Genomic DNA, 54,114 nt, shown 5'->3' with positions numbered 1-54,114 from the left:
GCTCAGGCCGATGGCCGCAAGCATCTTCCCAAAGAGCCCTGCAACGGGTCCGACGAAAATCTGCCCTGCCCGATCCTCTGCCGGTCCTGGCGGGTCGGTGATCCACATGACCCTGGACCCGGCACGCCCCTGCGAAAACAGAAAGTTCCGCGCCCCGCGTTTGAGATCCGAATGCGGAAAGCTCTGCATCGCTTCGGAGAGCGCAGCAAGATCAGCCGCGCCCGAAGCCGCTTTGCGCGCCTCAACCAGAGGGTCCACCCTGATCACTTCGGGCATTTGCGGCGGCGGCGCTGCCCCCCGGCGCTCCGGCGCGGCGGGGGCGGGGGCCGAAGCGGCCCGCTGTGCGGCTGCTTCTTTTTGCGCCTCAAAGGCGGCGAAGCGATCGACCGGCGCTTCGTCGATGCATTCATCCACGCCCGCGTCCCCCTGAAGAGACAGCAGCGCTTCAATCACCCGCGGATCAAGGGTCGAGAGGTCAGCATCAAAACTCATGCGCTGACCCTATGCCAGATCGCTTTGCGGGGGAACATGGGCTTTGCGCTCCTTTGCCGCGAAAACTCACGCTTCGGGCCGCCATGAGACCCCGCGCCGCCTTGCCGCGATCAAAGCCGCGCCCTATAAGCAGCCCATTCCGGACAAGGAGGCCCCCGATGTCGTTCCGTCAGCGCCATCTCCTCGGCATCGAGCCGCTGTCACCCCAGGAAATCCTGACCATTCTGGATCTTGCAGATCGTTACGTCGATCTCAACCGGCGCACGGTGAAGCGCACGGATGCCCTGGCCGGGCTGACCCAGATCAATATGTTCTTTGAGAACTCCACCCGCACGCAAAGCAGCTTTGAGCTGGCGGGCAAGCGCCTTGGCGCGGATGTCATGAACATGTCGATGCAGACCTCCTCAGTGAAGAAGGGCGAGACGCTGATCGACACAGCCCTGACGCTGAATGCGATGCATCCTGACCTCCTGGTCGTGCGCCACCCCAATTCCGGCGCGGTGAACCTCCTGGCCTCCAAAGTCGAATGCGCGGTGCTGAACGCCGGCGACGGCCGCCATGAGCATCCGACCCAGGCACTGCTTGATGCGCTGACCATCCGCCGCAAAAAGGGCCGCATTCAGCGCCTGACCGTGGCGATCTGTGGTGACATCGCGCACAGCCGCGTGGCACGCTCAAACCTGATCCTGCTGGGCAAGATGGAAAACCGCATCCGTCTGATCGGCCCGCCGACCCTGATGCCCGCAGGCTTCAAAGAATTCGGCGCAGAAGTTTATGAAGACATGAATGAGGGTCTGAAAGACGCCGATGTCGTCATGATGTTGCGCCTTCAGAAAGAGCGTATGGACGGCGGCTTCATCCCGTCTGAGCGTGAATATTACCACCGCTACGGCCTCGATGCGGCGAAGCTTTCGCATGCCAAACCCGATGCCATTGTCATGCACCCCGGCCCGATGAACCGCGGCGTTGAGATCGACGGCGAGATCGCTGACGACATCAACCGCTCGGTCATCCAGGAGCAGGTTGAGATGGGCGTCGCGGTCCGCATGGCCTGCATGGACCTGCTGGCTCAGAACCTGCGTGCCGAGCGCGGTCGCGCCCTGAATGGCGAGACCTATGCCTGAGGATAAAAAGCCCAAGCGCAAAAAGTCTGATGCGGCCATGTCGGGCATGGTCGCCACCGGGGTCCTGGTGGTGATCGCGCTGCTGACCGTGGTTTTCGTGGTGATCGGCGGATGAGCGCGGCCGATCCCTTTCGCGGGCTCGACCCCGAGGCGGGAGAGCGCGTGCTGGCGGAATTTCGCCCCGATAAGGCCGCCTATTGGCGCAGCCATCTGGTGATTGCGGTCGCAGGCGGCGTGATTGCGGGTCTGGTGCTGATCGTCATGGCCAACCCCGACCCCTGGGTCGGCCCGGTTGCGGCCTTTGCGGCGCTGGCTCTGCGCGGCTGGTATCTGCAGTCTGAGGTGCTGGGCATGATCTGGACGCTGACCGACAGGCGGCTGATCCTGCCCGGTGGCCGCGTGTTCCGGCTGAACCGCATCACGAAGGTGCGGAAGTTTCTCAGCGATGTGCAGATCGTGACCCTTGATGGCGACAAACATCTGATCCGCTATCCGGCGGACGCAGGAGCAGTCGTCGATGTTTTACAGGCCGCAGGTGCGGGCCGCTAACCAGGAGCCGGTCCCCCGGCTCTGATCCGTGATATCCCTGGGCCGCTGCGCCCTGGCGCTCTGGCGCTTCTCATCCAAAGAGGCACGCAATGACTCTGCATTTTCATAACGCCCGCCTGATCTGCCCGGAAAGCGGTACCGACCGGCCCGGCAGCCTGACGGTTCTGGATGGCCGCATCATCGCCCGCGACGCGGAGGCGCCGGAAGGCGCGACCCTGATTGATTGCGGCGGCAAATGCCTCGCCCCCGGGATTGTGGACTGGGGCGTAAAAGTCGGCGAGCCGGGTGAGCGTCATAAAGAAAGCTTCCGCTCGGCCGGTCTGGCAGCGGCGGCAGGCGGTGTGACGACGATCATCGCGCGCCCCGACACCGACCCCGCGATCGACACGCCCGAAACCCTTGAGTTCGTGACCCGCCGCGCCCGCGAATCCAGCCCCGTCCGCATCCGCCACATGGGCGCGCTGACCAAGGGCCGTCAGGGCCGCGAGATGACCGAGATCGGCTTTCTGCTCGACGCAGGCGCGGTGGCCTTCACCGATACCGATCATGTGGTGACCGACGCCAAGGTGCTGTCGCGGGCCTTCACCTATGCCCGCTCGCTCGGCGCCCTGGTCGTCAGCCACCCGCAGGAGCCTGCGCTCTCGAAAGGCGCCTCCGCAACTTCGGGCAAATTCGCCTCGCTGCGCGGCATTCCCGCGGTCTCGCCCCAGGCAGAACGCATGGGGCTGGAGCGCGATCTGGCGCTCGTTGAGATGACGGGCGTGCGCTATCACGCCGATCAGATCACCTCAGCGCTCAGCCTTCCGGCACTCAGCCGCGCGAAGGCCGACGGGCTGAATGTGACCGCCGGGGTGTCAGTGCATCACGTCACGCTGAACGAATATGACGTCGGCGATTACCGCACCTTCTTCAAACTGACCCCGCCGCTGCGCTCTGAGGAGGACCGTCTGGCGGTCTGTGACGCACTCTCGACGGGGCTGATTGATGTGCTTTGCTCAATGCACACGCCCCAGGACGAAGAGAGCAAGCGCCTGCCCTTTGAAGAAGCGGCAGCCGGTGCCGTGGCGCTGGAAACCTTCCTTCCCGCAGCGCTTCGCCTTTACCATGCGGGCGTGATGGATCTGCCGGGCCTCTTCCGCGCCATGGCACTGAACCCCGCCCGCCGCCTTGGCCTTGAGGCCGGGACGATCGCTGTTGGTGCCCCGGCAGATCTGGTTCTGTTTGACCCGGATGCGCCTTTCGTGCTCGATCGGTTCAGGCTGCGCTCAAAGTCCAAAAACACCCCCTTCGACGGCGCCCGGATGGAGGGCAAAGTTCTGGGCACCTGGGTTGGCGGCACCTGCGTTTTCGGGGATCTGAATGCCTGAGATTGTCACCTCTGTTCCCCTGCTCGCCCTGACGGCGGCGCTGGCCTATCTGCTGGGCTCGGTGCCATTTGGTATCGTGATGGCGCGGGTCTTCGGGCTTGGAGATCTGCGCAAGATCGGCTCGGGCAATATCGGCGCGACCAATGTGCTGCGCACCGGAAACAAGCTGGCAGCCTTTCTGACCCTGGTGCTGGATGCGGGCAAAGCGGGCATCGCCGTTCTGATCGCGCGCGCCCTGGTGGGCGAAGATGCTGCGCAACTGGCGGGGCTTGCCGCTTTTGTCGGCCATCTTTTCCCGATCTTTCTGGGCTTTAAGGGCGGCAAGGGCGTGGCAACCTTCCTCGGCACCCTGCTGGCGCTGGCCTGGCCCGTTGGCCTTGCAGCCTGCGGCCTATGGCTGCTGACGGCGCTGATTACCCGCATCTCCTCGCTTTCGGCGCTGGTGGCGGCGGTGCTGTCACCGCTGGCGGCGTGGGCCCTCGGGCATGGCGATATGGTCGCCCTGATGGCGCTGCTCGCCGTGGTGATCCTTGAGCGGCATAAGGCCAATATCAGCCGCATCCTCAGCGGGACAGAGCCGAAAATCGGTAAGAAATCCTGAACCTTCGGGAGTGATTGGTGTGAACGGGTTGAGCAACTGGGACGAAATCCGCACCGCCTGGCAGGTGGCCCGCCTTGGCACCGTCTCGGGGGCGGCGGAAATTCTGGGCGTGCACCATGCCACGGTGATCCGCCACATTGATGCGCTGGAAAAGCAGCTCGGCACGCGGCTCTTTCAGCGCCATGCCCGCGGCTATACCCCGACCGAGGCCGGACGCGATCTGCTGAAAGTCGCAGATACCGCTGCCGATCAGTTCAGCCAGCTTGCCGGGCGTCTGCGCGGCCAGGGCGAGACCGTTGCCGGAGAGCTGGTCATCACCTCTGTCGGCGGCATGGCCAAATTTCTGATCCCGGCGCTGGCCTCCTTTCAGGTGCTTTACCCGCAGATTTCAATTCGTTGCCTGACCGACCACCGCCTGTTCCGCCTGGAATATGGCGAGGCGCATGTCGCCATCCGCGCGGGCAATGCCCCCGATGACCCCGATAACGTCGTGCAGCCTTTCGGCAGCCTGCCCTATGCGCTTTACGCCAGCCGCAGCTATGTTGAAGCCCATGGCCGCCCTGAGGGTCCGGAGGATTATCTGCACCACCGCTTCATCGGCGGTGAGGGCGATCAGCTGCGCGCGCCCTTCTTCCGCTGGATGGATGCCAATGTCCCGGCCCAGGCCATCACCTTTCGCGGCACCGAACCTGCCGTGACCGCTGAGGCCATTCGTGCAGGTCTCGGCATCGGATTTTGCACCCCCTCAGAGGCAAGGCGTGAGCCGGATCTGATCGAAATTCTCCCCGCCCGCCCGGAGTGGGCTGCGCCGCTCTGGCTGGTGACCCATGTCGATCTGCACCGCACGGCCAAGGTTCAGGCCTTTCTCAGCCATCTGAAATCCTGCGCGCCGGAGTGGCAGGACCGGGGCAAAGCCTGAGATGCTGACCGCGCCGTTAAAAGGCCACCTTGCGATGCTGGGCTTTTCCGCCCTGGTGGCCGGATCCTTCACGCTGGGCGCAAGGGTCGCCAATCTGGTCGACCCCGCCGCTCTGACGCTTCTGCGCTTTGTCCTGGCGTTGGTCGTCACCTCTCTGGTCCTCGTCGTGATGCGCACCGATGTCCGGGGCGCTTTGCAGGGCGGCTGGCGCTGGCTTTTGCCAGGAGCGATCTATGCCGGGTATTTTGTCCTCATGTTTGAGGGACTTAAGACCGCAACGCCGCTTTCTTCGGCGGCCGTCTTTACCCTGTCTCCGATCCTCTCAGCAGGCTTTGGCTGGTGGCTTCTGCGCCAGGGCATGACCCGCCGCATGGCCTTCGCGCTGGCGATCGGGGCTTTCGGCGCGCTTTGGGTGATCTTTCGGGGTGAAATCGCTGCCGCCCTGCGCCTTGAGATCGGGCGCGGCGAGGTGATCTATTTTATCGGCTGCCTTCTGCATGCCGCCCTTCCCGCCCTGATGCGCAGGATTTCACGCGGTGAGCCGCCGATGCTGGCAACCACCATGATGCTGACGGGAGGCCTGGTGGTTCTGACCCCCTGGGCGCTGCCGAAGGTTCTGGCAACCGACTGGGCGGCTCTGCCCGGAATTGTCTGGGCAACGCTTGGCTACACTGCGATCTGCACGACGGCCATGACGGCAGCTCTCATGCAATATGCCAGCCAGCGCCTGCCGGGGGCCAAGGTGATGGCCTATACCTATCTTGTTCCCGGCTGGGTGATCGCCTGGGAGCTTGCCTTTGGCGCGCAAACGCCGCCCGGCCTGGTGGCGGGCGGCGTCGGGATTACAGTTCTCGCCCTGCTGCTTTTGCTGAAAGATGAGCGCGTCAGCTGAAAGCTTTGGCGAAGAGGCCCGCCGGGGAGAGGGTGAAGATCTCAACACCTTCTTCCGTCACACCGACCGAATGCTCATACTGGGCCGAGAGCGACTTATCACGCGTCACCGCAGTCCAGCCATCTGACAGTTCTTTGGTTTCCGGGCGTCCGAGGTTCACCATCGGCTCAATGGTGAAGAACATCCCAGGCTCGAGCACCGGGCCGGTCCCGGCTTTGCCGTAATGCAGCACATTCGGCGGCGCGTGGAAGACCTGACCCAGACCATGGCCACAGAAATCGCGCACCACGCTCATGCGCTTGCTTTCGACCAGGGTCTGAATCGCGTGGCCGATGTCGCCGAAAGTATTGCCGGGTTTCACCGCAGCGATCCCCGCCATGAGGCTGTCGTGGGTCACCTCGACGAGGCGACGGGTTTTGACCGAAAGATCCCCCGCCACATACATCCGGCTGGTGTCGCCGAACCAGCCGTCGACGATCACGGTGACGTCGATATTCAGAATATCGCCGGCCTTCAGAACTTTCGCACCCGGAACACCATGGCAGACGACATGGTTCAGCGAAATGCACGAGGCGTGCATATAGGGCTCACGGCCCGGCGGGGTGTAGCCGATCGTGGCACTTTTTGCACCCTTGGCGGTGACACGGCCGGCGATGAAATCATCCAGCTCCAGCGTGGTCACGCCGGGCTTCACCAGCGGGCCCACTTCATCCAGGATCTCAGCCGCAACCCGACCCGCTTCGCGCATTCCGGCGAAGTCTGAGCTGTCGTAAATCCTGATTCCCTCGCGTGTGACGCGGCCGCGTGTCTCGTCCATCGGTCCTGCCTGGCTGATTATCTGCCCCCTTAGATAGTGCGTGAAGGCGCCTTTGGCCATAGCAGCGACCTGCAACGGAAATCTGTCGCAGAGTCAGCCCGGCGCATTCCCTGCCTTCCAGGTCACCTTCGGGCGCGCCATATGGGTCCGGATCCACTCAGAGGTCGCCTCAAAAGGCATGGGCCGAGCGATGCCAAAGCCCTGCACATGGCCACAGCCGAGCTGCGCAAGAAGCGCGAGTTCTGAGGGCGTCTCGACCCCTTCTGCAAGCGTGTCGAGGCCGAGCTGCTCTGCCATGGAGAGGATCGCGGTCAGCACTCTTTGCGCTTCGCGGTCCTGCTCAACCCGCGAGATATAAGAGCGGTCGATCTTGAGCCGGTGCACCCCGAAGCGGCGGATATTGGTGATCGAGGCATGGCCCGTCCCAAAATCGTCCAGATCCACCCGGCAGCCCAATCTGGCCAGTTCGGTGATATTGCGCACGATCACATCGGCTTCACCCATGCTCATCACAGTCTCAAGCACCTCGACTGCCAGCCGGTCAGGGGTGAGATCGAAGCGATCCAGCTCCCACTTCAGTTTGTCGGCGAGACGGGGGTTGCGCAATTCCTCTGAGGAGAAGTTCACTCCGACACCAGGGACCCGCAGCCCGGCCGTGTCCCACCGGGACAAAGCCACCAAAGCGTTGAACACCATGACTTCCGAGAGCCGCTCTGACAGACCGGAATCCGCGATCGCGGGCAGAAACTCCGAGGGCGGGATCACCCCGCGCTCTGGATGCTGCCAGCGGGCAAGGGCCTCAAATCCGGTAATCTCACCCGTATCCGCCGAGATCTGCGGCTGAAACCAGGCCCGGATGTGACCGGCGTCCAGCGCCTCTTCCAGCTCCGCGCGGCGGGCATCCCGTTCCGCCCTTTTGCGGGCCATGCCGGGGGCGAAAGCCCGCAGCGCACCGGGGCCGTTGCGCAGGGCCTCATCCGCCGCAACCTGCGCACAATCCAGCAGTTCCGCACCACTGCCGCGCTGTACCCGGGCCCCCATACAAAATCCGGCGGAACAGGAAGTGAGGATCCGCGCCCCGCCAAAGGTCACCGGCTCTGCGACAAGGGCCTGGAGGCGCGAAGACAGCTGCACCATGGCCTCAAGATCAAGCCGGCGTGAGGGGGAGAGCGAGATCGCAAATCCGCCCCCTTCAAGCCGCAGCACCCGGTCCCCCTGGCGCAGCGCCGAGACGAGACGTTCCCCCAGATTGCGGATCACCTCTGTCTGGGTGGAGCGGCCATAGCGATCCAGCAGGGTGCCTGCGTCGTCAAACTGCAACACGATGCAGCCGGTGCCCATGCCCTGGCTTTCCGCCTGCATCAGACGGCTGTCGAGTTCAGCCAGAAAGCGGTCGCGGGAATAGGGTTCCGCCGGGTCAGACTGCCTTGCGCTGTCCGGCTGCCGCCAGGCACCCGTTGCCACCGCCAGCAGCAGCAGCGCCAGAACCGCAGCCATCAGCCCGCGTTCGCCCGCCACCCAAAACCCGGCCAGAGCCAGGACCGGACCGCCGATCGCCAAAAATGGCGCCCCCGTGCGGCCCCGCATCCAATCCCGCCATTGTCCGGAAAGTCCCGCAGCCATCCGCACCTCCGACCTGCGCACCGGACCATCCGGAGCAGCAGGAACGTTAGGGCAACTGGCTGAGTCAAATCTTAATCGCGGCAGCGCAGATCAGGGATATTATCATCAATCTGATCAATCGACGCCTCAGAGCCTTCGCGCCGCGCCAGCCCCAGGAAGTCAAACAGAGCCGGGTCCGGCAGATGCGAGGGCCGCGTGTTCATCAGCGCCTTGAACATGATGTTGCGGCGCCCCGGCGTGCGGCGCTCCCATTCATCCAGGATGCCTTTGACCTGCATGCGCTGCAAACCGTCCTGGCTGCCGCACAGATCGCAGGGGATGATCGGATAATTCATCTGCCGCGAAAACTTCTCGCAATCCGCCTCAGAGACGAAAGCCAGCGGGCGATAGACGAAGAGATCCCCCTCTTCGTTCAGAAGCTTCGGCGGCATGGTCGCAAGGCGCCCGCCGTGAAAGAGGTTCATGAAGAAAGTTTCAAGGATATCATCGCGGTGATGCCCCAGAACCACCGCCGTGCAGCCCTCTTCGCGGGCAATACGGTAGAGGTTACCGCGCCGCAGACGCGAGCAGAGCGAGCAATAGGTCCGGCCCTGAGGGACCTTGTCGACGACGATGGAGTAGGTGTCCTGATATTCGATGCGGTGGGGCACACCCATCTTTTCCAGGAACTCCGGCAACACCGTCGAAGGGAATCCCGGCTGCCCCTGATCGAGGTTACAGGCCAGAAGCTCCACCGGCAGAAGGCCGCGCCACTTCAGCTCATGCAGGATGGCCAGCATGGCATAGCTGTCCTTGCCCCCCGACAGACAGACCAGCCATTTCCCCCCCGGCTCGATCATGCCGTAGGTCTCAATCGCCGAACGGACCTCCTGGACAAGGCGCTTGCGCAGCTTGCGGAATTCGGTCGATTTCGGTGCGCCTTTAAACAGCGCATGGATGTCGTCTGGGGTATCGTCCAGCATTTTTCAGGCCTCCGGGAGATGGCGGGGATATGCCAGAAAGCGGCCCGCCTGCCCAGAGCGAATCAAAAGCCTGAGGGCTCAGTGCGCGCCAAAACCTGCCGCGACGATCAGATCCCAGGCCTCGGGCGTCAGAAGAAAAGCATGAAACGCAAGGGCGGCCTCATTCTCTGCGGCGCGCTGCATGAGCACGCCGTCCCGGGCAAGCAGCGCCGCATCGGTGCCGCTGCGGCCCATGGCATAGGTGATGCGGCTTTGCGCCAGCGCCTCCCCCGAAGCGATCAGATGATTGGCCGCCGATGCATCGGCCCCGAGGATCAGATCCGCCTCTGCCCCCTTCAGATCGGCCCCGGGCAGGATCAGCAGTTCCACATCCGCCGTGCCTGAGGCCTCAGCCAGCACCGGCACAAGCGGAGCAAATTCGGCATCCGTGGCCACCACAACCCCGGCCCCCGCAGGCAGGGACAGCATCAGTGACAACAAAACGGCAGCCGACAGGCGTTTCATGGCAATCTCCGGGCTTTGCGGCAGCTGCCCTGATGCCAGGCCCGCGGTCAAGGTGCAACAGGCTTGCAGATGCGCCCTGCCCAGGGCAGCAAAGCCCCAAAGATGGAGCGCGCCCTGACCCTGACCACCCTTGGCTTTGACGCCGACGACACCCTTTGGCACAATGAGAGCTTCTTTCGCCGGACGGGCGAGGAGATCCTGCGCCTGCTGGCGCCCTGGTGCCCGCCGGAAGAGCTGACCGCCGAGCAGCTGGCCGCTGAACGGCGTAACATCCCGCTCTATGGATATGGGGTGAAGGGATTCACGCTTTCGGTGATGGAAACCGCCATTCGCGTCAGTGACGGCCGGGTTCCGGCGAAGGTTCTGGGAGAAGTCATGGCCGCGGGGCGTGATCTTCTGGCCCATCCGCTGGAACTGCTGCCCGGCGCTGGCGACGCGCTCGAGGCCCTGGCCCGGACCCACCGGCTGCTGCTGATCACCAAAGGCGATCTGATGCACCAGGAGCGAAAACTGGCGGCTTCGGGTCTGAGGGGGCTCTTTGACGGTGTCGAGATCCTCTCGGAAAAAGACAGCACCGCCTATGGCCGGATCTTTGCCCGCCATGGCACCGCGCCCGAACAGGCGCTGATGGTCGGAAATTCGATGAAGTCCGATGTGCTTCCCGCCCTGGAGGCCGGAGCCTGGGGCGTCTTTGTGCCACATGGCACCCCTTGGGCGCTGGAACATGCCGAAGCCCCCGAAGGCCATCCGCGCTACCGCGAAATCGCAAGTATAGATAGACTTCCCGAACTTATTAACACGTTGAGATTGCGATGAGGCGAATCACTTAAAATTGCATTGGTCCGGGCGGCGCGGGCAGGTGTGGTAGACGGGCCTGAATTTCCTACCACATAAGGCTTTGGCAATCCCCCGCCGAGACAATTTCCATTGTGAATCCGGGGTTTCCACAAAGGCAAACCCTGTGTTAGCCTTTTTTAACAGTACCCGGCATCAAGACCGGTGAAGAGGCAGTACAAGGACAGGTGCAGTGATCGGGTCAGGGACACTCCGGCCGGGCTTTTTTGCCCGAAAATTCGCCGCAGCAGCGGTGGTCTTTCTGGCTCTGCTCTGTGCGCCATTGGTGGCCTTTTCTGCTCCCTATGCCGCGCTGGTCATGGATGCCCGGACGGGTCAGGTCATCTATGAGCAAAACGCTGATACGCGGGTTCACCCGGCATCGCTGACCAAGATGCTGACACTTTATATCACCTTTGATGCGATCCGCCGCGGCGAGATCCGTCTCGATGATATGGTCACCATCACCTCTCATGCCGCTTCGCAACCGCCCTCGCGGCTTGGTCTGCGCTCGGGGCAGCGGCTGTCGGTGCGCCACCTGATCCGCGCAGCGGCGATCAAATCCGCCAATGACGCGGCCGCAGCTCTCGGCGATCACATCAGCGGCAACGAGCGGGCCTTTGCAGCGCGGATGAACCGCACGGCCAAAGCGCTCGGGATGCACCGTTCCAGCTTTCGCAATGCCCACGGCCTGACCGCCGAAGGCCACCTCTCGACGGCAAGGGATATGACGCTGCTCGGTCGGCGTCTTTTTTATGATTTCCCCCAGCATTACCCGATGTTCTCGCGTCTGCAGGAAGATGCCGGCATCGCGCGGGTCAATAACACCAACCGCCGGTTCCTTGAGGGCTATCGCGGCGCGGACGGGATCAAGACCGGCTATACCAATGCCGCCGGCTTCAACCTGACCGCCTCGGCAGAGCGCAACGGCAAGCGGCTGGTCGCCACCGTTCTGGGGGGTGTCTCGACCGCGCATCGCAACAAAAAGATGGCAGAGCTGATGGATATCGGCTTTGGCGCGGCCCCGAACAGGGTGCGCAGCGTGCCGCCGCCGCCGGTTTCGCTGGCCGGTATCGCGGATGAGCCTGCGAATGTTCCCGGCGGTGCCGGTAAAACGATCCGCCTGCAGACGGCCCGCGCGACCTCTCCGCGCCCGGCGCGTCGGCCGGACGAAGTCGCCCCGGCCCCGGAAATGCTGGCAGAACTGACCAGCGGCGTTGCCGATGTCCTTGCAGCCCTGAACACAGAGCCCGAGCCGCCCGCCCCGGTCGCTGCCCCCCCTGCCCTGCCCTTCGCCGTGGCAGAGCTGGAGCCGCCGCCCGCCCGTCCGGACGCTGTTGCGGCCGAAACCGTCTCCCAGACGCCCGCAGAGGCACCGGTGACCGAAGTGGCACAGGCTGTGGCTGAGGTTGAAACCCTGCTGAGCGGCGTGCCGCTGACCCAGCCGCGTGCCCGCCCTGAAACGGTGCAGATGGCGGAGGCTCCTGCCCCGGCCGCTCCGGCACCTGAGGCTGTGGCAGAGGCCCTGGCGCTTGCCAATGCGGCCCCGCCCCCTGAAGCTGCTCCGGCGGTCGTCCAGACGGCGGAAGTCGCAGCCGAAGCCCCTGCCATGCCCTTCCAGGTGGTTGATGAGGCGGGCCGCGAAGTCAGCCCCTCGCCGCAGGACGCACGCTCGCCAAGCCTGGCCGCCGCCGTTCTGCCCGCCAGCGTGGCAGAGCTTGCCGAGGCAGATCTTCCCGAAGACATGCCCGTCCCGCCTGCGGATGACGAAAACGTCCCGCTGGCTCAGGGCTTTACCGGTAAGCTCGTCGTCCCCGCCCTCAGCGGAGAGCGCCCGCGCGCAAGGCCCGGTGAAATCGTGATGACCATGGCCCGCGCCGAGACCACCGAGACGCTGCCCTCAAATGTTCAGCGCACCTCTGCCCCGGCAGAGACCCGTGAGGTCGTCTCCCGCGTCTCGACCTCAGGCGGTCGGCACTGGGCGATCACCCTGGGCAAATTCAACTCGCGCGGCACCGCCGAACGGGCGCTTCTGCAGACCGCTCTGTCTGAAACGCGCGCTTTGGAAGGCGCTTTGCGTAAAATTAATCAAAAAGGCGGTGGCTGGGAGGCCACATTTGCAGGTCTGACCCGCGATCAGGCGGATCTGGCCTGTCGCCGCCTCCAGGCCCGTGCCATCAATTGCTTCACACTTGGCCCGTGAGGATTTGATGACCTTCGTATTCGCCCCCCCTGCCCCCGCTTCGGTCCCCGTCAAAGGCAGCGCCGACCGTTTTCCGGTCCGCCGCATCTTCTGCGTGGGGCGCAATTACGAAGAACACGCCAAAGAAATGGGCGCGGACACCAAAGAGCCGCCCTTCTTCTTCACCAAACCCGCCGACAGCCTGGTGACCGGCAATGAAGCCATCCCCTACCCTTCAGCGACCGAAGATCTGCACCATGAGGCGGAACTGGTCGTCGCTCTGGGCAAAGGCGGCAGCAATGTCAGCGTTGAAGCGGCTTCCGGTCTGATCTGGGGCTTCGCCCCCGGCAATGATCTGACCCGCCGCGACATGCAGGCCCAGGCCAAACAGCAGCGCCGCCCCTGGGATATGAGCAAGGGCTTTGACCGCTCTGCCGTCTGCGGGGACATCGTGCCGGTCGCCGACTGCGGTTCGATGTCAAAGGGCCGCATTTGCTGCACCGTTGACGGCGCGATCCGTCAGGACGGCGATCTGGCGGACATGATCTGGGATGTGCCCCATGTCATCGCTTACCTCTCAACCCTGGTTGAGCTGCAGCCCGGCGATCTGATCTTCACCGGCACCCCGGCTGGTGTGGGCGCTGTGGCGCGGGGCGAAACCGTGCGGGTGGAGATTGAAGGCCTGGGCGCGGTTGAGACCAAAATCGGCTGATCCCGCCCGCCCTGCCTGATTCACAAGCCGCCCCCCGGGGCGGCTTTATTGCATCCGGATGACCGAGCGGTCGGCGCTGAGCATATAGCCCTTCCGCGTCACGGTTTTAACCAGCAGCTCACTCACCAGCTGATTGCCAAGCGCATCACGCAGCCGCTTGATGCGGGTGGCCCCGGCCGCCTCCTCGCAATCGGCAGCATTGCGGCCGGTGATCATTGCCTCGATCTCGGCACCGCTCAGGATCTCGTCATCCATCCGCGCCTCTGCCAGCACCGCCAAGGTCTCAATCGCAGCCTCGGTCAGCGGAAACTCCATGGCGTTCAGCGTCACCGTCCGCTCGGCGCGGGAAATCACCAGAGAGGACACTTGCAGCCCCGCCTGCCGCAACTCGCGCAGACGGCGGTTCAGCGAGACAATGGTCAGCAGCGCCACCAGCGCGACCCCCAGAAGCGCGGCCGAAAAGACCAGCAGCACAAAGATCACCGCACGGTAGCTGACCAGCACTTCGGCAAAAGAGGTCCCCGACTGTGCAAGGATCTCCAGCAGGCGGATCTCGGTCTCCCCGGTCAGAGCGGTATTCTCAACAAACAGCCGCTCCACCCCCGCATTGAAGGCATTGGCATCGGGCAGGTTCAGAAACAGCAAGACAGCCGCCGTCAGCAGGATCAGCACGACGGCACTGACACCTGCCACAACCACCCGTGAGCCCTGGCGCAGCGCCTCAGAAGCGGAGGAACCATCCACCGGCATTGGCCTTCCTTTCTGCAAGTCCGCCCTCATCGAAGAAAGACATCACCTGCAGCAATGTCCAGCCCGCGCCCGCCAGACGCTGGCGAATCTCAGCCTCTGCCGCACCCCCGCGACAGGCCGAAGCAGGCAGCTCAATCACCCCATAATGCAGCCGCAACGGATCATCCTGCTTGGCTTTATAATCGGCATAACATCCCGCCGCCGCCGGGCCCGCCAGCAACAGGGCCGCCATCACAGCGGCAGCAGGCAGTCTCAGGCGCGGCATGGGGATCTCCTTGGTAAAGGCCGGGGCTTTATCCCTCAGAGCATGAGGCGGGTGGCAAAGTTATGCAATATCATGCCGCTCTGCCCCCCTGTTATCCCATAACGCAGGCCCGCTGCGCGGCATGCCATCCCATAACAGCCCGCTGATTTTGCCTGACATCGGGTCTTTCCGGCATCTGAAAGGCACACCCGCCGCAACTGCCCCGGCAGCGCGGCCCCTGAAGGAGCCTGATATGACCCGACTGCGCTTTCCAAAACGCCTGACTGCCCTTTTCAGCACACTCGCTCTGGCCCTGGCCGTAACCGGCACGACCGCCAGCCCCGCGCGCGCCAATGATGACTTCGCCCGCCTGCTCGCCGGGGTGGCCGCCGTCGCCATTATCGGCACCGCCCTCAATAAAGCTGATCGTCACGACGACCGCCGCCGCCATGCCGCGCCGCCGCCGCCCCCGCCGCGCCATCATCACCGCGCAGCGCCGCCCCGCCATGCCCGGCATGCACCGCCGCCCCCGCCGCACTACCGTGCCCATCCGCAGCGCCCGCCCGTCCACCATCACGCGCCCCGTCCCGGCCACGCCGGCCCGCCCCGCGGCGCATTGATCCGCTGACCGGATTTCTCTTGCCGCCCCGCGCAAGGGGCGGCATCACGGGGGCATGACAAAAACTGCCCCCGATTTTTCTTTTGAAACTGCCGCCGCCGCCCGCGGTGCCCGCCTGATCTGCGGTGTCGATGAAGTGGGCCGCGGCCCCCTCTGCGGACCTGTCACCGCGGCCGCGGTGATCCTTGACCCCGCGCGCATCCCGGCAGGCCTTGGCGACAGCAAAGCCCTCAGCGCCGCCCGCCGCCTTTCGCTCGCGGCGGAAATCCACGCGACCGCCGAAGTCGCCATCGCCCATGCCAGCGTCGAAGAGATCGACGAGATCAACATCCTCCAGGCCTCACATCTGGCCATGCAACGTGCGATTGCAGCCTTGCCCCGCGCCCCCGACCACGCGCTGATTGACGGCAACCGCCTGCCGAAGGGGCTGACCTGCACCGCCGAAGCCGTGGTCAAAGGCGATGCGCGGGTGCTCTCCATCGCCGCCGCCTCCATCGTCGCCAAGGTCGCCCGCGACGCCCTGATGGAGTCCCTTTCGCAACAGTATCCCGGCTACGGCTGGGAGCGGAACGCCGGCTATCCCACCAAAGATCACCTCGCAGCCCTTGTTTCCTTAGGGGTGACTCCCGCGCATAGGCGGTCCTTCAGGCCTGTCCACAATATCTTGTGCCAAGCCCCATCATCAAAGGCTTGATTCAAAAAACAATTTGACCGCCCCCCTGCTTTGCCCGAAATTGGTCGGACAATAACGCGCAAAAATGCGCGAACCTGAGGCAGAGTAATGGCTATTAAAACCAAGGCAACGGAAGCGCCCGCGCTTCCGCTGAACGACATATTGTCTGGTGATTGCATTGAGGTGATGCGCGGACTTCCTGACGCCTCCATCGATCTGATCTTCGCAGACCCCCCCTATAACCTTCAACTGAAGGGCGAACTTCATCGCCCCGACAACTCGAAGGTCGATGCGGTCGACGATCACTGGGACCAGTTCTCCAGCTTCGCCGCTTATGACAAATTCACCCGTGAATGGCTGGCAGAGGCCCGCCGCCTGCTGAAGCCCAATGGCGCCATCTGGGTCATCGGCTCCTACCACAATATCTTCCGCGTCGGCGCCTCCATGCAGGATGCAGGCTTCTGGCTGCTAAACGATGTGGTCTGGCGCAAATCGAACCCGATGCCGAACTTCCGCGGCAAGCGCTTCACCAATGCCCATGAGACGATGATCTGGGCCTCGAAGTCGGAAGGCTCGCGCTATACCTTCAACTACGACGCCCTCAAGGCGCTGAACGAAGGCACCCAGATGCGCTCCGACTGGCTGCTGCCGCTCTGCACCGGCCATGAGCGCCTGAAAGACGCCAATGGCGATAAGGCGCATCCGACCCAGAAGCCGGAATCGCTGCTCCACCGCGTGCTGATCGGCTCGACCAATCCGGGCGATGTGGTGCTCGACCCCTTCTTCGGCACCGGCACCACCGGCGCAGTCGCCAAAATGCTCGGCCGCAATTTCATCGGCATCGAGCGCGAGGAAGCCTACCGCAAGGTCGCTGCGAAACGCATCGCCCGCGTCCGCACCCTCGATGCCTCAGCCCTTGAGACCGCAGGCTCCAAGCGCGCCGAGCCGCGCATCCCCTTCGGCCATCTGGTTGAGCGCGGCCTGCTGCGCCCCGGTGAAGTCCTGGTCTCGCCGCGCGGCACCACCGCAAAAATCCGCGCCGACGGCACCCTCGCCGGTGACAGCGTCGCAGGCTCCATCCATCAGGTCGGCGCCGCCTATGAAAAGGCCCCGAGCTGCAACGGCTGGACCTATTGGCACTTCCGCCGTGACGGAAAAACCATACCGATCGACAGCCTGCGCCAGCAGATCCGCGCCGAAATGAACAACTGATAAAAAAACCCGCGCCCCAAAAGCGCGGGTTTTACTTTGGCTTTTAAAAAATACTCCGGGGGAGCTTTGGCCTGCCAAAGCGGGGGCAGAGCCCCCACTTCTGTCCGCCAGCCCCCCGCAGGCTCACTGCAGATCCGAAAAGGCCTTCTTCAGCCGCTCAACCGCTTCGAGCACCCGCGAACGCGGCGTCGCAAGGTTGAAGCGCAGGAAATTTTCACCGCCCCGACCAAAGCTGTCGCCATGGTTCGCCGCGATCCCGGCCTCTTTCTCCACCCGGGCTTTGAATTCAGCGGGCGCCATGCCGGTGCCCGAGAAATCCACCCAGGCCAGATAGGTCGCCTCCAGCGGCATGGAGTTCAGCCCCGGAATGGCATTGATCCCCTCATCAAAGAGCTTCCGGTTGCCGTCGATATAGGCGACCAGCTCATCGACCCAGGCAGCGCCCTCGGGGCTGTAGGCCGCTTCGGCCATCATATAGCCAAAGGTGTTTCCGGAAATCCCAAGCGCATTCATCACACTTTGAAGCTTCGCCCGCAGGTTCGCATCCGGCACAATGATATTTCCGGTATGTGAGCCTGCGATATTGAAGGTCTTGGTGGTGGCCGTCATCATCACCAGGCGATCGGAAATCTCCGGCGCGGCATTGGCCATGACCGTGTGCTTTGCCCCGCCGAACACCAGATCATGGTGGATCTCATCCGAGACCAGCACCAGATCATGGCGTCTGCAGAAATCGGCAACCTGGCGCAACTCCTGCGGGGTCCAGACCCGTCCGCCGGGGTTATGCGGCGAGCAGAGGATCATCATCTTCACACCGGGATCCATCATGGCTTCCCAGCTGTCGAAATCCATTTCATACCGGCCATTCACCGTCGCCAGAGGCAGTTCCAGCAGGCGGCGATCGGCGGCTTTGATGACACGACCGAAAGCGTGGTAGACCGGTGCCATGACCGCGACACCCTCGCCTTTTTCGGTATAGGCCTGCACGCAAAGCGCCGTGCCGTTGACCAGACCATGCGCGGTCAGAATGGCCTCGGGTGCAACCTCCCAGTCGTGGCGGGTTTTCATCCACCAGCGGATCGCTGCCAGATAAGAGCTGTCATCACCGTAATAGCCGTAGACACCGTGGCGGGTCATTGCCTCAAGCGCGTTTTGCACGCAGGCCGGCGGGCGGAAGTCCATATCCGCCACCCACATGGCGATACCGCTGTCTGCCGGAACCTGATAGATTTTCTCCATCATGTCCCATTTGACGGAATGCGTGCCGCGGCGGTCAATGATTTCATCAAAGCTCATGCTGTCTCACCCGATCGTGCAGGACGGAATTTTATCCGCATAATATATTTTATTTCGGGAAAAATTACCGGATCATAAAAATCATCCGGAACATCTGCCCCCTTGATGCGCAGGTTAGCGGGCAGTTCTTCTCACAGCAAGTGGCAGCAGCATACGGGGGCGTCAAATTCGCGCTCACCTTGCAGGACAGTCCATGATCGCCTAGATGAGCGCCATGACCCTGCGCAATATCCTCATCCACCCCGACCCGCGGCTGAAAAAGCCCTGCGCCCCCGTTACCCTCTTTGACGAGGCTCTGGCGCAGCTTGGCCAGGACATGCTTGAGACCATGTATGACGCCCCCGGCGTCGGCCTGGCCGGTCCGCAGATCGGCGTGATGAGCCGGATCATCACCATGGACTGCACCAAAGATCCCGAGCCGCGCCGCCCGATGATCCTGGTGAACCCGGAAGTCATCGCAAGCTCAGAGGAAACCAGCACCTATGAGGAAGGCTGTCTCTCGATCCCTGAGCAATATGCCGAAGTCACCCGCCCGGCGGTAGTGACCGTGCGCTGGCAGGATGTGACCGGAGCGGCTCAGGAAGAGACCTTTGAAGGTCTTTGGGCGACCTGCGTGCAGCATGAGATCGACCACCTGAACGGGAAGCTTTTCATCGATTATCTCGGACCGATGAAGCGTCAGATGATCACCCGCCGGATGGAGAAGCTGAAGCGCGAGATCGCGCGGGGCTGAAGCTCTTTTCGGCAGACCGCTCTCTGGCGGAAGACGCCGGGGCGCTGCCCCGGACCCCGGAGTATTTTGAAAAAAACCAAAGAGCGGGCCGGGACTGTGGCCTGCTCTCGACGCAGGGTGGGGATCGGTGTTATGCGGTGGCATGACCATTCTCAACATCCTTAAGTTTCCCGATCCGCGTCTGCGCCGCATCGCTTTACCGGTGGCAGAGGTGACGGCTGAGATCCGCAGCCTGGCGGCTGATATGCTTGAGACCATGTATGCCGCCCCGGGTCGGGGGCTGGCCGGGCCGCAGGTGGGTGCGCTTTTGCGGATCTTTGTGATGGATTTGACCTGGAAAGACGGCACGCCGGAGCCTTTTGTCTGCATCAATCCGGAAATTACCGGATTTTCAGAGGAAACGGCCAGCTTTACTGAGGGCTGCCTCTCGATCCCGGATGTGCCGGGCGAGGTGGTGCGGCCTGCGGAGATTGACTTAAGCTGGACGGATCTGAGCGGGACGCGCCGGCATAAGCGCATGAGCGGTATGGAAGCCGTTTGCGCGCAGCATGAATTTGACCATCTGAACGGACGGCTTTGCATCGATCTGATGTCTGAGCCTGCGCGCTTTGAAGCCAGCCCCCGGCTTCAGGCCATGACTTTGTGAAGGAGAGCCCATGCTCCGCCCCTTTCTGTCCTATCCCGACAAACGCCTGAAAACCGTCGTGCCGCCGGTGGCGGAGATCACCGATGAGATCCGCGCCATCTGGGCGGATATGGTGGAGACCATGGACGCCATGCCCGGGGTGGGCCTGGCCGGGCCGCAGATTGGTGTCATGTTGCAACTCGCGGTGGTGGATTGCTCAGACGAGCGCGGCAAGGCCGTTCTGATGGCGAACCCTGAGATTCTGCATGCCTCTGGCCAGATGCGCGAGCATGATGAGGCCAGCCCCAATCTGCCGGGTGTCTCTGCCGTCATCTCACGTCCCCGCGCGGTGACGGTGCGCTTTCTGAATGAAAAGGGTGAGACGGAGGAGCGCGACTTCGTGCATCTCTGGGCGACCTCGGTGCAGCATCAGATCGACCATCTGCAGGGCAGGCTGTATTTCGACCGGCTGAGCCCCCTGAAGCGCAAAATGCTGCTGGCGAAGGCGGCCAAGCTGAGCCGGAGGTAACCTCTGATGCGTGTCATTTTTATGGGGACACCCGAGTTTTCCGTGGCGGCGCTTCAGGCGCTGGCGGCGGAGCATGAGATCGTGGCGGTTTATTCCCAGCCTCCGCGCCCGGCCGGGCGCGGGCAGCAGCTGCGTCCCTCTCCGGTGCAGGCGGCGGCAGAAGCGCTTGGCCTGGAGGTGCGCCATCCGGTGTCGCTGAAGACCCAAGAAGCTCAGGCGGAATTTGCCGCACTCGATGCCGATGTGGCGGTGGTGGTGGCCTATGGGCTTTTGCTGCCCCAGGTGGTTCTGGATGCCCCTAAACATGGCTGTCTGAACATCCATGCCTCTCTGCTGCCGCGCTGGCGCGGGGCGGCACCGATCCATCGTGCGATCATGGAGGGGGATGCTGAGACCGGGATCTGCATCATGCAGATGGAAGCCGGTCTGGACACAGGCCCGGTGCTGCTGCGCGAAGCGGTTGCGATTGGTGCAGAGGAGACCACTTCGGATCTGCATGACCGGCTCTCTGTGCTTGGGGCGAAGATGATCGTCACGGCCCTTGCGCAATTGCCCGATCTGAAGGCTGAGGTTCAGCCTGAGGAGGGCGTCACCTATGCCAGAAAGATCGATAAGGCGGAGGCGCGCATCGACTGGTCGCTGCCCTCTGAGGTGGTGGCGCGGCGCATTCGCGGTCTCTCGCCCTTTCCGGGTGCCTGGTGTCAGATGGGCAGTGAACGGCTGAAGGTTCTGCGTGCCACGGCGGTCGCCGGCGCGGGCAGCCCGGGCACGATATTGCCCGGGGAGGGTCTGGTGGTTGCCTGCGGCAGCGGCGCGGTCCGTCTCAGCCATGTCCAGCGTGAGGGCAGGAAGGCCCTGCCTGTGGCGGAGGCTTTGCGCGGGCTGAGCCTGCCCGAGCGACTGAGCTAAGCCCCATAGGGCAGCCAGATTGTCCGGCTTCGGGCTGCCCTTTTCAGCATCTCTGTCGTGCCGCTCTGCCACAGGCTGTTGCCACCCTCTGTGAGACAGGGTTTGAGCCTGGCCGCTGAGAGAGCCTCAGCCCTGGCGCTGCCTTGGGCGGTACCGAAAGACCATATTGCGCTGACCTCTTCATGCAGGGCCAGGACCTCTGCCAGCGGCAGCTGTGGTCCGGTCACGATATTCAGCGCCCCCGCCGGAAGATCCGAGAGGGCAAAAACCTGCGCGAGTTTTGCCCCCACATGGGGCGCGGCCTCTGACGGGACGCAGACCACGCGATTTCCCATTGCAAGGGCCGGGGCGGTGAGGGCGATGAGCCGCGCAAGCGGGGCTTCGGGCGGGCAGAGAATGGCAATGACACCCAGAGGATCAAAGCGCTCCAGTGTCAGATAGCCCGGATTCGTCTCCTGCACCCTGCCCTGAATATGACCGGCGAGAGCGGCTGTGGCGAAGAGGCTGCGGATCGCCTCTTCAACCTCCTGGTCTGAAGTGAGGGCGGCGAATTCAGCCTGGCGCTGCCGGAGGTGTTCCGCAACAGACCACAGAGCCTGAGCGCGCTGATCGCTGCTCAGTGCAGGCCAGGCTGTTGCATTCACTGCCGCTTCAACAGCATTGCGGATGTCTTTACGATTTCCGGAAGCGACCCGGGGGCCGCCCGGGACGGCCAGAGACAAACCCGCGTCTCCCGCGGTGAACTTTCCGCCGATCCAATGCTTCAGAGGTGCCTCCTCTCTCGCGCCGGGCCTGCCGGTCACAGTGTCTTCGGACCAGGGAGCGGCGGGGTCAGGCCGCTGAATGCCACCCGCAGCCGGAGCCCTGAGAAAGACCTCCGCCCCCCGGGAGCCGCCCAGCGGATCAAAGCCGATCCCGAAGGACGCCGTGCCGGGATGCCGCTCTCCGATGCAGTTGATCCAGACCTCCGCCGCCTTCACCCGCAATGCAAGATCGCTCGCCACGGTGATCGTCTCGCTCCAGATCGAGGCGGATTGGGGAAAGCGGGCGTGGGCGGCCAGCTGCAGAGCCTCCTCCGCGGTGCGGAAGGCGACAATGGCCTCGGGAGTGCACAACAGCGCCTCATCCGGGCGCCTGGCCAGCCGCGCCTTCAGCCTTGCGGTAAAATCGGCAGCGATCCCCTCCTGCACCAGAAGGCGGGGGCCGCTGTCCCCCGGCCTCATGCGCAGGCTCTCAGCCAGGGCCTCTGCGGCAGCATCGGGATCCGCATCCTCCAGCAGGATAAAGGTGGTGGATCCGGTGATCGAAAGCGCTAGGGCTTTGCCCCGACCCGCAAGGGCTTCGCGGAGTTCTACGGCCGAAGCCGCAGATCCGCAGAAGGCGACCATATCGACCTCAGGATGCCCGGAAAGCAGAGCGCCCGTTTCCTCATCGCCCTGAAGGAGGGTCAGAACACCCGGCGGCAGGCCGCTGTCCTGCGCCAGCCCGGCCAGAAGATCAGCACTGAGCGGCGTCAGATGCGAGGGCTTCAACACCACGACATTGCCTGCCGCCAATGCGGGCGCGAGGAGAGTGACCGCTGTCAGCAACGGGGCCTGTCGCGTGCAAAGCCCGGCGCAGATGCCATGGGGCGAAGCTGCGGAAGAGGCCTCCTCCCGCTGCAGGGCGGAACCTGCGTGGTGGCGCAGAGACTGAATCGCGAGCGGAAGATCCCTCTCACGTAAAGCGCGCAGACTGCCGCCAAGGTTCAGTGCCTCTGTCTCTGCGAAGAGGCGCTCCTGCTTTTGCAGCGCACGGGCCAGGGCAAAGAGGTGACGTGCCCGCCCCTCACCGCCCAGCGCCGCCCAACCCGACTGCGCCTGACGCGCGGAGGCCAGGGCGGCGGAAAGTTCTGCCTCGCGGGCCAGAGGCACGCGGGCCAGTTGAGTACCGGTTGCGGGATTGAGGACAGGGCGCAGGTCGCCCCCCTCGCAGGGGCGGCCATTGATGAAATGGCGCGCGATGGCGCGGGACTCAATCCAGGCTCTCCCCTCATCCAGGCTGTCGTGGACTGTGCTGTAGCTCATCTCGGCCATGATCTCCGCGATCTCGGTCATACTGCCTCCTCAGGCCGGTTCCTGATGATGGAAAGCCGCGTAACGGCCGGTCACATAATGCGAAAGCTGACGCTCTATATCTGCCAGAAGCGAGCTTGCGCCGATGCGGAAAAGATCCGGCTGCAGCCAGGACAGGCCGAGTTCCTCTTTCATCAGAACCTGCCAGGTCAGGGCATCTTTCGACGTCCGCAGCCCGCCTGCAGGCTTGAAGCCGACGATCTGCCCCGTCTGTGCCTGATAGTCCCGGATCGCGCGCAGCATGATCAGTGAGACCGGCAGGGTGGCATTCACCTCCTCTTTGCCGGTGGAGGTCTTGATGAAATCCGCCCCCGCCTGCATCGCCACCATCGCGGCGCGGTAAACCGTGGTGAGCGAGCGCAGATCCCCGGTCGCCAGAATGACCTTCAGATGCGCCTCGCCGCAGGCAGCACGCATCTGTGCGATCTCCTCATAGAGCGCTGCCCAATCGCCGGTCAGCGCATATTCACGGGTGATAACCACATCAATCTCATCCGCGCCCTGATCCACCGCATAGCTGATCTCGGCGAGCCGCAGCGGCAGCGGCGTCAGCCCGGCAGGAAAGCCCGTTGCGACAGAGGCCACCGGCACGCCCGAGCCCTCAAGGGCCTTCACGGCATGGCGCACCATGGTCGGATAGACGCAGACCGCACCCACGGTGACGCTGACCCCCAGCGCCTCTGCGAGATGCGGCCCGAGGGGATCGCGGGCTTTGGCGCAAAGCCGCGCGACGCGGCCTGCCGTGTCATCCCCAGCCAGCGTCGTCAGATCGAGGCACCGCACCGCATTCACCAGCCAGGCGGCCTGATGCGCCCCCTTAAGGCTGCGCAGCCCCGGCAGAGATGCGGCAAGCCACTCTGCCGCCGGGCGGTTCACCACGCGGGAGGTGAAAAGCGCAGGCTTAAACCCGCTGCCCTGATTTCGCGTCACCATAAGCCGCCCCCCTCCTTTCAGGATTTACCCGACACACCGCCGCCGATCAGCCGCTTCGCAAGCCGGATCAGGCGCAGCTTCCCCCCCGTCCAGGGCGGAAAGATCATTCCCAGCGGAGAGAAGCGGTTTTGCAAAATCGCGCGCTGATGCGAAAAGGCGAGGAACCCCCATTCACCATGCGCCGCCCCATGGCCGGAGTGGTTCACCCCGCCAAAGGGCAGGCCCTCGTGGCTATAGTGCAGCACCGTCAGATTGACCCCCACGCCTCCCGAAGAGGTGGAGCCGATAGCCTGGTCGATGAAGGCCTGATCCTTTTCAAAAACATAAAGCGCGAGCGGTTTGGGTCGCGCGTTGATCCGCGCCAGGACCGCCGACAGATCCCGAAAGGGGATCACCGGCAGGATGGGACCGAAGATCTCTTCCTGATCGAGACGCATCTCAGGAGTGATTGCGCTGACAAGCGCCGGAGCGAAGCTCCCCTCCCCGCCCGTTCGCTCCCGGGTCACCTTTGCCCCTGCGGCCTCTGCCTCGCGCAGCAGGGTTTCCAGACGTCCGGCATGACGCGGCGAGATGATGCCCGCCATGGGGCCCTTGTCAATCACACGGGCAATCCTCGCGCGCAGCAGGGGTAAAAACGCGTCACGAATGTCTTCGTGCACAAACAGATGATCCGGCGCGATGCAGGTCTGCCCCGCATTGGTCAGCTTACCAAAGGTGATCCACTCCGCCGCCTTCGCCAAATCTGCTCCGGGACCGACGATCACCGGAGATTTGCCTCCCAGTTCCAGCGTCACCGTAGAGAGGTGCTTTGCGGCGGCCGTCATCACAATGCGGCCCACCTCCGGCGAGCCGGTGAAGAAGATATGATCAAAGGGCAGCGCCAGAAGCTCCGTCGAAGTTTCAACCCCGCCTTCTGCCACCGCCACAAGGTCCGGATCAAAAGCCGAGGCGATGATCTTTGCGATCACCGCCGAAGTCGCAGGTGTCAGCTCAGAGGGTTTCACGATGGCGCTGTTACCGGCGGCGAGGCAGGAGACCAGCGGCCCCAGCGCAAGGTTCAGCGGGTAATTCCAGGGCGCAATGATCAGACAGACCCCCCGCGGCTCGCGCCGGATGCGGGCTGAGGTGCCCATTGTGGTCAGCGTCACGCCCACCCGGCGGTCGCGGGCCCAGGCCTTCACCCGTCGCTGCGCCAGACGGATTTCACTGAGAACCGGCAGAATTTCGGTCAGAAGCACCTCTGCCTCGGGCTTGCCGAAATCCTGCGCAAGCGCCGCGATGATCTGCCCTTCATGGGCAAGGATTGCCCGGCGCAAAGCCTCGAGCGCGTCTTTGCGCGCGGCCGGGTCAAAGCTGAGCCGTCGCTCAGCCACCAGGCGGCGCTGCGCCTCAAAGAGAGTTCCGACAGTCCGGCTCATCATGTCCTCCGCTCTTTGTGCAGCCTGCGCGAGGGCGGCGCGTCTTGCAACAGCCCGCATTCAGGGTCACTTTCAGCACAAACAGAAAGGTGCCCACATGAGCCTCACCCCCCCGTCCCTGAGCGAAGAGCGTCTTGACCGTCTGGCCCGCGTGGCCGTGAAGGTCGGTCTGAACCTGCAGGAAGGCCAGGATCTGATCCTGACCGCGCCGATCTCGGCCGCGCCCCTGGTGCGCCGCATCGCCGCCCATGCCTATCGGGCGGGCGCGGGCCTGGTGACGCCGGTTTACGGCGATGAAGAGGTGGTTCTGGCACGCTATCAGCATGCGGGCGATCACAGCTTCGACCGCGCCACCGGCTGGCTTTTTGACGGCATGGCCCAGGCCTATAAGGCAGGCACCGCGCGGATGGCCATTGTGGGCGACAACCCGATGCTGCTGAGCGGTCAGGACCCGGCCAAAGTGGCCCGCGCCTCGCGGGCCAATGCCATGGCCTATAAGCCCGCCCAGGCGCCGATCGTGAATTTTGACATCAACTGGACCATCGTTGCCTGGCCGGGCATGGCCTGGGCGCAGCAGGTTTTCCCGGATCTGCCGCCTGATGAGGTCCAGGCCGCGCTGGCCGATGCGATCTTCAAAGCCAGCCGCATTGATGGTGACGATCCGGTTGCTGACTGGGCCGCGCACAGCGCACGTCTGGCGGAGCGTTCCGCCTGGCTGAACGGCAACCGCTTTGCGGCCCTGCAATTCACCGGCCCCGGCACCGATCTGACCGTCGGCCTCGCCGATGGCCATGAGTGGCACGGCGGTGCCTCTACGGCGAAGAACGGCGCAGAGTGCAACGCCAATATCCCCACCGAAGAGGTCTTCACCACCCCCCATGCCCTGCGGGTTGAGGGCTATGTCTCGGCCACGAAACCGCTCTCGCATCAGGGAAGCCTGATTGACGGGATCCGCGTGAAATTTGAGGGCGGCAAAATCGTGGAAGCCCATGCCACGAAGGGCGAAGATGTGCTGCAAAAGCTCATCGAAAGCGATGAGGGCGCGCGCCGCCTGGGTGAGGTGGCCCTGGTGCCGCATTCCTCGCCGATCTCGCAGTCGGGGCTGCTGTTTTACAACACCCTCTTTGACGAAAACGCCGCCAGCCATATCGCGCTTGGCCAGTGCTATTCGAAATGCTTCGTCGGCGGCGCCGATCTGAGCGAAGAGCAGGTCAAAGCCCGGGGTGGCAACTCCTCGATCATCCATGTCGACTGGATGATCGGCTCGGGCGAGGTGGATGTGGACGGCATCAATGCCGATGGCAGCCGCGTTGCGGTGATGCGCAAAGGCGAATGGGCCTGACATCTGCGGGGAAAGAACAAAAGGGGCCGGTTATCCGGCCCCTTTTTCGTGAAAAACCCTTTGTTTCCGGTGCATGACGTTTTTGCGGGCATGGAACAAAGAGAGACCCCGGGCCTGCAAAAAAATCCAATAAAATCAGTAAAACCCCGGCCTTTGCCAGAAAGGCCGGGGTGGAACAAACCAGGATCACCCTGCGACAGGCGCTTTCAGCCGCTCCCGCAGCTCGGTTTTCAGGATCTTGCCATAGTTGTTCTTCGGCAGCTCCGTCACAAAGTGCCATTCTTTGGGCCGCTTGAACCGGGCAATGCGTGCGGCGAGATGCGCCTCAAGATCACTCACCTGCAAAGCCTCTCCGACCACGAAGGCCACGATATTCTCGCCCCACTCCGGATCGGGCCGGCCGATGACCGAGACCTCAACCACCCCCGGATGGGTCAGAAGCGCCTCCTCAACCTCACGCGGGTAGACATTGGTGCCGCCGGTGATGATGACGTCTTTGGAGCGGTCGTGCAGCGTCAGATAGCCCGCGCCGTCTAGGGCCCCCATATCGCCGGTGCGCAGCCAGCCGTCACGGATCGTCTCGGCGGTGGCTTTGTCATTTTGCCAATAGCCCGCCATGACCGGCGCGCCCTTCACAAGGATCTCGCCGATCTCACCGGGCGGCAGGGGGCGTCCCTGCGCATCTGCGACCCTGACCTGCACGGAAGTAAAGGCCCGCCCGACCGAGCCGAGACGGCTTTGCCACTCAGGATGGCTGTGGTCTGCCACCTCAGCGCGGCTGAGGGTGGTGATGGTCATGGGGCATTCGCCCTGACCGTAAATCTGGATGAAGATGTCCCCAAAGATCTGTTGAGCCTCGGTGATATCGGCCAGATACATCGGCCCGCCGCCATAAATAACGCTGCGCAGCCCCTGCCCCCTGCGCCCGCTGGCGCGGGCTTCAGCGGTCAGGCGCTTGACCATGGTGGGGGCTGCAAACATGTGAATACGGCCCAGCGCTTCGGCGAGATCAAAAATCTCGGCAGGCTCAAATCCGCCGCTCTCGGGCACGCAGTGGCGCGCACCGCGCACCACATGCGGCAGACAGTAAAAGCCCGCACCATGCGACATGGGCGCTGCGTAAAGCGCCACATCCTCAGCGAAGACCTGATCGACATCGGCCAGATAATCCGAGGTGGCCGCGCCCAGGTTGGCCGCCGTCAGAATGACGCCCTTGGGCCGCCCGGTCGTGCCTGAGGTGTAGAAAAGCCAGCAGGCGGCCTCAGGTCCCATCTCATGCGGCTCGGCGGAACCGGGCTGCGAGAGCATCTCAGCCCAGCCGCTGCTGCCAGGGGCAATCTGCGGCAGACCCCGCGACAGACCCGCCCCCTCTGCAGCGATCACCAGCTTTGCGCCGGAGTTTTCCGTGATCCAGTCAGCCTCTGCGCCATGAAGCTTGGCATTGACGGGGACCACCACGGCCCCGGCCCACCAGATGCCGAATTCTGCCACCAGATAATCGGTGCAGTTCTTCATAAAGATCGCCACACGGTCGCCCGGAGCGATACCCCGCCGCTTCAGCCCCTCTGCGAAGGCCGCAGCCTGATCGCGGAAGGCCGCATAATCGGCCAGACATTGCTGGCCCTGAAAGAGGGCCGGAGCGCTCGGCGACAGATCCGCCGTCCGCTTCAGCCAGAGTGCCGGATTCATGATGTCCCCCCCTCAATTCCTCCGCGCCGAAGTTAAGCGCGGGGAAGCTGCGGGGGGAAGCGTTTTAACGCGCGGGCGGCAGCACGAAAACGCGGGCCGGATGCAACTCGCCGCTTTGGTAGCGGCCGACCGCGACGGCGCGGCCTTCAAAGGCGGCCCAGGCCTCGGTGCCCCAGGGCAGATTACCCAGCACCATTCCGGGATTGCCGTGGCCAAGGCGCACCGCGCCTTCAGGCGTTGCTTCAACGCGCGGCAGACCGGTCAGACCCGCCTCAACGGGCAGCAGCCGGGCTTCGAGTTCCGGCGTGCGCGACAGACGCTCAATCTCATCGGGCGAGATGCCCTCTTCGGCGCGGAACGGACCCGACCAGACCCGGCGCAGCCAGGCCACATGCCCCAGGCAGCCCAGCGCTTCGCCCAGATCGCGCGCGATGGAGCGGACATAGCCGCCTTTGCCGCAGATCATCTCAAGCTCCACCTGATCGGCTGAGGGGCGCGAGATCACCTCGAGCTTCTCAACAAAGAGCGGGCGGGCGGCGAGTTCCATCTGCTCACCTTCGCGGGCCAGGTCATAGGCGCGCTCACCATCCACCCGCACCGCCGAGAACTGCGGCGGCACCTGTTGGATATCCCCGCGGAACTGCCCCAGCGCCGCTTCAATCTCCGCATCCGAGGGGCGGCTGTCGCGGGTGGCGATCACTTCGCCTTCCGCGTCATCGGTATTGGTGGCCGCACCAAGGTTGACCACGAAGCGGTAGCATTTCGTGGCATCGGTGATATAGGGCACGGTCTTCGTGGCCTCACCCAGCGCAATGGCCAGAACGCCGGTGGCCGCCGGGTCCAGCGTGCCCGCATGGCCCGCCTTCTGCGCGTTCAGCGCCCAGCGGACCTTGCCCACAACTGCGGTCGAGGTCACGCCCGCAGGCTTATCCACCACCAGCCACCCCGAGATCGGATTGCCCTTGCGCCCGCGTGCCATGTCAGTCCCCTTTTGCCGGAAGTCCGCCCGATAGCTTCCCGCCCCCTGCGCGTCAACTGCGCGCGACCAGAGACAGCGCCTTCGCCCTTATTTTCCTGGCAGTTTGCCAGCCCATCCGCTTGACCGGACCAGGGATTGCGCCTATAGCCCCGGGGTTCACCGGGGAATCTCCCGCGTGAATCCCGAAGGCATGGCCGATGCCGTCTGATTTCTTCCTCAGACAGCGGCTGAAGCACCGGGTCAAAAAGTATCGCGGCCACACTCCGGCGGGCGCTTTGAGAGGCTCTCTCAGACCGCGGACCCGGACGAAGACCAGGAGTTCCTGGCCCGACATCCCTTCGCGGAAATACCGCGGGCAAACACAGGAGACAGGCGCATGAACCTTATTGCGCAGCTCGAGGCGGAACAGATCGCCGCTCTCGGCAAGACCATCCCGGATTTCAAAGCCGGCGATACCATCCGCGTCGGTTACAAAGTAACCGAAGGTACGCGTTCGCGCGTTCAGAACTACGAAGGCGTCTGCATCGCCCGTAAAGGCGGCGCGACCATCGCAGCTGCTTTCACCGTGCGTAAGATCTCCTTCGGCGAAGGCGTTGAGCGCGTATTCCCGCTCTACTCGACCAACATCGACTCGATCGAAGTGATCCGTCGTGGTCGCGTGCGTCGCGCGAAACTCTACTACCTCCGTTCGCGTCGCGGCAAATCGGCCCGTATCGCTGAAATCACCACCAACCGCGCGAAGTAAGGATCTGAGAGATGAAAGACGGTATCCACCCCGACTACCACTCGATCACCATCAAAATGACCGATGGCTCGACCTATCAGACCTTCTCGACCTACGGCAAAGAGGGTGACACCCTTGCGCTGGACATCGACCCGCTTGCTCACCCGGCATGGACCGGCGGCAATTCGCGTCTGATGGACACCGGCGGCCGCGTGTCGAAGTTCAAAAACAAATACGCAGGCCTCGGCTTCTGAGCCTGAGATCTTCGGATACGGGAAAGGCGCAGCTTCGGCTGCGCTTTTTTCGTTTCTGCCCCCCGGGTTTCGGCTCTGCGCACAATCCCGTTCCGACGTCCGTTCCGAGATCCCGATTGACAAGCGCGGCCCCGCGCCCTCACCCTCGCCGAGGGGGCAGGGCTCACGCCGGGGAGGCTATGATGGCAATGCGTATCCTGCTGGTGGCCGAACATGCATCGCTGCAAATGGGCGGTGAGGCCGCTTTGCCCGTGCATTACTTCCGGCTGCTGCGCGCACGTGGCGTGGATGCTGAGCTGATCGTGCATGAACGCAGCCGCGCCGAGCTGAGCCTGCTTTTCCCGGCTGAAGCGGAGAGGCTCCACTACCTTCCCGATACCTTTCTGAACCGGCTTTGCTGGCAGATGGGACGCAGGCTGCCCGACCGGCTGGCCTATTTCACCTTGGGCTACCTGAGCCGCCATCTCTCGCAGCGCAAAGCCCGACGGCTGGCGCGGGATCTGATCGCGCGAAACCCGCTCGGCTGTGTGGTGCATCAGCCCATCCCCGTCTCCCCCCGCGAGCCGTCTTTGCTTTACGATATGGGCGCTCCGGTGGTGATCGGACCGATGAACGGCAATATTTCCAGGGCAGAGGGCTTTGGAAAAGGCCAAAGCGATGGCCTCGATGCCAAAGCCATGATGGCCCTTTGGCGCCCGTTGCGCCGCCTCGTTCATGCTCTCTCCCCCGGCAAGCTGCGCGCCGCGCTCCTGCTCAGTGCCAACCCGCGAACCACCCTCGCCCTCCGGGAGACCGGCACCCCTGCGCGCATTGTTGAACTGGTTGAAAACGGGATCGACAGCGCATTGTGGCACCCCACGGAACTGACCGGAGAGCCGCCCGAGTTTTTGTTCATCGGCCTCCTGATCGAACTGAAGGGCGCGCAGTATCTGCCGGAGGCCCTGGCACGGATGGACTGCAAAACCGCACGGCTCGGTATTATCGGCGATGGTGTGATGGAGCCTGAGATCCGCGCCAGGGCTGAGGCCCTTGGCGTGGCCGACCGGATCACCTTTTACGGCTTTCTGCCTCAGGCCGAGTGCAACCGGAGGCTGGCCGCGGCCCGCGCCCTGGTGCTGCCCAGCCTGCGTGAGGCCGGCGGCGCTGTGGTTCTGGAGGCCATGGCCTGCGCCCGCCCGGTGATTGCCGCCGATCACGGCGGACCTGCCGATTATATCACACCGCAGACCGGCTGGCTGGTGCCCGTTCCTTCCCCCGAAGCGCTGATTGCGGGCTTCAGCGCCATGATGGACCGCCTGGCTCTGGACGCCGGCGCAGCGCGCACAGCCGGGCAGCAGGCGCGGGATCATGTGCTGCGGCACTACGACTGGGACAGCAAAATAGACACGATCATCGGCCTTTATGAAAGCTGCCTGCTTGCGGAAAAGTGATGCAGGCTTTAGCCGCGAGGGAAGAACTTCGGAGAGAGGCACATGGCGCATATCATCGCGGTCGGCAACGAAAAGGGCGGCTCGGGGAAATCCACGACCTGTATGCATGTGGCGACGGCTCTGGTACGGGCGGGCTTTCGGGTCGGCGCGGTTGATCTGGACCTGCGCCAGCGCAGCTTCGGGCGCTATATTGAAAACCGCATGGCCTATCTGCAGCAGACCGGGCTGAACCTGCCGACGCCCATTCTGCGCGATCTGCCGGATGTGGCTGCAGGCGCGCTGCAACCTGGCGAGAACGCCACTGACCACCGCCTGTCCTCGGTGGTGGCTGAACTTGACCAGCTGTGCGATTTCATCCTGATCGACTGTCCCGGCAGCCACACGCGGCTGAGCCAGCTGGCCCATTCGCTGGCCGATACGCTGATTACGCCCATGAACGACAGCTTTGTCGATTTTGACCTGCTGGCCCGCATTGAGCCTGAGACCGGCAAGATCAAAGGCCCCTCGATCTACGCCGAGATGGTCTGGCAGGCCCGTCAGCTGCGCGCCCAGGCCGGGCTGAAGCCGATCGACTGGATCGTGCTGCGCAACCGCCTTGGTGCCCAGCAGATGCATAACAAGAAGAAGGTCGGCAAAGCGCTGGAAGATCTCTCGCGCCGCATTGGCTTCCGCGTGATCCCCGGTTTCTCCGAGCGGGTTATCTTCCGCGAACTGTTCCCGCGCGGGCTGACGCTTCTGGATCTGAAAGATGTCGGTGTCGAAAGCCTCAGCATCTCGAACGTCGCGGCCCGCCAGGAACTGCGCGACCTGATGAAAGAGCTGCGCCTGCCGGGTTTTGAGCTGAATTTCTGATCCCGCGCCTGCCGGGGGGGCTGCCATAAGATCACGCGATATCTGTCAGAGAATACAGATATTTGACTTATAGCAGCCCGCCGCACACTCTCAGCGCAGACCGAACTGCCATGAGAGATCCATGACCCGCGCTGCCGAAGACACCTTCCAGGACATCCGCGATGCCGTCCGCGCGCTCTGCGCAGACTTTCCCGCCGAATATCACCGCAAAGTGGATGAGGCGCGGGGCTATCCGGAGGACTTCGTCGCAGCGCTGACCAAAGCGGGCTGGATGGCGGCCCTGATCCCTGAGGCTTACGGCGGCTCCGGCCTGGGGCTGACGGAAGCCTCCGTCATCATGGAAGAGATCAACCGCGCGGGCGGCAATTCCGGCGCCTGCCACGGGCAGATGTATAATATGAACACCCTGATCCGCCACGGATCAGAGGCACAACGCCGGTTCTATCTGCCAAAAATCGCCAGCGGCGAGCTGCGCCTGCAGAGCATGGCGGTGACCGAACCCACCACCGGCACCGACACCACAAAAATCAAAACCACCGCCGTCAAGCGCGGCGACCGCTATGTCATCAACGGACAGAAGGTCTTTATCAGCCGCATTCAGCATTCAGATCTGATGATCCTGCTGGCGCGCACCACGCCGCTTGCCGAGGTGAAGAAGAAATCGGAAGGCCTGTCGATTTTTCTGGTCGATGTGAAAGAGGCGATGAAGTCGGGCATGGTGATCCGGCCCATCCTCAATATGGTCAACCATGAGACCAATGAGGTCTTCTTTGATGAGCTTGAAATCCCCGCCGACAATCTGATCGGCGAAGAGGGCCAGGGCTTTAAATATATCCTCACCGGGCTGAATGCTGAGCGCACGCTGATCGCGGCGGAATGCATCGGGGACGGCTATTGGTTCACTGATAAGGTCACCCAATACGCCAAAGAGCGCGTGGTCTTTGGCCGTCCCATCGGCCAGAACCAGGGCGTGCAGTTCCCGATCGCCGAGGCCTTCATCGAGATCGAGGCCGCCAATCTCATGCGCTATGAAGCCTGCCGGCGCTATGACGCAGGGCTCGACTGCGGGGCCCAGGCCAATATGGCGAAATATCTCGCGGCCAAAGCCTCCTGGGAGGCGGCCAATGCCTGCATTCAGTTTCACGGCGGCTTCGGCTTTGCCTGTGAATATGATGTTGAGCGGAAATTCCGCGAGACGCGGCTTTACCAGGTCGCGCCGATTTCGACCAACCTGATCCTCTCTTACGTCGCCGAACATATCCTGGGCCTGCCGAGGAGCTTTTGATGGTGCTGCCGCTGGAGGGGCTGACGGTCATTGCGGTGGAACAGGCGGTCGCGGCCCCCTTTGCCACCTCACGCCTTGCGGATGCAGGCGCGCGGGTGATCCGCATCGAGCGCCCCGAGGGCGATTTCGCCCGTGGCTATGACCGCGCGGCAAAGGGGCAGTCGAGCTATTTCGTCTGGCTCAATCGCGGCAAAGAGGTGGTGGTTGCGGATCTGAGCCTGGAGGCCGACCGCCAGGTCCTGTGGGATCTGCTAAGCGGCGCCGATGTCCTGGTGCAAAACCTGAAACCTGGCGCGCTGGCACGGCTCGGGTTCAGCGCTGAGGCCCTGCAAAAGCACAACCCGCGCCTCATCAGCTGCGTGATCAGCGGTTACGGCGAAAGCGGCCCCATGGCCTCGCGCAAGGCTTATGATCTGCTGATCCAGGCCGAATCCGGGCTCGCCTCACTGACCGGCGGACCGGAGTCCCCGGCCCGGGTGGGAATTTCAGTGGTCGATATCGCCACCGGTGCCACCGCCCATGCCGCGATCCTGGAGGCGCTGATCCGGCGCGGGGTCACGGGCCAGGGCGCGGATATCCATATCTCGATGTTTGACGTCATGGCGGACTGGCTGACTGTGCCGCTTCTGAACGCGGAAGCCGGGCAACCGCCAGGTCGCAACGGGCTGAGACATCCCTCGATCGCGCCCTATGGTGTCTTTGACTGCCGCTGCGGCGGGCAGATTCTGCTGTCGGTGCAAAATGACCGCGAATGGCGCAGCCTGGCGGCTGAGCTTCTTGGCGAGGCTGCTTTGGGCCAGGACGCCCGCTTTGCGACGAACCTGGCGCGGGTACAAAACCGCTCTGAGACCGACGCCCGGGTCGCTGCAGCCCTGGCCGCTCTGAGTGCTGAGGAAGCGGCCGCGGTCCTGAGCCGCGCGGATATCGCCTTCGCCTTTGTGAACGATATGGCGGCCCTCTCGCGCCATCCGCATCTGCGGCGCATCACGGTTGGGACCCCGCAGGGTCAGGTCAGCTACCCTGCCCCCGCCCCCCGCTTTGCCGGGGAAGAGCGTGCCTATGGGGCAGTCCCCAGCCTGCCGCAAAAGCCGCGCCAGGTCTGACACGCGCTGTGCTGGTCGCAGGCGGAGGCAGAGAGTATCCTTTTCCCATCGTTTCCTGAGGATACCCCCATGCCCCGCCCCTCGCTTGTCCTGATCCCCGGCACCCTCAATGATGCGGACCTCTGGCGGGACCAGATCGCGCCGCTGTCGCTGGTGGCGGATGTGACAGTGGCCGATATCACCCAAGGTGAGAACCTTGAGGCCCTCGCCCGCCAGGTTCTGGCGGAGCACTCCGGGGATTTCATCCTCACGGGCTTTTCGCTAGGCGGCATCGTTGCTCAGGGAATCTGCCGGCTCGCCCCGGCAAGGGTCCTCGGCCTTGGGCTTCTGGACACCACCATGCTGCCGGACACGCCGGAAGCTGAGGCCCGCCGCCTCGCCATGGTGAAATCCGTGCAGAACGGCTCCCGCTTTATCGGCATGGGCGACCGGCTGCTGGCAAGCTATCTGGCACCGCAAAATATCAGCAAAGGCGATATCGCCACCCGCATCCAGGCCATGACGGCCCGCCTTGGCGCTGAGGTTTTCATCCGCCAGAGCCTGCTTGAGCGACCGGATACCCGCAGACTTCTGGCCAGCCTGACCTGCCCCGTCCTGATCCTCTGTGGTGAGGAAGACCGGATCACCCCTATGGCCCTGCACGAGCAGATGGCCGCGCTGATCCCGCGCGCCAGGTTCCTGCGCGTAAAAGAGGCAGGCCATATGACCCCGATGGAACAGCCCGAGGTCGTGACCTCTGCCCTGGTCGCCCTGGTCGCTGAAGTCACACGCCAGGACAAAGCCTGAGACAAAGAAAAAGGCGGATCCGAAGACCCGCCTTTTCAATTTTATTGATCCTGCGATCAGGCGAGGGTGCGTTCCACCGTCTCGCGCTCGAAGATCTCGATGACATCGCCCGCACGAACGTCTTCATAACGCTCAAAGGCCATGCCGCACTCCTGACCCGACTGCACTTCTTTGACTTCGTCTTTGAAGCGCTTGAGGGTCTTGAGCGTGCCTTCGTGGATAACCACGTTGTCGCGCAGAAGACGCACACCAGCCGAACGACGGGCGACACCTTCGGTAACGAGACAGCCAGCCACGTTGCCAACGCCGGTGATGCGGAAGACTTCCTTGATCTGCGCATAGCCGATGAAGTGTTCGCGCACTTCGGCTTTGAGCAGGCCCGAGGCCGCCTTTTTGATGTCATCCAGCAGATCGTAGATGATCGAGTAGTAGCGGATCTCGACACCTTTCTGCTGGGCCGACGAACGGGCCATCGCATTGGCACGCACGTTGAACGCCAGGATCGGTGCTTTCGAGGCTTCTGCCAGACCAACGTCCGAGTCGGTGATCGCGCCGACACCATAGTGCAGGATGCGGACACGGACTTCTTCGTTGCCGACTTTTTCCAGCGCCTGAACGATGGCTTCAGCCGAACCCTGAACGTCCGCTTTCACGATGACCGGCAGCTCTGCCACGTTCAGATCGGCTTTGGCTTTCGCCATCAGCTGTTCCAGCGTGGTTGCAGCACCGGCAGCGGCGCGTTTGTCCTTGGTGGTCTGCTCACGATAGTCAGCAATCTCACGGGCCTGCGCTTCGGTCGGAACGACGTTCAGAACGTCACCAGCCGAAGGCGTGCCGTTGAGACCCAGAACTTCGACCGGGGTCGAAGGACCGGCCTCAGTAATGGTTTCGCCTTTGTCGTTCAGCAGCGCACGAACCTTACCCCACTTCTGGCCGACGACGAAGATATCGCCTTTGCGCAGAGTGCCGTTCTGAACCAGAACGGTGGCAACCGGACCACGGCCGACGTCGAGTTTGGCTTCAACCACAGCACCCATACCGTCACGGTTCGGGTTGGCCTTCAGCTCAAGGATCTCTGCCTGCAGTGAGATGGCTTCCAGAAGCTTGTCGATGCCCATGCCCGTATGAGCCGAGACTTCGACGTCCTGGACGTCACCCGACATGGCTTCCACAACGATTTCGTGCTGCAGAAGGTCGGTACGCACTTTCGTCGGGTTCGCCGAATGCTTGTCCATCTTGTTGATGGCCACGATGATCGGAACGCCCGCCGCTTTCGCGTGGTGGATCGCCTCAACGGTCTGCGGCATCACAGCGTCATCCGCTGCAACGACCAGGACCACGATGTCGGTGACATTCGCACCACGGGCCCGCATCGAGGTAAACGCTGCGTGGCCAGGGGTATCGAGGAAAGTCACCAGCTGACCCGAAGGCGTTTTCACCTGGTAAGCACCGATGTGCTGGGTGATCCCGCCGGCTTCACCGGTCGCGATATTGGCTTTGCGGATGCGGTCGAGAAGCGAGGTCTTACCATGGTCAACGTGACCCATGATGGTAACGACCGGCGCACGCGGCAGCAGATTTTCTTCCGAGTCGACGACGGTGTCGATGACCTGTTCCACGTCCGAGTCAGAGACGCGCACGGCTTTGTGGCCGAATTCTTCGATCACAAGCTCAGCAGTATCCGCATCGATGGCCTGGTTCATGCTGACCATCATGCCCATCTTCATCAGGGACTTGACGACATCGGCAGCACGTTCGGCCATCCGGTTCGCCAGTTCCTGAACGACGATGGTCTCAGGCAGCTGCACGTCACGAACCTGTTTTTCGGCTTTCTGGCCGAAACCCATGGCTTTCTGACGGGCTTTTTCCTGCTTGCGCTTCATCGCAGCCAGCGAACGCTGACGACCGCCCTCTTCCGAGGTCGCGTTCGACAGGGTCAGCTTGCCTGCACGGCGACCTTCGTCACCGGTGCGGGCACGGTTGTTGCCACGCTCTTCGCGTTCACGCTCGGCCTTGCGCTGCACGGTGTTTGCCGGTGCAGGGCGGTTCGGGGTCGGGCGCTGTTCATCCGCCGGCGAGCCGGGGGTTGCGGTGGCCGCAGCAACGCGGGCCGGAGCATTGGCGGCGCGGCGGGCAATCTCTGCCTCGCGCTTGGCTTTTGCATCCTCTTCCGCTTTCAGGCGGGCTTCTTCTTCCGCCTTGCGGGCAGCAGCTTCTGCACGCTCACGCTCTTCGCGTTCGCGGGCTTCAAGCTCTTCACGCTTGCGCTGGCGTTCTTCTTCGCGTGCCTTTTCATCAGCAGCACGCTGTGCAGCCTCGTCTGCCTCGCGCGCTTTTGCAGCGCGCAGAGCAGCGAGACGGCGTTCCATCTCAGCATCGGAGATGCCGGCCGGGCGCTTCGAGGGATCCCCGAGAGAATGCGAGGAGCCGCCGGCACCACCGGCACCGCCAGGCTTTTGGGGGACCACAACGCGTTTGCGTTTGACCTCCACAGCAACGGATTTCGTGCGGCCGTGGCTGAAGCTTTGCTTCACCTGGCCCGGACCACGCGTCCCGCCACCCAGCCCGAGGGGTTTTTTGCCGTCAGTATCGCTCATGCGTCTTCGTTTCCTTCCCGGCGGTCCCGCCGCCGACCTGCCTGCGGCTGCACATTTCGCAGCCCCGCAAGCCTTGCCGCTTCGTCTACAACACGTTCGTTGAGACCACCAGCCGCAAGCGCGCCGTGTATGACACGTTCACGGCCGAAAGCCAAACCCAATTCATCAGCGGTCAGGCAGCCGATATAGGCATCCGTTCCGCGCGGGGGACGAAGGCGGGATTTCTCACGCTCCGACCCGTCACTGGCCTGGATCAGGATGTCAGCCTGCCCTTTTTCCAGCCAGTCCTTCACCTTCGACAGACCCGAAACCGCCTGGCCCGCTTTGCGCGCCATTGCGATAAGATCCGCCACTCGTCGTGCCAGGCCCCGTTCAATCAGATCGATGAGATCCGGCGGAACGGTGACCTGAGTGCGGGCAGCACGGGAGAAAAGGCCCTTGCTGACCGCTTTTTCAAGAGCTGCGCGCTCAGATGCGACATAAAAACCGCGCCCGGGCAGCTTTCCGAGCAGATCCGGGCACAGCTCGCCGCCGGGACCCGCAACAAAGCGGATCAATCCGGCTTTCGGCTGGACCTCCCCGGTCGCAATACACTTGCGCTCGGGGTCATCCTGCATCTTCTCTTTGCCACCACGGGTCATCTTACGTCACATCCCGAAGCCTGAGATCAGGCTTCGTCCTCTTCGGTTTCTTCAACGTCTTCGTCGGCGGTTTCCAGCTCAGTCGGATCCACCCAGCCCAGCATGACACGTGCGGTCATGATGAGGGTCTGTGCTTCCTCGAGGTTCATGTCGAACTGCTCAAGGATGCCCACGTCTTTCTTGCGCTGACCATTTTCCATGGTCCAGCCACCGGCCAGTTCCCAGTCGGCGCAGGTCGCGAAGTCTTCGAGCGACTTGATGCCGTCTTTGCCAAGCGCTTCCAGCATCTGGGGCGTCAGGCCTTCGAAGTTGATCAGGCTGTCCTCAACACCGGCCTTACGGGCGGCTTCGAGGGCTTTGCGGGCCTGCTCTTCGATGAAGTCGCGGGCACGGGCCTGAAGCTCAGACGCGGTCGAATCGTCAAAGCCGTCAATGCCAAGCAGCTCATCGAGCTCGACATAGGCGACCTCTTCGAGGTTGGTGAAGCCTTCAGCAACCAGCAGCTGCGCCATCATCTCATCGACATCAAGGGTGTCCATGAAGAGTTTGGTCCGCTCGGCGAATTCAGCCTGACGGCGGGCCGATTCATCGGCTTCGGTCATGATGTCGATATCAAGCGCGGTCAGCTGCGAGGCCAGGCGCACGTTCTGACCACGACGGCCGATAGCCAGCGAAAGCTGCTCATCCGGGACCACGACTTCGATTTTCGACGCATCTTCATCGAAGACCACTTTCGAGACTTCTGCCGGCTGCAGAGCGTTCACGAGGAAGGTCGCCACATCCGCATTCCACGGAATAATGTCGATCTTCTCGCCCTGAAGCTCATTCACCACGGCCTGAACGCGCGAACCGCGCATACCGACGCAGGCCCCGACCGGATCGATCGAGTTGTCATAGGAGATCACAGCGATCTTGGCGCGCGAACCCGGGTCACGGGCCACGGCTTTAATCTCGATGATGCCATCATAGATTTCCGGCACTTCCATCTTGAAGAGCGCGGACATGAATTCCGGCGCGGTCCGCGACAGGAAGACCTGCGGGCCACGGGCTTCGCGGCGCACGTCTTTGACATAGGCGCGGATGCGGTCGCCGATGCGGTAGCTTTCGCGGCCGATCTTGTCGTTGCGACGCAGGATGCCTTCGCCACGACCGATGTCGACGATGACATTGCCGTATTCTTCGCGCTTGACGGTCCCGTTGATGATGGTGCCCTGGCGGTCTTTGAACTCTTCGTACTGACGGTCACGCTCAGCTTCGCGGACCTTCTGAAGGATCACCTGCTTGGCCGATTGTGCCGCGATGCGGCCCAGATCAACCGGCGGCACTTCGTCGATGATTTCATCGCCGATCTGCGGATCTGCCAGATAGGACTTCGCCTGCTTGACGGTCAGCTGTGCGTGATAATTCTCGACCGCGTCATCTTCGACCACGGTGCGGATGCGTGCGAAGGTGGCACGACCGGTTTTGCGGTCGATCTTCACACGGATATCCATATCCGCGCCATACCGCGACTTGGCGGCACGGGCGAGACTGTCTTCCATGGCCTGGATCACCAGGTCAGGGTCAATCATCTTCTCGCGCGCGACCGCCTCAGCGGTTTGCAGAAGTTCAAGCTGGTTGGCAGAGGTAATGGCCATTGCGGGCTCCTGTCAGTGCCGGGTCGGTGCCGGGGTTTCTTCCCCGTCATCATCTTCGTGATCTTCCGTCTCGATGTCTTCGAAGCCGGATTCGTCGACGTCCGCGCCATCAAAGGCACCGGATTCTTTGCGCTGGCGCAGCATCTCAGCGATCAGCTCATCGGTGAGGATGAGCTTGGCATCGGAGAGCCATTCAAACTGCAGACCAATGGTAACCTCTTCACCACCCTCATCGAGGGTGATGAGAACCTCATCGCCCTCAGTGCCGGCAATGAAGCCCTTGAAGCGGCGACGGCCGTCAATCAGCTCGGTGGTTTCCACCCGGGCCTCATAGCCGTTCCACATATCAAAGTCCTTCAGGCGCGTCAGCGGCCGGTCAATCCCGGGCGACGACACCTCAAGGGTGTAGTTATCTTCAATCGGATCCTCGACATCGAGAACCGCCGAGACTGCGGTCGAAATTTTCGCGCAGTCATCCACGTTGATGCCGCCTTCCGGGCGATCTGCCATGATTTGCAGGATACGCGTTTTTCCACCCATAAGGCGGATGCGCACCAGCTCATACCCCAGATCCTCGATGGCAGGGGTCACCAGAGCGGCGAGGCGCTGGTCGATGGCGGTTTTGGCAATCAGGTCAGACATGGGGAACCCCCAAAACAAAAAACGGGCCATAGCGGCCCGTGTGCATATTCCGGTGGGTCATCAGGTTTGGACCCCGACGACGCCGCTGTTGAAGAGGATATAGCGGCGGAATGGCTTAATTGCAAGGGAAACAGGGGAGAGGCCCTGTTTTAGTTTGAAGCCCCGGGGGCTTTGCGCCCCCGGACCCCCGCAGAGTATTTTAAAAAGCCAAAGCCTGATCGGCCGTGAGGGCAGAGCCGGCGCGTCCGGTAATCTTCGCGGTCACGATCTGCCCCTCGGGTTGCGGCATGCTGAAGTTGACTTCCGTGAACTGGCCCGTGCGGCCAAGCTGTGCGGATTCCATCAGGATCTGGTGGATAACACCCTGTTGCGACGCAAGATGCGCTTCAAGGGCCTGGTCACCTTTGGCGCGCAGGCGGGCGGCGCGGTCCTTGATGAAGGGGCCTTTGACCTGGGGCATCCGCGCGGCGGGCGTGCCTTTGCGCGGGCTGTAGGGGAAGACATGCAGGAAGGTCAGACCGCAGTCATCGACGAGGCGCAGAGAGTTGTCAAACATCTCTTCGGTCTCGGTCGGGAAGCCTGCGATGATATCCGCGCCGAAGACGATATCCGGGCGCAGCGAGCGCGCCTCTTCGCAAAAACGGATCGCATCGTCGCGCAGATGGCGACGCTTCATCCGCTTGAGGATCATATTGTCGCCATGCTGAAGCGAGAGATGCAGATGCGGCATCAGGCGCGGCTCAGTGGCGATGGCCTGCATGAGGTTCTCATCGGCCTCGATCGAGTCGATCGAGGAGATCCGCAGACGCGGCAGATCGGGGATGAGTTTCAGAATGCGCATGACCAGATCGCCGAGGCGCGGCTCTCCGGGCAGATCGGCACCCCAGGAGGTGAGATCGACGCCGGTCAGCACCACCTCAAGGAATCCACGGTCCACCAGGCGTTTGATCTGGTCGATGACCACCCCTGCCGGGACCGAACGGGAGTTACCGCGACCGAAGGGGATGATGCAGAAGGTGCAGCGGTGATCGCAGCCGTTCTGCACCTGGACATAGGCGCGGTGTCGGCCGAAGCCGTCAATGAGATGGCCTGCCGTTTCTTTGACCGACATGATATCGTCGACCTGCACCCGCTCGGTCTCGCCGATGAGATCGGGGACCATGGCGTTCCAGGTCGAGGCCTGCATCTTCTCGGTATTGCCGATGACGCGGGTGACCTCGGGCATATTGGCGAAGGTCTCAGGCTCTGTCTGGGCGGCACAGCCGGTGACGATGATGGGCGCGTCGGGGTTTTCGCGACGGATGCGGCGGATTTCCTGGCGGGCTTTGCGCACGGCTTCTGCGGTCACGGCGCAGGTATTGACGACATGCGCGCCTTTGACCCCGGCCTGTTCGGCCAGTTCTTTCATGGCCTCAGACTCATAGGCATTCAGCCGGCAGCCGAGGGTATGAAAGACAGGAACGCTCATGACAGAAAGTCCGGAGTAAAGGTTGCGGTAAAGACATGTGCCGTGGGGGCCGTCATCCAGACCCCGTCGTCGCGCCAGTCGATGCCGATCTGACCGCCATCGACATAAACGGTTACGCGCCGCTCTGTAAGGCCACGTCGTGCCGCAGCCACAGCCGCTGCACAGGAGCAGGTGCCCGAGGCAAGCGTGATGCCCGCGCCGCGCTCCCAGATCTTCAGGCGGATGGCATTGGGGCCGAGGACCTGAACGAACTCAACATTGGTGCGCTGCGGGTAGAAGGGGTGATGTTCGAACTTTGCTCCAAGACCTGCAAGATCAACGGTTTCTGCATCGTCAACAAAGAAGGTCAGATGCGGGTTGCCCATGCCGGTGGCGACCGGGTCACCGGGGATGTCGAGGTGAAGGGTCTCCATGGCATGGCTGAGGGGGATATCCTGCCACTCGGTCAGGGGCGCCCCCATATTCACCCGCGTCAGACCGTCGCCCGCGTCTTCGCAGGCGAGAAAACCGCGCTCGGTCCGCAGGTTGAAGCTTTTAAGCCCGGTCTCATTGATGAGATGGCGCGCGATGCAGCGTGTGGCATTGCCACAGGCGCCGGAGAGAGAGCCGTCAGAGTTCCAGAAGGTCAGTCGCGCGAGAGCCTCCTCATCGGGATCGATGGTGGCCAGCTGGTCAAAGCCCACACCGGTGTGACGATCACCGATCGCCCGAACGAGGGCGGTCGTCAGTTCAGGGCCGCCCTGACGGCGGTCAATCACCACGAAATCGTTGCCGAGTCCGTGCATCTTCATAAAGGTGAAGGGGGCGGGTGCGCTGTTTTCCATGGGGCGCATATAGGGCCATCGCATTTTTTTCACCAGTAGGAAGGAATTTTCCTTTTTGCGGGTTGACCGCACCCGACCCCGACTATAGATCACCCCTCACCGAAACGGTGGGCCCGTAGCTCAGTTGGTAGAGCAACTGACTTTTAATCAGTGGGTCACAGGTTCGAATCCTGTCGGGCTCACCACTTATACAAAAAGCCGCAGCATTTTTGCTGCGGCTTTTGTCATTTTACGTGGAACCTTTTTTCCGATCGGCACGTTTGTCGCAGGGAAAAAGTTGAAGCAGCGCTTGACCTTAGCCGTAACAAGCTGTAGATCAACGCTTACAAAGTGGGCCCGTAGCTCAGTTGGTAGAGCAACTGACTTTTAATCAGTGGGTCACAGGTTCGAATCCTGTCGGGCTCACCACTTTACAAAAAGCCGCAGCATTATTGCTGCGGCTTTTGTCGTTTCCGGGCCGCTGCGTTGTGCCCCTGCCCTTAAGGCAGATTTTCTGTGAAAAATTAAATTGACTTCAGACCGGCGGGACTGGTCTGGATTCTTTATTTTATCAAAATAACTTAATTATGATTACAACTTAATATCGTAATTATGGGTATGCAGGACCATATAACCTTCTGGCTGCCGCTCCCATAAGGATCGGATAAGCCGTGCACTCAGAGTGCAGATACTCATGGTCGCTCACTTTCGGGAGGCAACTGGTCGGCCAGACGGCTGCAGATTCTTTGAGGAATGGTTTCCGGCGAATAACGCGAGAGCATGGCAAAAAGACAAAGCCGCGCGTCCGGATGTTGCTTGCTTCACTTACACCAGCCGCGCTGGAATAGGTCCGTCACCGCCCCGCACATCGCTTTACCCGTGCGATCAACATCCCGGATCTGATGGGCATCAGATCCGGGCTCTCCGGCAGAGGGCGATAGTCACAGCTTTTTACCTAAGTTCTGAGGCAGCCTGAGAGTTGAGCGGTCAGGGCTGCGCCCCTTAAGACCAATAGATGACGGTTATTATTAAACAGTCATAATCTACTATTAATGATCATATAAAGAAAATTTAATATATTTCTCAATTAGCTCTCTTCCCCACGACCCGGCCGTCACAGATCTGTTAGCAATTTATTAACGATTATCAGACCTGCGGCTGGAAAGCTTTGCTCGCCCTGCGTTAAGCGGAGGCATGAAGAAGCTTAAACGTCATCTGAACCGCCGCCTTCGGGCGGGACCACTTGTCTGGGCGGCCGCAATCGGGATGGCGGGGCTGTTTTTCGCCCTGCCCGACCTGAAACTGCCCAAAAATTTCGATGAGGCCTTCCAGGGCCTGAAGGGCCGTGCCGCTCAGGAACTGCAAAAACACCTGCCAGACACTCTCCAGCCACAGGCCCCGGGCCTGCAGGGGATTGCGACGGTCATCGACGGAGATACCATCGACATTCATAAGCAACGCATCAGGCTGCATGCCATTGATGCCCCGGAATCCGCGCAGCGCTGCTGGAAAGGCGGCGTGGAGTGGCGTTGCGGGCAGGCGGCGGCCCTTGCGCTGCAAAACCGGACAGAGCGCCGTACGGTGCGCTGCGAAGAGACAGGGCGCGACCGCTATGGGCGGATCGTCGGGCGTTGCTTTCAGGGCGATCTCAATCTGAATGCCTGGCTGGTCGAAGAAGGCCATGCGGTGGCCGCTCCGCAGTACGGCCGCGATTATGTCGCGCATGAGGCGCGGGCCAAAGCTGCCCGCCGTGGGATCTGGGCGGGAGAATTCATCCTGCCGGCCGACTGGCGCAAAGGTGTTCGTGAACCACAGGGCTGACATGCAAAAAGCCGCGGCGAACCGCGGCTTTTTTGATCCGAAGAAGTGGCGCGCCCGAAAGGATTCGAACCTCTGACCCCCAGATTCGTAGTCTGGTGCTCTATCCAGCTGAGCTACGGGCGCGCTGTCTTCGTGTGGCTTCTCTAACCTGACCACGCAGCCACCGCAAGGGGCGATCTGCGAATTCCTGCGATAAGAAGTCTGCGGAGCAAAACAAAAAAGCCGCGGCGAACCGCGGCTTTTTGATCCGAAGAAGTGGCGCGCCCGAAAGGATTCGAACCTCTGACCCCCAGATTCGTAGTCTGGTGCTCTATCCAGCTGAGCTACGGGCGCGCTGTCTTCGTGTGGCTTCTCTAACCTGACCACGCAGCCACCGCAAGGGGCGATCTGCGAATTCCTGCGATAAGAAGTCTGCGGAGCAAAACAAAAAAGCCGCGGCGAACCGCGGCTTTTTGATCCGAAGAAGTGGCGCGCCCGAAAGGATTCGAACCTCTGACCCCCAGATTCGTAGTCTGGTGCTCTATCCAGCTGAGCTACGGGCGCGCTGTCTTCGTGAGGCGGTATCTAGCCGTCAGTGGACCAGGCCGCAAGAGGGAAAGCGCAGAATTTTGAGCAGGTCACGAAATTTTCCTGACTCCCGGCAGAGTTATCAGGAACTCTGTTCCATCGGCATCGCTGCGCAACAGCTCAAGGCTGCCGCCATGCCCGCGAACAAGCTCTGAGGCGATCACCAGACCGAGTCCCGTTCCGCCCTTGCGGGAGCTGCCCTGAAAGGCCGCGAACAGGTTCTCACGCGCCTTTTTCGGAAGACCGGGACCGGTGTCGCCGACGCGGATCCAGACGCTGCTGTCATCTTCCGCACCGCTGATTTCAATTTCACCGCCCTGCCCGGTCGCCTCAATGGCCTGACGGGCGTTGCGGATCAGGTTCGCAAAGACGCGGTAAATCTGCTCGCCATCCGCTTCGATGGTCAGATCCGCCGGAAGATCGACAATAGCTGCAACCTGACCTGGCGTGTCGAGGCCCTCACCACTCAGCACCTCCTCCACAAGGGGCTGGAGCCGCAGCGGGGCAAGCCGCGGCTCTGCTTCGTCCGCCTTGCCGAAGGAAAGGGTGGTTTCACACAGAGTGACCGCCCTGGAGATTGAGTTCAGCAGCTTCGGTGCCATGCGGGCGACCTTGGGGTCCTCGCTGCTCTCCAGGCGATCGGCGAAAAGCTGTGCCGAGGCGAGGATATTGCGCAGATCATGGCTGATCTTGGCGACCCCTGCCCCCAGCTGGGCCAGCCGCTCTTTCTGACGCAGGGCACCGGTCAGGCGGGTCTGCATGGACTGCAGCGCCTCCTCTGCCTCCCGCAGCTCTCGCAGACGGGAGGTGGGCGTGATGACCAGATGCGCGTCTTCGGGCGAGGCCGCATAGGCTTTGATATGATCGACCACCCGGCCAATGGGGCGCACCATCAGCGCATGCACCGCCATGAACAACAAAAGCGCCGTTGCGGCGACGATCAATGCCGAGGTGAAAAGAGTGCGCAGACCTGATTCCAGCAGCGCTTCGCGCAGAGGCGCACTTTGTGTCGTCACCTCGATCAGAAGGCCCGCGTCATTTGACGGCGTGCCGATGATCCGGATCACGTCATTCCCGCGACCGAGCATCGCAGCCAGTGCATCGCGCACCAGATCCCAGACCCCCGCGAAGCGCAGGTCATAGGTCGCTGCAACCGGCGCCGGTATGGGGGAAGAAAGGATCAGTTGCCGCGCCTCATCGCGCCGCAGAACGACGTTGAACACACCGGCATTCGCCAGCAGTTCGGCTTCCAGATTTTCATCCACCGGTCCGTCCGTCGTCAGCCGCGCAAGCGCAGCAATCTGAGCCTTATCAAGGCGCTGCTTCATCCAGTCCTCGCGGAAACCCGCGACGGACGGCAGAAAAATCAGCGCCTCTGCCAGGAGCACAAAGGTCAGGGTCAGGCCGAGGAACCGCCCGGAAAGGCTGTTCAGCATATCCTCCGTCCGTCTCAGGCCCTGCGGTTGATCCGATCACGGCCGTTTGAACAACTGCCTAGCAGATAGGTCGGATCCACAACAGAGCAAGGAGATTTAGCGGCAGGAATCCGCGAAAAAACAGGGCCATTGCGATTGACTTGGGGTATAGGCCCCGGTATGGACTGCGCCTTATTGACGACAGTGTTCCGAATCCACCCGGGCTCCTGTCAACCGAATGGAGAGCGCGATGAAACGCACTTATCAACCCTCGAAGCTGGTCCGCAAGCGGCGCCACGGCTTCCGTTCGCGTATGGCGACCAACGGTGGTCAGCGCGTTCTGGCAGCACGTCGTGCAAAAGGCCGTAAGCGCCTTTGCGCATAAGACCTTGGTAAGGGCCGGCCTGCTGGCCCGAACCGGACTGACCCGCCCCTTCGGGGGCAGGCAAGGCGCCGCATGCGGCGCTTTTTGTCGTTCCAAGACCTGGCAGGTTTGCGATGAATGTTCTGAAACTCCGCTCTGATTTTCTGCGGGCCGCCCAGGCCCGTCGTCAGGGAACCGGGGGCTTTCTTCTTCAGGCGCGCGAGCGCGGGGATGGCTCTGACCTGGTGCGGATCGGCTTTACCGCCTCAAAAAAGGTCGGCAATTCCGTCATGCGCAACCTGGCGCGGCGGCGTATGCGCGAACTTGCCCGTGAAATTCTGGTGCGCGACGGCAAACCTGGCTGGGATTATGTGATGGTGGCCCGTCCTGGCGCGACCGTGGTGCGTGACTTTGCGGAACTGAAGAACGACCTGGCTTTTGCCATCCGCAGGGTTCACACGCCCAAAGAGCCAGCCGCGAAAGAAGGCGCTGTTAAGCCATGAGCCCCCTGGCCCATGCATTGACCTGGGCCGTTAAGGGGTATCGGCTGATCCTCAGTCCCTGGATGGGCTATGCCTGCCGCTTTCAGCCCACGTGCTCGGCCTATGCGCTGGAGGCTTTGAAGCTGCATGGCGGGCTGAAGGGGGGCTGGATGGCGGCCTGGCGCATTGCGCGCTGCAACCCCTGGGGGGGCAGCGGCTATGATCCGGTGCCGGGAAGTGATCCCCGGCACGATTGCGGCTGCGACCGCCATTAAGCTTCAGAGCTTTGGCGCCCCGGTATGGGCCAGCGCCGCCGTAAAGGCCGCTATGAGGGCAGGGTCCTTGCAGCCGGGGCTCGCCTCTACCCCGGAAGAGACATCGACCTGGCGTGCGCCTGTGAGCCGCACAGCCTCTGCCACATTTTTTGGGGTAAGACCGCCTGCCAGCATCCAGGGCCTGCGCCACTGACGCCCCTGCAAAAGGCGCCAGTCAAAGGCCAGGCCGTTGCCGCCCGGAAGATCCGCATTTTTCGGAGGCTTGGCGTCGACCAGAATCTGGTCGGCTACGGCTTCATACTGCGCCAGGCCCTCAAGGTCTGAGGCCTCAGCTATCCCGATGGCCTTCATCACCGGCAGGCCGTAGCGGGCGCGGACGTCTGCCACACGCCCGGGGCTTTCTGCGCCGTGAAGCTGGATCATATCCAGCGGCACGCGGGCGGTGATGGCATCGAGCAGATCATCCGAGGCATCGACCACCAGCGCAACCTTCGCAAGGCCCACAGGAGCCTCGATGGCCAGGGCTGCAGCCTCGTCTATGGAAAGATTGCGCGGGGATTTGGGAAAGAACACGAAGCCTGCATAAGCGGCCCCGGCTTCTGCCACCGCCGCAACATCGCCGGCACTGCGCAATCCGCAGATCTTGGCGCGCACAGCACCGCCCTGGCCCGGCAGCTGGCCGGGCGCCACAAAACGTACAGGCATATCAGTGCCCCCTGCGCGGGGCTTCCAGCAGCGCCAGAACCTCGTCCTTCTGCGCGGCCTGGGGTGCATTGGCAGCGACCACCTGCTCAAGACGGGCGACTTCGCGGGCACGAGCAGAAGCTTCTGCGCGGGCGCGATGGCCCCGCAGCCATTCCCAGACAAAGCCGATCAGCAGCCCCATCAGGATGCCGCCGAACGCCACCACAAAGAGCGGCACTTCGATTGAGGTATTGAACCTGGCGACCTGGCCAATGTCATGGGGCAGGGCATTCAGGGTGACAGTGTCGCGGTTCGCCAAAGCAACAGTGATCAGGAAAATCCCGATCACCCCAAGGACGAGCCAGCGGAGATATTTAATCATTATCCTCATCCGGTCCGGTGTCATGACCGTTCAGCCGGTCGCGCAACAGTTTCCCGGTTTTAAAGAAGGGTACGCGCTTTTCGTCAACCTCAACAGACTCACCGGTACGCGGATTACGTCCGGTCCGTGCGTCACGTTCTTTGACCGAGAATGCACCGAAACCGCGTAATTCGACCCGGTCACCCCGCGAAAGTGCAGCAATGACCTCTTCAAAAACCGTGTTTACGATGCGCTCAACGTGCCGCTGGGTCAGGTGCGGATTTTCGTCCGCGATCTTCTGGATCAGCTCAGAGCGTATCATCAAATCCCCCCGGATTATATACGGACCCTGTTCAGCCGGGCCTGGCAAAGACTTAGGCAGAACTACAGCCTGCACAATTCTGTTTACCTGTAAAGAGTTTGCTGCATTTTACAGAGTTTCTTGCCCTGAAACGAAAACGGCCCTGCACCGAAGGGTGCAGGGCCGTCCATGTCTCAGCTTACGCTGTCAGGCAATCAGTTGTTGCCGCGCAGTGCTGCACCGAGGATGTCGCCCAGCGACGCGCCCGAATCGGACGAACCGTACTGCTCGACAGCTTCTTTCTCTTCTGCGATCTCGCGTGCTTTGATCGACAGGCCCAGACGACGGGTTTTCGGGTCGATGTTGGTGACGCGGACGTCCAGGGTGTCGCCAACCTGGAAGCGCTCGGGGCGCTGGTCGCCACGGTCACGTGCGAGGTCCGAACGGCGGATGAACGACTTGGCGCCGTTGTATTCCACCTCGATGCCGCCTTCTTCGATCGCCGAAACGACAACCGAGATGACCGAACCGCGTTTCACGCCGTCAACTGCATCGGTGAAGGTGTCTTCGCCGAGAGCTTTGATCGAGAGCGAGATGCGCTCACGCTCAACGTCGACTTCCGAAACCACTGCACGGACGGTGTCGCCCTTGCGGTAGTTGGCAATCGCGTCTTCGCCGCGCTGATCCCACGACAGATCCGAGAGGTGGACCATGCCGTCGATATCGCCTTCGAGGCCAACGAACAGACCGAACTCGGTGATGTTCTTGACTTCGCCTTCGATCTGGGTGCCGGCCGGGTTGTTCTCAGCGAACACTTCCCACGGGTTGCGCATCACCTGCTTCAGGCCGAGCGAGACACGGCGTTTTGCCGAGTCGATCTCGAGGACCATGACGTCGACTTCCTGCGAGGTCGAAACGATCTTGCCGGGGTGCACGTTCTTTTTGGTCCAGGACATTTCCGAGACGTGAACGAGACCTTCAACACCAGCTTCCAGCTCAACGAATGCGCCGTAGTCGGTGATGTTGGTGACGCGGCCTTTGTGGACCGAACCCAGCGGGTAGGTTTTCTCAACAACGTCCCACGGATCGGTCTGGAGCTGTTTCATGCCCAGCGAGATGCGGTGGGTTTCTTTGTTGATCTTCACAACCTGGACCTTCACGGTCTCACCGATTGCGAGGATTTCCGACGGGTGGTTCACACGGCGCCATGCCATGTCGGTGACGTGCAGCAGGCCGTCAACGCCGCCGAGATCAACGAAGGCACCGTATTCGGTGATGTTCTTGACCACGCCGTCAACGATTTGACCTTCAGCCAGTTTGCCGATGATTTCAGCACGCTGTTCTGCACGCGACTCTTCGAGGATCGCACGACGCGACACCACGATGTTGCCACGACGACGGTCCATTTTCAGGATCTGGAACGGCTGCTTCAGACCCATGAGCGGGCCGGCATCACGCACCGGACGGACGTCAACCTGCGAACCCGGAAGGAAGGCAACAGCGCCGCCCAGATCAACAGTGAAGCCGCCTTTGACGCGGCCGAAGATGGCGCCATCGACGCGCTCTTCTTTAGCGTAAGCTTTTTCCAGACGATCCCAGGCCGCTTCGCGTTTTGCTTTTTCGCGCGAGATAACAGCTTCGCCGCGAGCGTTTTCAACGCGGTCGAGGTAGACTTCGACTTCGTCGCCAACAGCAACCTCAGGCGCTTCGCCCGGGTTTGCGAATTCTTTAAGATCGATGCGGCCTTCCATTTTGTAGCCGACGTCGATGATGGCCTGGCCAGCTTCGATAGCAATGACCTTGCCTTTGACAACCGTGCCCTCTTCGGGGGTGTCCAGTTCAAAGCTCTCGTTAAGAAGGGCTTCGAATTCTTCCATAGTCGATTTAGCGCACATGCGTATGCAGTCCTTTTAATCTGTTTCACGGGCCAGGCGGTTGTCTCCGCCGGTCTTTCATGGCCCCGTTCGCAAAGCTGAAAGGTCCGGAAAATTCCGGCCCCGGCCACTGATGCCATCGGGATGGGGCGCATCTAGTGCATTTTGGCCTTAGATACAAGGAAAACCGCTTTGCCGCGAAAGGCGTGACGGGTTTCACAACCTGCATCTGCGGCATTGAGGCCCGTCGGATCGGCTGCTAACACTTTAACAACGGAATTTCACGAGGAGACCCCGATGTCTGAAGAGAACGCCGCACCGCCGCAGGTCCGGATGAATGTCGTCACTCAATATGTCCGTGACCTCAGCTTTGAAAACGTTCTGGCCCGCAAAGGCGCGAACTCGGGCGATGTTCAGCCGGATATCCAGGTTCAGGTCTCGCTTGATGCCTCAAAACGTCCGGTCGAGAACCAGTTCGAGGTGATCCAGAAGTACAAGGTCACCGCGATCAACAAAGTGAACAACGAAAACCTGTTCCTTCTGGAGATCGAATACGGCGCCGTCTTCCATATCGAAGGCGTTCCGGATGACCAGATGCATCCTTTCCTGCTGATCGAATGCCCGCGGATGGTTTTCCCCTTCGTGCGCCGCATCGTGTCGGATGTCACCCGTGACGGTGGCTTCCCGCCGCTGAACCTTGATCCGGTTGACTTCCTCGCGCTTTATCGCCAGGAACTGGCACGTCGCGCCCAGGCAGGAAACGCCTGAGCATGACAGAAAGGGCGCCAAAGGCGCCCTTTCTTTTTTAGCTGTCTGAAAGTCAAAAGGCTGAAATTCTGCGCGTTACGCGAATTTTTTCCAGATGGAACTTTCACCGATTTTAGAAACAAAAGCCTCATGAGCTGCAGCCTCTTCAGGGCTCAGCCTTGAGGGCAGCGGCACAGACCGGGGCCTTGCGCGCCAGTTTTGATCCAGGCTCACCGCATCCGTGCTGCGCTTTTCAGCAACCGGGGCCAGTACCAGATCCGGCTGACGGCCGCCGATCAGTTCCAGATAGACTTCTGCGAGAATTTCACTGTCGAGAAGCGCCCCGTGCTTTTCACGTGCGGAGTTATCAACACCAAAACGGCGGCACAAAGCATCCAGGGTTGCCGGAGAACCGGGAAACTTCTGGCGCGCCATGGCCAGGGTGTCGGTGACATTTTCCCAGCAAAGATGGGTCAGCCCGGCTTTCCCCAGCTCAAAGTTCAAAAACTTAATGTCGAACTTGGCATTGTGAATGATCAGCCGCGCGTCGCCCACGAAATCCAGAAACGCCTGCCCGACCTCACGGAAGACCGGAAAATCCCGCAGGAACTCTTCTGAGAGGCCATGCACATTGAACGCCTCAACGGGCATATCACGCTGCGGGTTGATATATTGGTGATAGGTCCGACCGGTCGGCATATGGTTGAAAAGCTCAACAGCGCCGATCTCAACGATCCGATGCCCTTCCGAGGGCTCAAACCCGGTGGTCTCAGTATCAAGAACGATCTCACGCATTACCCAAGGCCCTGACGAATTTCTGAAAGGATCTGATCCACTTTCGCCTGCGCCATATCAAGGCTCATCGTCTCAATCACCCAGGTCGCGCGTTCACGTTTTTCGGCGTCCGGCATTTGCAGGCCCAGGATGCGTTCAAAATCCGCCTCGCTCATGGTGCCCCGCGCCAGCACCCGCGCTCTTTGAACCTCAGGCGGGACAGAGACCACGGCGATACCGTCGCAGAGATGCTGCGAAGATCCTTCAAAGAGCAGGGGAATATCCAGGACGAGGATCGGGGCATCGGTCGTATTCAGAAAAACCTGGCGATCTTTGGCCACCAAAGGATGCACAATCGCCTCAATCTGCCTCAGGACGCCAGGTTCGCGGGCGATGGCGGCTTTCAGCACAGGGCGATCAATACCGCCGTTGACCAAAGCCTCCGGCAGCAGTTCCGCCATCGGCGCAACCGCTGCCCCGCCAGGTTCGTAAAGACGGTGAACGGCGGCATCGGCATCCCAGACCGGCAGACCTGCCGCGCGAAACATCGCAGCGGTGGTCGATTTCCCCATCCCGATGCCACC

Annotated in this window: 56 protein-coding genes and 5 tRNA genes (2 of these 61 only partly in view); 32 read left to right on the top strand and 29 right to left on the bottom strand. The window is 62.4% G+C overall.

Annotation, left to right across the window (positions count from 1 at the left end; translation table 11 throughout):
• Positions 1 to 492 carry the 5' portion of a uracil-DNA glycosylase gene (locus tag EP867_RS01065; protein ID WP_128486350.1) on the bottom strand. The gene continues 345 nt to the left of window position 1, outside the view, so the window shows 492 of its 837 coding nt (coding positions 1–492); it begins with the start codon at positions 490 to 492; the stop codon falls past the left edge of the window.
• 158 nt (positions 493 to 650) lie between these two features.
• On the opposite strand from EP867_RS01065, the gene EP867_RS01060 reads away from it, so the two are divergent.
• The 7 genes from EP867_RS01060 to EP867_RS01035 all read left to right on the top strand — a co-directional run bounded on the left by EP867_RS01060 (position 651) and on the right by EP867_RS01035 (position 5,944).
• Complete coding sequence (locus EP867_RS01060) at positions 651 to 1,616, top strand: aspartate carbamoyltransferase catalytic subunit (RefSeq protein ID WP_128486349.1); 966 nt, start codon at positions 651 to 653, stop codon at positions 1,614 to 1,616.
• Positions 1,609 to 1,731, top strand: coding sequence for a hypothetical protein (locus EP867_RS20415; protein WP_267900284.1), 123 nt, complete (start codon positions 1,609 to 1,611; stop codon positions 1,729 to 1,731). Before EP867_RS01060 ends, EP867_RS20415 begins: the two co-directional genes overlap by 8 nt.
• Entirely contained in the window at positions 1,728 to 2,165 is a 438-nt protein-coding gene (locus EP867_RS01055; protein WP_241656778.1) for a hypothetical protein, read from the top strand. The genes EP867_RS20415 and EP867_RS01055 overlap by 4 nt, the downstream gene beginning before the upstream one ends.
• Positions 2,166 to 2,254: 89 nt before the next feature.
• Positions 2,255 to 3,532: a dihydroorotase gene (gene pyrC, locus EP867_RS01050; protein WP_128486348.1), complete on the top strand. Its 1,278-nt coding sequence runs from the start codon at positions 2,255 to 2,257 to the stop codon at positions 3,530 to 3,532.
• On the top strand, positions 3,525 to 4,133 hold the full coding sequence (gene plsY / locus EP867_RS01045) for a glycerol-3-phosphate 1-O-acyltransferase PlsY (protein ID WP_128486347.1): 609 nt from the start codon (positions 3,525 to 3,527) through the stop codon (positions 4,131 to 4,133). Before pyrC ends, plsY begins: the two co-directional genes overlap by 8 nt.
• 28 nt (positions 4,134 to 4,161) lie before the next feature.
• Positions 4,162 to 5,052, top strand: a complete 891-nt coding sequence (locus EP867_RS01040) for a LysR family transcriptional regulator (protein WP_128486381.1) — start codon at positions 4,162 to 4,164, stop codon at positions 5,050 to 5,052.
• A gap of 1 nt (position 5,053) precedes the next feature.
• Complete coding sequence (locus EP867_RS01035; protein WP_241656777.1) at positions 5,054 to 5,944, top strand: DMT family transporter; 891 nt, start codon at positions 5,054 to 5,056, stop codon at positions 5,942 to 5,944.
• On the opposite strand, the gene map is transcribed toward EP867_RS01035, so the two are convergent.
• From map to EP867_RS01015, 4 genes are all read right to left on the bottom strand, one after another.
• Positions 5,937 to 6,761, bottom strand: coding sequence for a type I methionyl aminopeptidase (gene map, locus EP867_RS01030; RefSeq protein ID WP_128486346.1), 825 nt, complete (start codon positions 6,759 to 6,761; stop codon positions 5,937 to 5,939). The genes EP867_RS01035 and map overlap by 8 nt on opposite strands.
• Positions 6,762 to 6,854: 93 nt before the next feature.
• A complete protein-coding gene (locus EP867_RS01025) occupies positions 6,855 to 8,384 on the bottom strand; it encodes a putative bifunctional diguanylate cyclase/phosphodiesterase (RefSeq protein ID WP_128486345.1) in 1,530 nt (509 codons plus the stop codon).
• A gap of 71 nt (positions 8,385 to 8,455) precedes the next feature.
• The gene (ttcA, locus tag EP867_RS01020; protein WP_380049801.1) at positions 8,456 to 9,343 is read right to left on the bottom strand and encodes a tRNA 2-thiocytidine(32) synthetase TtcA; all 888 of its coding nucleotides are present in this window, start codon (positions 9,341 to 9,343) and stop codon (positions 8,456 to 8,458) included.
• 81 nt (positions 9,344 to 9,424) lie between these two features.
• Positions 9,425 to 9,850, bottom strand: coding sequence for a hypothetical protein (locus EP867_RS01015; protein ID WP_128486343.1), 426 nt, complete (start codon positions 9,848 to 9,850; stop codon positions 9,425 to 9,427).
• Between the two features lie 69 nt (positions 9,851 to 9,919).
• Between EP867_RS01015 and EP867_RS01010 the strand changes: the two genes are divergently transcribed.
• The 3 genes from EP867_RS01010 (at position 9,920) to EP867_RS01000 (ending at position 13,578) form a co-directional block, all read left to right on the top strand.
• Positions 9,920 to 10,666, top strand: coding sequence for an HAD family hydrolase (locus EP867_RS01010; RefSeq protein WP_380049798.1), 747 nt, complete (start codon positions 9,920 to 9,922; stop codon positions 10,664 to 10,666).
• A 211-nt stretch (positions 10,667 to 10,877) separates the two neighbouring features.
• The gene (locus EP867_RS20485; RefSeq protein WP_322098986.1) at positions 10,878 to 12,887 is read left to right on the top strand and encodes a D-alanyl-D-alanine carboxypeptidase family protein; all 2,010 of its coding nucleotides are present in this window, start codon (positions 10,878 to 10,880) and stop codon (positions 12,885 to 12,887) included.
• Between the two features lie 7 nt (positions 12,888 to 12,894).
• The gene (locus tag EP867_RS01000; protein ID WP_128486342.1) at positions 12,895 to 13,578 is read left to right on the top strand and encodes a fumarylacetoacetate hydrolase family protein; all 684 of its coding nucleotides are present in this window, start codon (positions 12,895 to 12,897) and stop codon (positions 13,576 to 13,578) included.
• Between the two features lie 45 nt (positions 13,579 to 13,623).
• Here EP867_RS01000 and EP867_RS00995 read toward each other — a convergent pair whose 3' ends face one another.
• Together EP867_RS00995 and EP867_RS00990 are read right to left on the bottom strand one after the other, a co-directional pair.
• A complete protein-coding gene (locus tag EP867_RS00995; protein WP_128486341.1) occupies positions 13,624 to 14,328 on the bottom strand; it encodes a winged helix-turn-helix domain-containing protein in 705 nt (234 codons plus the stop codon).
• Positions 14,300 to 14,593 carry a hypothetical protein gene (locus tag EP867_RS00990; RefSeq protein ID WP_128486340.1) on the bottom strand — a complete coding sequence of 98 codons (294 nt, stop codon included), beginning with the start codon at positions 14,591 to 14,593 and terminating at the stop codon, positions 14,300 to 14,302. The genes EP867_RS00995 and EP867_RS00990 overlap by 29 nt, the downstream gene beginning before the upstream one ends.
• A 232-nt stretch (positions 14,594 to 14,825) precedes the next feature.
• Between EP867_RS00990 and EP867_RS00985 the strand changes: the two genes are divergently transcribed.
• The 3 genes from EP867_RS00985 (at position 14,826) to EP867_RS00975 (ending at position 17,076) form a co-directional block, all read left to right on the top strand.
• The gene (locus EP867_RS00985) at positions 14,826 to 15,200 is read left to right on the top strand and encodes a hypothetical protein (RefSeq protein WP_128486339.1); all 375 of its coding nucleotides are present in this window, start codon (positions 14,826 to 14,828) and stop codon (positions 15,198 to 15,200) included.
• A 46-nt stretch (positions 15,201 to 15,246) separates the two neighbouring features.
• Positions 15,247 to 15,885 (top strand): ribonuclease HII, encoded by a 639-nt coding sequence (locus EP867_RS00980; RefSeq protein WP_128486338.1) that lies wholly within the window; start codon positions 15,247 to 15,249, stop codon positions 15,883 to 15,885.
• An 87-nt stretch (positions 15,886 to 15,972) separates the two neighbouring features.
• A complete protein-coding gene (locus EP867_RS00975; protein ID WP_128486337.1) occupies positions 15,973 to 17,076 on the top strand; it encodes a site-specific DNA-methyltransferase in 1,104 nt (367 codons plus the stop codon).
• A gap of 123 nt (positions 17,077 to 17,199) precedes the next feature.
• On the opposite strand, the gene EP867_RS00970 is transcribed toward EP867_RS00975, so the two are convergent.
• On the bottom strand, positions 17,200 to 18,372 hold the full coding sequence (locus EP867_RS00970) for a MalY/PatB family protein (protein WP_128486336.1): 1,173 nt from the start codon (positions 18,370 to 18,372) through the stop codon (positions 17,200 to 17,202).
• 214 nt (positions 18,373 to 18,586) lie between these two features.
• Here EP867_RS00970 and def (EP867_RS00965) point away from each other — a divergent pair, with 214 nt between their 5' ends.
• The 4 genes from def (EP867_RS00965) to fmt all read left to right on the top strand — a co-directional run bounded on the left by def (EP867_RS00965) (position 18,587) and on the right by fmt (position 21,168).
• A complete protein-coding gene (gene def, locus EP867_RS00965) occupies positions 18,587 to 19,105 on the top strand; it encodes a peptide deformylase (RefSeq protein WP_128486377.1) in 519 nt (172 codons plus the stop codon).
• Between the two features lie 142 nt (positions 19,106 to 19,247).
• Complete coding sequence (def, locus tag EP867_RS00960; protein ID WP_128486335.1) at positions 19,248 to 19,751, top strand: peptide deformylase; 504 nt, start codon at positions 19,248 to 19,250, stop codon at positions 19,749 to 19,751.
• Positions 19,752 to 19,761: 10 nt separating this feature from the next.
• Positions 19,762 to 20,259 (top strand): peptide deformylase, encoded by a 498-nt coding sequence (def, locus tag EP867_RS00955; RefSeq protein WP_128486334.1) that lies wholly within the window; start codon positions 19,762 to 19,764, stop codon positions 20,257 to 20,259.
• Between the two features lie 6 nt (positions 20,260 to 20,265).
• Complete coding sequence (fmt, locus tag EP867_RS00950; RefSeq protein ID WP_128486333.1) at positions 20,266 to 21,168, top strand: methionyl-tRNA formyltransferase; 903 nt, start codon at positions 20,266 to 20,268, stop codon at positions 21,166 to 21,168.
• Here fmt and EP867_RS00945 read toward each other — a convergent pair.
• From EP867_RS00945 to EP867_RS00935, 3 genes are read right to left on the bottom strand one after another with little or no spacing between them, the layout of a single operon-like run.
• Positions 21,165 to 23,264 carry an aldehyde dehydrogenase family protein gene (locus EP867_RS00945; RefSeq protein WP_128486332.1) on the bottom strand — a complete coding sequence of 700 codons (2,100 nt, stop codon included), beginning with the start codon at positions 23,262 to 23,264 and terminating at the stop codon, positions 21,165 to 21,167. The two genes, fmt and EP867_RS00945, sit on opposite strands and share 4 nt — an antisense overlap.
• 9 nt (positions 23,265 to 23,273) lie before the next feature.
• Positions 23,274 to 24,215 carry a deoxyribose-phosphate aldolase gene (deoC, locus tag EP867_RS00940; RefSeq protein ID WP_128486331.1) on the bottom strand — a complete coding sequence of 314 codons (942 nt, stop codon included), beginning with the start codon at positions 24,213 to 24,215 and terminating at the stop codon, positions 23,274 to 23,276.
• Between the two features lie 17 nt (positions 24,216 to 24,232).
• Complete coding sequence (locus tag EP867_RS00935; RefSeq protein ID WP_241656776.1) at positions 24,233 to 25,633, bottom strand: aldehyde dehydrogenase family protein; 1,401 nt, start codon at positions 25,631 to 25,633, stop codon at positions 24,233 to 24,235.
• A gap of 97 nt (positions 25,634 to 25,730) precedes the next feature.
• On the opposite strand from EP867_RS00935, the gene EP867_RS00930 reads away from it, so the two are divergent.
• A complete protein-coding gene (locus tag EP867_RS00930) occupies positions 25,731 to 26,975 on the top strand; it encodes an aminopeptidase (protein WP_128486329.1) in 1,245 nt (414 codons plus the stop codon).
• Positions 26,976 to 27,161: 186 nt separating this feature from the next.
• Here the strand turns inward: EP867_RS00930 and EP867_RS00925 are convergent, their stop codons facing one another.
• Entirely contained in the window at positions 27,162 to 28,664 is a 1,503-nt protein-coding gene (locus tag EP867_RS00925; RefSeq protein ID WP_128486328.1) for a class I adenylate-forming enzyme family protein, read from the bottom strand.
• A 64-nt stretch (positions 28,665 to 28,728) separates the two neighbouring features.
• Positions 28,729 to 29,643, bottom strand: a complete 915-nt coding sequence (gene truB / locus EP867_RS00920) for a tRNA pseudouridine(55) synthase TruB (protein WP_128486327.1) — start codon at positions 29,641 to 29,643, stop codon at positions 28,729 to 28,731.
• Between the two features lie 376 nt (positions 29,644 to 30,019).
• On the opposite strand from truB, the gene rplS reads away from it, so the two are divergent.
• The 7 genes from rplS to EP867_RS00885 all read left to right on the top strand — a co-directional run bounded on the left by rplS (position 30,020) and on the right by EP867_RS00885 (position 36,077).
• Positions 30,020 to 30,388, top strand: coding sequence for a 50S ribosomal protein L19 (gene rplS / locus EP867_RS00915; RefSeq protein WP_128486326.1), 369 nt, complete (start codon positions 30,020 to 30,022; stop codon positions 30,386 to 30,388).
• A gap of 11 nt (positions 30,389 to 30,399) precedes the next feature.
• Complete coding sequence (gene rpmE / locus EP867_RS00910) at positions 30,400 to 30,621, top strand: 50S ribosomal protein L31 (protein WP_124965725.1); 222 nt, start codon at positions 30,400 to 30,402, stop codon at positions 30,619 to 30,621.
• A gap of 182 nt (positions 30,622 to 30,803) precedes the next feature.
• Complete coding sequence (locus EP867_RS00905; RefSeq protein WP_164888726.1) at positions 30,804 to 32,051, top strand: glycosyltransferase; 1,248 nt, start codon at positions 30,804 to 30,806, stop codon at positions 32,049 to 32,051.
• A gap of 42 nt (positions 32,052 to 32,093) precedes the next feature.
• Positions 32,094 to 32,903: a division plane positioning ATPase MipZ gene (locus EP867_RS00900; RefSeq protein WP_128486324.1), complete on the top strand. Its 810-nt coding sequence runs from the start codon at positions 32,094 to 32,096 to the stop codon at positions 32,901 to 32,903.
• Positions 32,904 to 33,024: 121 nt separating this feature from the next.
• The gene (locus EP867_RS00895; protein WP_128486323.1) at positions 33,025 to 34,188 is read left to right on the top strand and encodes an acyl-CoA dehydrogenase family protein; all 1,164 of its coding nucleotides are present in this window, start codon (positions 33,025 to 33,027) and stop codon (positions 34,186 to 34,188) included.
• On the top strand, positions 34,188 to 35,291 hold the full coding sequence (locus EP867_RS00890; protein WP_174722283.1) for a CaiB/BaiF CoA transferase family protein: 1,104 nt from the start codon (positions 34,188 to 34,190) through the stop codon (positions 35,289 to 35,291). The genes EP867_RS00895 and EP867_RS00890 overlap by 1 nt, the downstream gene beginning before the upstream one ends.
• A gap of 69 nt (positions 35,292 to 35,360) precedes the next feature.
• Positions 35,361 to 36,077, top strand: coding sequence for an alpha/beta fold hydrolase (locus EP867_RS00885; RefSeq protein WP_128486322.1), 717 nt, complete (start codon positions 35,361 to 35,363; stop codon positions 36,075 to 36,077).
• Positions 36,078 to 36,133: 56 nt separating this feature from the next.
• On the opposite strand, the gene infB is transcribed toward EP867_RS00885, so the two are convergent.
• From infB to dapF, 6 genes are all read right to left on the bottom strand, one after another.
• Positions 36,134 to 38,674, bottom strand: coding sequence for a translation initiation factor IF-2 (gene infB, locus EP867_RS00880; protein ID WP_128486321.1), 2,541 nt, complete (start codon positions 38,672 to 38,674; stop codon positions 36,134 to 36,136).
• Positions 38,671 to 39,315 carry an RNA-binding protein gene (locus tag EP867_RS00875; protein ID WP_128486320.1) on the bottom strand — a complete coding sequence of 215 codons (645 nt, stop codon included), beginning with the start codon at positions 39,313 to 39,315 and terminating at the stop codon, positions 38,671 to 38,673. The genes infB and EP867_RS00875 overlap by 4 nt, the downstream gene beginning before the upstream one ends.
• Before the next feature lie 26 nt (positions 39,316 to 39,341).
• Positions 39,342 to 40,952, bottom strand: coding sequence for a transcription termination factor NusA (nusA, locus tag EP867_RS00870; protein ID WP_128486319.1), 1,611 nt, complete (start codon positions 40,950 to 40,952; stop codon positions 39,342 to 39,344).
• 12 nt (positions 40,953 to 40,964) lie between these two features.
• Positions 40,965 to 41,594: a ribosome maturation factor RimP gene (gene rimP / locus EP867_RS00865; RefSeq protein WP_128486318.1), complete on the bottom strand. Its 630-nt coding sequence runs from the start codon at positions 41,592 to 41,594 to the stop codon at positions 40,965 to 40,967.
• A 199-nt stretch (positions 41,595 to 41,793) separates the two neighbouring features.
• Positions 41,794 to 43,062 (bottom strand): tRNA (N(6)-L-threonylcarbamoyladenosine(37)-C(2))-methylthiotransferase MtaB, encoded by a 1,269-nt coding sequence (gene mtaB, locus EP867_RS00860; protein WP_128486317.1) that lies wholly within the window; start codon positions 43,060 to 43,062, stop codon positions 41,794 to 41,796.
• Entirely contained in the window at positions 43,059 to 43,910 is an 852-nt protein-coding gene (gene dapF / locus EP867_RS00855) for a diaminopimelate epimerase (protein ID WP_241656775.1), read from the bottom strand. Before dapF ends, mtaB begins: the two co-directional genes overlap by 4 nt.
• Positions 43,911 to 43,995: 85 nt before the next feature.
• Here dapF and EP867_RS00850 point away from each other — a divergent pair.
• From EP867_RS00850 to EP867_RS00840, 3 genes are all read left to right on the top strand, one after another.
• Positions 43,996 to 44,071: transfer RNA gene (locus EP867_RS00850), tRNA-Lys, on the top strand.
• Positions 44,072 to 44,218: 147 nt separating this feature from the next.
• Positions 44,219 to 44,294: transfer RNA gene (locus EP867_RS00845), tRNA-Lys, on the top strand.
• Positions 44,295 to 45,059: 765 nt separating this feature from the next.
• Positions 45,060 to 45,686, top strand: coding sequence for a thermonuclease family protein (locus EP867_RS00840; RefSeq protein ID WP_206616298.1), 627 nt, complete (start codon positions 45,060 to 45,062; stop codon positions 45,684 to 45,686).
• Positions 45,687 to 45,732: 46 nt separating this feature from the next.
• Here the strand turns inward: EP867_RS00840 and EP867_RS00835 are convergent.
• The 4 genes from EP867_RS00835 to EP867_RS00820 all read right to left on the bottom strand — a co-directional run bounded on the left by EP867_RS00835 (position 45,733) and on the right by EP867_RS00820 (position 47,689).
• Positions 45,733 to 45,809, bottom strand: a tRNA-Arg gene (locus EP867_RS00835).
• A gap of 133 nt (positions 45,810 to 45,942) precedes the next feature.
• Positions 45,943 to 46,019, bottom strand: a tRNA-Arg gene (locus EP867_RS00830).
• A 133-nt stretch (positions 46,020 to 46,152) separates the two neighbouring features.
• Positions 46,153 to 46,229 (bottom strand) — tRNA-Arg (locus tag EP867_RS00825).
• Positions 46,230 to 46,303: 74 nt separating this feature from the next.
• On the bottom strand, positions 46,304 to 47,689 hold the full coding sequence (locus EP867_RS00820) for a sensor histidine kinase (RefSeq protein WP_128486316.1): 1,386 nt from the start codon (positions 47,687 to 47,689) through the stop codon (positions 46,304 to 46,306).
• A gap of 229 nt (positions 47,690 to 47,918) precedes the next feature.
• Here EP867_RS00820 and rpmH point away from each other — a divergent pair, with 229 nt between their 5' ends.
• The 3 genes from rpmH to yidD all read left to right on the top strand — a co-directional run bounded on the left by rpmH (position 47,919) and on the right by yidD (position 48,789).
• On the top strand, positions 47,919 to 48,053 hold the full coding sequence (gene rpmH, locus EP867_RS00815) for a 50S ribosomal protein L34 (RefSeq protein WP_124963387.1): 135 nt from the start codon (positions 47,919 to 47,921) through the stop codon (positions 48,051 to 48,053).
• 113 nt (positions 48,054 to 48,166) lie between these two features.
• Positions 48,167 to 48,535, top strand: a complete 369-nt coding sequence (gene rnpA / locus EP867_RS00810; protein WP_128486315.1) for a ribonuclease P protein component — start codon at positions 48,167 to 48,169, stop codon at positions 48,533 to 48,535.
• On the top strand, positions 48,532 to 48,789 hold the full coding sequence (gene yidD / locus EP867_RS00805; protein WP_128486314.1) for a membrane protein insertion efficiency factor YidD: 258 nt from the start codon (positions 48,532 to 48,534) through the stop codon (positions 48,787 to 48,789). Before rnpA ends, yidD begins: the two co-directional genes overlap by 4 nt.
• A 3-nt stretch (positions 48,790 to 48,792) precedes the next feature.
• On the opposite strand, the gene EP867_RS00800 is transcribed toward yidD, so the two are convergent.
• From EP867_RS00800 to rpsA, 4 genes are all read right to left on the bottom strand, one after another.
• Entirely contained in the window at positions 48,793 to 49,494 is a 702-nt protein-coding gene (locus tag EP867_RS00800) for a phosphoribosylanthranilate isomerase (protein WP_128486313.1), read from the bottom strand.
• A 1-nt stretch (position 49,495) separates the two neighbouring features.
• Positions 49,496 to 49,855: a lipopolysaccharide assembly protein LapA domain-containing protein gene (locus EP867_RS00795; RefSeq protein ID WP_241656774.1), complete on the bottom strand. Its 360-nt coding sequence runs from the start codon at positions 49,853 to 49,855 to the stop codon at positions 49,496 to 49,498.
• Entirely contained in the window at positions 49,848 to 50,156 is a 309-nt protein-coding gene (gene ihfB / locus EP867_RS00790) for an integration host factor subunit beta (protein WP_128486312.1), read from the bottom strand. The genes EP867_RS00795 and ihfB overlap by 8 nt, the downstream gene beginning before the upstream one ends.
• A 194-nt stretch (positions 50,157 to 50,350) precedes the next feature.
• Positions 50,351 to 52,030, bottom strand: coding sequence for a 30S ribosomal protein S1 (gene rpsA / locus EP867_RS00785; protein WP_124963392.1), 1,680 nt, complete (start codon positions 52,028 to 52,030; stop codon positions 50,351 to 50,353).
• 276 nt (positions 52,031 to 52,306) lie between these two features.
• On the opposite strand from rpsA, the gene secB reads away from it, so the two are divergent.
• Positions 52,307 to 52,777 (top strand): protein-export chaperone SecB, encoded by a 471-nt coding sequence (secB, locus tag EP867_RS00780; protein ID WP_128486311.1) that lies wholly within the window; start codon positions 52,307 to 52,309, stop codon positions 52,775 to 52,777.
• A gap of 75 nt (positions 52,778 to 52,852) precedes the next feature.
• Here secB and dnaQ read toward each other — a convergent pair whose 3' ends face one another.
• Entirely contained in the window at positions 52,853 to 53,551 is a 699-nt protein-coding gene (dnaQ, locus tag EP867_RS00775) for a DNA polymerase III subunit epsilon (protein ID WP_128486310.1), read from the bottom strand.
• On the bottom strand, positions 53,551 to 54,114 hold the 3' portion of the coding sequence (coaE, locus tag EP867_RS00770) for a dephospho-CoA kinase (RefSeq protein WP_128486309.1). The gene runs 27 nt beyond the window's last position; 564 of the gene's 591 nt are visible here — the last part of the coding sequence; its start codon lies beyond the right edge, outside the window; its stop codon occupies positions 53,551 to 53,553. The genes dnaQ and coaE overlap by 1 nt, the downstream gene beginning before the upstream one ends.

It is taken from the genome of Falsigemmobacter intermedius (genome assembly GCF_004054105.1).
Classification (GTDB): Bacteria; Pseudomonadota; Alphaproteobacteria; order Rhodobacterales; family Rhodobacteraceae; genus Wagnerdoeblera; species Wagnerdoeblera intermedia.
This window is presented reverse-complemented; position numbering and strand designations above follow the sequence as displayed.

Excerpts from the sequence above, each read along its gene's own strand:
- EP867_RS01060 (WP_128486349.1), top strand. The coding sequence starts at position 651 with ATGTCGTTCCGTCAGCGCCATCTCCTCGGCATCGAGCCGCTGTCACCC.
- EP867_RS20415 (WP_267900284.1), top strand. The coding sequence starts at position 1,609 with ATGCCTGAGGATAAAAAGCCCAAGCGCAAAAAGTCTGATGCGGCCATG.
- EP867_RS01055 (WP_241656778.1), top strand. The coding sequence starts at position 1,728 with ATGAGCGCGGCCGATCCCTTTCGCGGGCTCGACCCCGAGGCGGGAGAG.
- pyrC (WP_128486348.1), top strand. The coding sequence starts at position 2,255 with ATGACTCTGCATTTTCATAACGCCCGCCTGATCTGCCCGGAAAGCGGT.
- plsY (WP_128486347.1), top strand. The coding sequence starts at position 3,525 with ATGCCTGAGATTGTCACCTCTGTTCCCCTGCTCGCCCTGACGGCGGCG.
- EP867_RS01035 (WP_241656777.1), top strand. The coding sequence starts at position 5,054 with ATGCTGACCGCGCCGTTAAAAGGCCACCTTGCGATGCTGGGCTTTTCC.
- map (WP_128486346.1), bottom strand. The coding sequence starts at position 6,761 with ATGGACGAGACACGCGGCCGCGTCACACGCGAGGGAATCAGGATTTAC.
- EP867_RS01025 (WP_128486345.1), bottom strand. The coding sequence starts at position 8,384 with ATGGCTGCGGGACTTTCCGGACAATGGCGGGATTGGATGCGGGGCCGC.
- EP867_RS01015 (WP_128486343.1), bottom strand. The coding sequence starts at position 9,850 with ATGAAACGCCTGTCGGCTGCCGTTTTGTTGTCACTGATGCTGTCCCTG.
- EP867_RS01010 (WP_380049798.1), top strand. The coding sequence starts at position 9,920 with ATGCGCCCTGCCCAGGGCAGCAAAGCCCCAAAGATGGAGCGCGCCCTG.
- EP867_RS01000 (WP_128486342.1), top strand. The coding sequence starts at position 12,895 with ATGACCTTCGTATTCGCCCCCCCTGCCCCCGCTTCGGTCCCCGTCAAA.
- EP867_RS00995 (WP_128486341.1), bottom strand. The coding sequence starts at position 14,328 with ATGCCGGTGGATGGTTCCTCCGCTTCTGAGGCGCTGCGCCAGGGCTCA.
- EP867_RS00990 (WP_128486340.1), bottom strand. The coding sequence starts at position 14,593 with ATGCCGCGCCTGAGACTGCCTGCTGCCGCTGTGATGGCGGCCCTGTTG.
- EP867_RS00985 (WP_128486339.1), top strand. The coding sequence starts at position 14,826 with ATGACCCGACTGCGCTTTCCAAAACGCCTGACTGCCCTTTTCAGCACA.
- EP867_RS00980 (WP_128486338.1), top strand. The coding sequence starts at position 15,247 with ATGACAAAAACTGCCCCCGATTTTTCTTTTGAAACTGCCGCCGCCGCC.
- EP867_RS00975 (WP_128486337.1), top strand. The coding sequence starts at position 15,973 with ATGGCTATTAAAACCAAGGCAACGGAAGCGCCCGCGCTTCCGCTGAAC.
- EP867_RS00970 (WP_128486336.1), bottom strand. The coding sequence starts at position 18,372 with ATGAGCTTTGATGAAATCATTGACCGCCGCGGCACGCATTCCGTCAAA.
- def (WP_128486377.1), top strand. The coding sequence starts at position 18,587 with ATGACCCTGCGCAATATCCTCATCCACCCCGACCCGCGGCTGAAAAAG.
- def (WP_128486335.1), top strand. The coding sequence starts at position 19,248 with ATGACCATTCTCAACATCCTTAAGTTTCCCGATCCGCGTCTGCGCCGC.
- def (WP_128486334.1), top strand. The coding sequence starts at position 19,762 with ATGCTCCGCCCCTTTCTGTCCTATCCCGACAAACGCCTGAAAACCGTC.
- fmt (WP_128486333.1), top strand. The coding sequence starts at position 20,266 with ATGCGTGTCATTTTTATGGGGACACCCGAGTTTTCCGTGGCGGCGCTT.
- EP867_RS00945 (WP_128486332.1), bottom strand. The coding sequence starts at position 23,264 with ATGACCGAGATCGCGGAGATCATGGCCGAGATGAGCTACAGCACAGTC.
- deoC (WP_128486331.1), bottom strand. The coding sequence starts at position 24,215 with ATGGTGACGCGAAATCAGGGCAGCGGGTTTAAGCCTGCGCTTTTCACC.
- EP867_RS00935 (WP_241656776.1), bottom strand. The coding sequence starts at position 25,633 with ATGAGCCGGACTGTCGGAACTCTCTTTGAGGCGCAGCGCCGCCTGGTG.
- EP867_RS00930 (WP_128486329.1), top strand. The coding sequence starts at position 25,731 with ATGAGCCTCACCCCCCCGTCCCTGAGCGAAGAGCGTCTTGACCGTCTG.
- EP867_RS00925 (WP_128486328.1), bottom strand. The coding sequence starts at position 28,664 with ATGAATCCGGCACTCTGGCTGAAGCGGACGGCGGATCTGTCGCCGAGC.
- truB (WP_128486327.1), bottom strand. The coding sequence starts at position 29,643 with ATGGCACGCGGGCGCAAGGGCAATCCGATCTCGGGGTGGCTGGTGGTG.
- rplS (WP_128486326.1), top strand. The coding sequence starts at position 30,020 with ATGAACCTTATTGCGCAGCTCGAGGCGGAACAGATCGCCGCTCTCGGC.
- rpmE (WP_124965725.1), top strand. The coding sequence starts at position 30,400 with ATGAAAGACGGTATCCACCCCGACTACCACTCGATCACCATCAAAATG.
- EP867_RS00905 (WP_164888726.1), top strand. The coding sequence starts at position 30,804 with ATGGCAATGCGTATCCTGCTGGTGGCCGAACATGCATCGCTGCAAATG.
- EP867_RS00900 (WP_128486324.1), top strand. The coding sequence starts at position 32,094 with ATGGCGCATATCATCGCGGTCGGCAACGAAAAGGGCGGCTCGGGGAAA.
- EP867_RS00895 (WP_128486323.1), top strand. The coding sequence starts at position 33,025 with ATGACCCGCGCTGCCGAAGACACCTTCCAGGACATCCGCGATGCCGTC.
- EP867_RS00890 (WP_174722283.1), top strand. The coding sequence starts at position 34,188 with ATGGTGCTGCCGCTGGAGGGGCTGACGGTCATTGCGGTGGAACAGGCG.
- EP867_RS00885 (WP_128486322.1), top strand. The coding sequence starts at position 35,361 with ATGCCCCGCCCCTCGCTTGTCCTGATCCCCGGCACCCTCAATGATGCG.
- infB (WP_128486321.1), bottom strand. The coding sequence starts at position 38,674 with ATGAGCGATACTGACGGCAAAAAACCCCTCGGGCTGGGTGGCGGGACG.
- EP867_RS00875 (WP_128486320.1), bottom strand. The coding sequence starts at position 39,315 with ATGACCCGTGGTGGCAAAGAGAAGATGCAGGATGACCCCGAGCGCAAG.
- nusA (WP_128486319.1), bottom strand. The coding sequence starts at position 40,952 with ATGGCCATTACCTCTGCCAACCAGCTTGAACTTCTGCAAACCGCTGAG.
- rimP (WP_128486318.1), bottom strand. The coding sequence starts at position 41,594 with ATGTCTGACCTGATTGCCAAAACCGCCATCGACCAGCGCCTCGCCGCT.
- mtaB (WP_128486317.1), bottom strand. The coding sequence starts at position 43,062 with ATGAGCGTTCCTGTCTTTCATACCCTCGGCTGCCGGCTGAATGCCTAT.
- dapF (WP_241656775.1), bottom strand. The coding sequence starts at position 43,910 with ATGCGATGGCCCTATATGCGCCCCATGGAAAACAGCGCACCCGCCCCC.
- EP867_RS00840 (WP_206616298.1), top strand. The coding sequence starts at position 45,060 with ATGAAGAAGCTTAAACGTCATCTGAACCGCCGCCTTCGGGCGGGACCA.
- EP867_RS00820 (WP_128486316.1), bottom strand. The coding sequence starts at position 47,689 with ATGCTGAACAGCCTTTCCGGGCGGTTCCTCGGCCTGACCCTGACCTTT.
- rpmH (WP_124963387.1), top strand. The coding sequence starts at position 47,919 with ATGAAACGCACTTATCAACCCTCGAAGCTGGTCCGCAAGCGGCGCCAC.
- rnpA (WP_128486315.1), top strand. The coding sequence starts at position 48,167 with ATGAATGTTCTGAAACTCCGCTCTGATTTTCTGCGGGCCGCCCAGGCC.
- yidD (WP_128486314.1), top strand. The coding sequence starts at position 48,532 with ATGAGCCCCCTGGCCCATGCATTGACCTGGGCCGTTAAGGGGTATCGG.
- EP867_RS00800 (WP_128486313.1), bottom strand. The coding sequence starts at position 49,494 with ATGCCTGTACGTTTTGTGGCGCCCGGCCAGCTGCCGGGCCAGGGCGGT.
- EP867_RS00795 (WP_241656774.1), bottom strand. The coding sequence starts at position 49,855 with ATGATTAAATATCTCCGCTGGCTCGTCCTTGGGGTGATCGGGATTTTC.
- ihfB (WP_128486312.1), bottom strand. The coding sequence starts at position 50,156 with ATGATACGCTCTGAGCTGATCCAGAAGATCGCGGACGAAAATCCGCAC.
- rpsA (WP_124963392.1), bottom strand. The coding sequence starts at position 52,030 with ATGTGCGCTAAATCGACTATGGAAGAATTCGAAGCCCTTCTTAACGAG.
- secB (WP_128486311.1), top strand. The coding sequence starts at position 52,307 with ATGTCTGAAGAGAACGCCGCACCGCCGCAGGTCCGGATGAATGTCGTC.
- dnaQ (WP_128486310.1), bottom strand. The coding sequence starts at position 53,551 with ATGCGTGAGATCGTTCTTGATACTGAGACCACCGGGTTTGAGCCCTCG.